General features: G+C 68.2%; 54 protein-coding genes and 1 pseudogene (1 of these 55 cut by a window edge). 34 read left to right on the top strand and 21 right to left on the bottom strand.

Translation table 11 applies throughout. The features are described 5' to 3' along the window. A protein-coding gene (locus ABD210_RS12160) for an LLM class flavin-dependent oxidoreductase (protein WP_344111228.1) crosses the window boundary here: on the bottom strand, positions 1-475 show its 5' portion. Its footprint begins 182 nt before the window's first position; the window shows 475 of its 657 coding nt (coding positions 1-475); its start codon is at positions 473-475; its stop codon lies off the left edge, out of view. A 37-nt stretch (positions 476-512) separates the two neighbouring features. Then, positions 513-1067 carry a cysteine hydrolase family protein gene (locus tag ABD210_RS12155; RefSeq protein ID WP_344111227.1) on the bottom strand — a complete coding sequence of 185 codons (555 nt, stop codon included), beginning with the start codon at positions 1065-1067 and terminating at the stop codon, positions 513-515. Positions 1068-1248: 181 nt separating this feature from the next. Here ABD210_RS12155 and ABD210_RS12150 point away from each other — a divergent pair, with 181 nt between their 5' ends. Both ABD210_RS12150 and ABD210_RS12145 read left to right on the top strand, forming a co-directional pair. Beyond that, positions 1249-1617: a YciI family protein gene (locus tag ABD210_RS12150; RefSeq protein ID WP_344111226.1), complete on the top strand. Its 369-nt coding sequence runs from the start codon at positions 1249-1251 to the stop codon at positions 1615-1617. Between the two features lies 1 nt (position 1618). Further along, positions 1619-2875, top strand: a complete 1257-nt coding sequence (locus ABD210_RS12145) for an RNA polymerase sigma factor (protein WP_344111225.1) — start codon at positions 1619-1621, stop codon at positions 2873-2875. A 191-nt stretch (positions 2876-3066) separates the two neighbouring features. Here ABD210_RS12145 and ABD210_RS12140 read toward each other — a convergent pair whose 3' ends face one another. The 3 genes from ABD210_RS12140 to ABD210_RS12130 are packed head-to-tail and all read right to left on the bottom strand — an operon-like array spanning position 3067 to position 4696. Then, positions 3067-3504, bottom strand: coding sequence for a hypothetical protein (locus ABD210_RS12140; RefSeq protein ID WP_344111224.1), 438 nt, complete (start codon positions 3502-3504; stop codon positions 3067-3069). A gap of 22 nt (positions 3505-3526) precedes the next feature. Continuing rightward, a complete protein-coding gene (locus tag ABD210_RS12135) occupies positions 3527-3805 on the bottom strand; it encodes a hypothetical protein (RefSeq protein WP_344111223.1) in 279 nt (92 codons plus the stop codon). Between the two features lie 12 nt (positions 3806-3817). Further along, the gene (locus ABD210_RS12130) at positions 3818-4696 is read right to left on the bottom strand and encodes an alpha/beta fold hydrolase (RefSeq protein ID WP_344111222.1); all 879 of its coding nucleotides are present in this window, start codon (positions 4694-4696) and stop codon (positions 3818-3820) included. A gap of 66 nt (positions 4697-4762) precedes the next feature. Between ABD210_RS12130 and ABD210_RS12125 the strand changes: the two genes are divergently transcribed. Next, positions 4763-6793, top strand: a complete 2031-nt coding sequence (locus tag ABD210_RS12125; RefSeq protein WP_344111221.1) for an AfsR/SARP family transcriptional regulator — start codon at positions 4763-4765, stop codon at positions 6791-6793. 27 nt (positions 6794-6820) lie between these two features. Here the strand turns inward: ABD210_RS12125 and ABD210_RS12120 are convergent, their stop codons facing one another. Continuing rightward, positions 6821-8077, bottom strand: a complete 1257-nt coding sequence (locus ABD210_RS12120) for a serine hydrolase domain-containing protein (RefSeq protein WP_344111220.1) — start codon at positions 8075-8077, stop codon at positions 6821-6823. Between the two features lie 116 nt (positions 8078-8193). Here ABD210_RS12120 and ABD210_RS12115 point away from each other — a divergent pair, with 116 nt between their 5' ends. After that, positions 8194-8721 carry a GNAT family N-acetyltransferase gene (locus ABD210_RS12115; RefSeq protein WP_344111218.1) on the top strand — a complete coding sequence of 176 codons (528 nt, stop codon included), beginning with the start codon at positions 8194-8196 and terminating at the stop codon, positions 8719-8721. Positions 8722-8802: 81 nt separating this feature from the next. Here ABD210_RS12115 and ABD210_RS12110 read toward each other — a convergent pair. Then, positions 8803-9174, bottom strand: a pseudogene (locus ABD210_RS12110) (class I SAM-dependent methyltransferase); the annotation flags it as partial. A gap of 123 nt (positions 9175-9297) precedes the next feature. Here ABD210_RS12110 and ABD210_RS12105 point away from each other — a divergent pair. The 3 genes from ABD210_RS12105 to ABD210_RS12095 all read left to right on the top strand — a co-directional run bounded on the left by ABD210_RS12105 (position 9298) and on the right by ABD210_RS12095 (position 11628). Continuing rightward, entirely contained in the window at positions 9298-9399 is a 102-nt protein-coding gene (locus tag ABD210_RS12105; RefSeq protein ID WP_008356322.1) for a 30S ribosomal protein bS22, read from the top strand. Between the two features lie 67 nt (positions 9400-9466). Then, positions 9467-10534, top strand: a complete 1068-nt coding sequence (locus ABD210_RS12100) for an NAD-dependent epimerase/dehydratase family protein (RefSeq protein WP_344111217.1) — start codon at positions 9467-9469, stop codon at positions 10532-10534. Between the two features lie 17 nt (positions 10535-10551). Next, positions 10552-11628, top strand: coding sequence for a DUF5667 domain-containing protein (locus tag ABD210_RS12095; RefSeq protein WP_344111216.1), 1077 nt, complete (start codon positions 10552-10554; stop codon positions 11626-11628). A gap of 221 nt (positions 11629-11849) precedes the next feature. Here the strand turns inward: ABD210_RS12095 and ABD210_RS12090 are convergent, their stop codons facing one another. From ABD210_RS12090 to ABD210_RS12080, 3 genes are all read right to left on the bottom strand, one after another. Beyond that, positions 11850-12911, bottom strand: coding sequence for a lysophospholipid acyltransferase family protein (locus ABD210_RS12090; protein ID WP_344111215.1), 1062 nt, complete (start codon positions 12909-12911; stop codon positions 11850-11852). Positions 12912-12967: 56 nt separating this feature from the next. Further along, the gene (locus ABD210_RS12085) at positions 12968-13510 is read right to left on the bottom strand and encodes a sigma-70 family RNA polymerase sigma factor (RefSeq protein ID WP_041289570.1); all 543 of its coding nucleotides are present in this window, start codon (positions 13508-13510) and stop codon (positions 12968-12970) included. Between the two features lie 189 nt (positions 13511-13699). Further along, positions 13700-14125: an HAD family hydrolase gene (locus ABD210_RS12080; RefSeq protein WP_344111214.1), complete on the bottom strand. Its 426-nt coding sequence runs from the start codon at positions 14123-14125 to the stop codon at positions 13700-13702. 37 nt (positions 14126-14162) lie between these two features. Between ABD210_RS12080 and ABD210_RS12075 the strand changes: the two genes are divergently transcribed. The 7 genes from ABD210_RS12075 (at position 14163) to hemB (ending at position 21731) form a co-directional block, all read left to right on the top strand. After that, a complete protein-coding gene (locus ABD210_RS12075; RefSeq protein WP_344111213.1) occupies positions 14163-15611 on the top strand; it encodes a class I adenylate-forming enzyme family protein in 1449 nt (482 codons plus the stop codon). Then, positions 15608-15844, top strand: coding sequence for a glutaredoxin family protein (locus ABD210_RS12070; protein ID WP_344111212.1), 237 nt, complete (start codon positions 15608-15610; stop codon positions 15842-15844). Before ABD210_RS12075 ends, ABD210_RS12070 begins: the two co-directional genes overlap by 4 nt. Positions 15845-15982: 138 nt before the next feature. Then, positions 15983-16741, top strand: a complete 759-nt coding sequence (locus ABD210_RS12065; protein ID WP_344111211.1) for a redox-sensing transcriptional repressor Rex — start codon at positions 15983-15985, stop codon at positions 16739-16741. 67 nt (positions 16742-16808) lie between these two features. After that, positions 16809-18107 (top strand): glutamyl-tRNA reductase, encoded by a 1299-nt coding sequence (locus ABD210_RS12060; RefSeq protein ID WP_344111210.1) that lies wholly within the window; start codon positions 16809-16811, stop codon positions 18105-18107. Further along, entirely contained in the window at positions 18104-18985 is an 882-nt protein-coding gene (hemC, locus tag ABD210_RS12055; protein WP_344111209.1) for a hydroxymethylbilane synthase, read from the top strand. Before ABD210_RS12060 ends, hemC begins: the two co-directional genes overlap by 4 nt. Then, positions 18982-20739, top strand: a complete 1758-nt coding sequence (locus tag ABD210_RS12050; protein ID WP_344111208.1) for a bifunctional uroporphyrinogen-III C-methyltransferase/uroporphyrinogen-III synthase — start codon at positions 18982-18984, stop codon at positions 20737-20739. Before hemC ends, ABD210_RS12050 begins: the two co-directional genes overlap by 4 nt. A gap of 8 nt (positions 20740-20747) precedes the next feature. Next, positions 20748-21731 (top strand): porphobilinogen synthase, encoded by a 984-nt coding sequence (hemB, locus tag ABD210_RS12045; RefSeq protein ID WP_344111207.1) that lies wholly within the window; start codon positions 20748-20750, stop codon positions 21729-21731. Between the two features lie 720 nt (positions 21732-22451). Here hemB and ABD210_RS12040 read toward each other — a convergent pair. The 3 genes from ABD210_RS12040 to ABD210_RS12030 all read right to left on the bottom strand — a co-directional run bounded on the left by ABD210_RS12040 (position 22452) and on the right by ABD210_RS12030 (position 25294). Continuing rightward, entirely contained in the window at positions 22452-23699 is a 1248-nt protein-coding gene (locus ABD210_RS12040; RefSeq protein WP_344111205.1) for an MFS transporter, read from the bottom strand. A gap of 418 nt (positions 23700-24117) precedes the next feature. Then, complete coding sequence (locus tag ABD210_RS12035; protein WP_344111203.1) at positions 24118-24642, bottom strand: dihydrofolate reductase family protein; 525 nt, start codon at positions 24640-24642, stop codon at positions 24118-24120. A gap of 55 nt (positions 24643-24697) precedes the next feature. Further along, the gene (locus tag ABD210_RS12030; protein WP_344111202.1) at positions 24698-25294 is read right to left on the bottom strand and encodes a hypothetical protein; all 597 of its coding nucleotides are present in this window, start codon (positions 25292-25294) and stop codon (positions 24698-24700) included. Positions 25295-26174: 880 nt separating this feature from the next. On the opposite strand from ABD210_RS12030, the gene ABD210_RS12025 reads away from it, so the two are divergent. The 5 genes from ABD210_RS12025 to ABD210_RS12005 all read left to right on the top strand — a co-directional run bounded on the left by ABD210_RS12025 (position 26175) and on the right by ABD210_RS12005 (position 31616). Further along, positions 26175-27188, top strand: coding sequence for a carbohydrate ABC transporter permease (locus ABD210_RS12025; RefSeq protein WP_344111201.1), 1014 nt, complete (start codon positions 26175-26177; stop codon positions 27186-27188). Further along, positions 27178-28062 carry a carbohydrate ABC transporter permease gene (locus ABD210_RS12020; protein ID WP_344111199.1) on the top strand — a complete coding sequence of 295 codons (885 nt, stop codon included), beginning with the start codon at positions 27178-27180 and terminating at the stop codon, positions 28060-28062. Before ABD210_RS12025 ends, ABD210_RS12020 begins: the two co-directional genes overlap by 11 nt. A 95-nt stretch (positions 28063-28157) precedes the next feature. Beyond that, entirely contained in the window at positions 28158-29486 is a 1329-nt protein-coding gene (locus ABD210_RS12015; protein WP_344111198.1) for an ABC transporter substrate-binding protein, read from the top strand. Positions 29487-29511: 25 nt separating this feature from the next. Further along, positions 29512-30705, top strand: a complete 1194-nt coding sequence (locus ABD210_RS12010) for a Gfo/Idh/MocA family protein (RefSeq protein WP_344111197.1) — start codon at positions 29512-29514, stop codon at positions 30703-30705. Continuing rightward, a complete protein-coding gene (locus ABD210_RS12005) occupies positions 30702-31616 on the top strand; it encodes a DUF6807 domain-containing protein (RefSeq protein WP_344111195.1) in 915 nt (304 codons plus the stop codon). The genes ABD210_RS12010 and ABD210_RS12005 overlap by 4 nt, the downstream gene beginning before the upstream one ends. 6 nt (positions 31617-31622) lie before the next feature. Here ABD210_RS12005 and ABD210_RS12000 read toward each other — a convergent pair whose 3' ends face one another. From ABD210_RS12000 to ABD210_RS11985, 4 genes are all read right to left on the bottom strand, one after another. Beyond that, the gene (locus tag ABD210_RS12000) at positions 31623-32069 is read right to left on the bottom strand and encodes a DUF1931 family protein (RefSeq protein WP_344111194.1); all 447 of its coding nucleotides are present in this window, start codon (positions 32067-32069) and stop codon (positions 31623-31625) included. Positions 32070-32141: 72 nt separating this feature from the next. Beyond that, positions 32142-33056, bottom strand: a complete 915-nt coding sequence (locus tag ABD210_RS11995; protein ID WP_344111193.1) for a PrsW family intramembrane metalloprotease — start codon at positions 33054-33056, stop codon at positions 32142-32144. Positions 33057-33117: 61 nt separating this feature from the next. Then, positions 33118-33540 carry a hypothetical protein gene (locus ABD210_RS11990; protein WP_344111192.1) on the bottom strand — a complete coding sequence of 141 codons (423 nt, stop codon included), beginning with the start codon at positions 33538-33540 and terminating at the stop codon, positions 33118-33120. Positions 33541-33595: 55 nt separating this feature from the next. Further along, positions 33596-34153 carry an Hsp20/alpha crystallin family protein gene (locus ABD210_RS11985; protein WP_344111191.1) on the bottom strand — a complete coding sequence of 186 codons (558 nt, stop codon included), beginning with the start codon at positions 34151-34153 and terminating at the stop codon, positions 33596-33598. A 294-nt stretch (positions 34154-34447) separates the two neighbouring features. Between ABD210_RS11985 and ABD210_RS11980 the strand changes: the two genes are divergently transcribed. The 14 genes from ABD210_RS11980 (at position 34448) to ABD210_RS11915 (ending at position 48740) form a co-directional block, all read left to right on the top strand. After that, on the top strand, positions 34448-35101 hold the full coding sequence (locus ABD210_RS11980; RefSeq protein ID WP_344111189.1) for a MerR family transcriptional regulator: 654 nt from the start codon (positions 34448-34450) through the stop codon (positions 35099-35101). After that, positions 35098-36492 (top strand): DUF7125 family protein, encoded by a 1395-nt coding sequence (locus ABD210_RS11975; RefSeq protein WP_344111188.1) that lies wholly within the window; start codon positions 35098-35100, stop codon positions 36490-36492. The genes ABD210_RS11980 and ABD210_RS11975 overlap by 4 nt, the downstream gene beginning before the upstream one ends. Positions 36493-36664: 172 nt before the next feature. After that, positions 36665-37978, top strand: a complete 1314-nt coding sequence (locus ABD210_RS11970) for a helix-turn-helix transcriptional regulator (protein ID WP_344111186.1) — start codon at positions 36665-36667, stop codon at positions 37976-37978. An 11-nt stretch (positions 37979-37989) separates the two neighbouring features. Then, on the top strand, positions 37990-38661 hold the full coding sequence (locus ABD210_RS11965; RefSeq protein ID WP_344111185.1) for a helix-turn-helix transcriptional regulator: 672 nt from the start codon (positions 37990-37992) through the stop codon (positions 38659-38661). Positions 38662-38781: 120 nt separating this feature from the next. Next, positions 38782-39267 (top strand): YflT domain-containing protein, encoded by a 486-nt coding sequence (locus ABD210_RS11960; protein ID WP_344111184.1) that lies wholly within the window; start codon positions 38782-38784, stop codon positions 39265-39267. Between the two features lie 105 nt (positions 39268-39372). After that, the gene (gene dnaK, locus ABD210_RS11955) at positions 39373-41268 is read left to right on the top strand and encodes a molecular chaperone DnaK (protein WP_344111183.1); all 1896 of its coding nucleotides are present in this window, start codon (positions 39373-39375) and stop codon (positions 41266-41268) included. 5 nt (positions 41269-41273) lie between these two features. Further along, a complete protein-coding gene (locus ABD210_RS11950) occupies positions 41274-41843 on the top strand; it encodes a nucleotide exchange factor GrpE (protein ID WP_344111182.1) in 570 nt (189 codons plus the stop codon). Beyond that, complete coding sequence (locus ABD210_RS11945) at positions 41843-42829, top strand: DnaJ C-terminal domain-containing protein (protein WP_344111181.1); 987 nt, start codon at positions 41843-41845, stop codon at positions 42827-42829. Before ABD210_RS11950 ends, ABD210_RS11945 begins: the two co-directional genes overlap by 1 nt. Further along, complete coding sequence (locus tag ABD210_RS11940) at positions 42826-43146, top strand: chaperone modulator CbpM (RefSeq protein ID WP_344111180.1); 321 nt, start codon at positions 42826-42828, stop codon at positions 43144-43146. The genes ABD210_RS11945 and ABD210_RS11940 overlap by 4 nt, the downstream gene beginning before the upstream one ends. Further along, entirely contained in the window at positions 43137-45764 is a 2628-nt protein-coding gene (gene clpB / locus ABD210_RS11935; RefSeq protein ID WP_344111179.1) for an ATP-dependent chaperone ClpB, read from the top strand. Before ABD210_RS11940 ends, clpB begins: the two co-directional genes overlap by 10 nt. Further along, entirely contained in the window at positions 45761-46201 is a 441-nt protein-coding gene (gene trxC, locus ABD210_RS11930; protein ID WP_344111177.1) for a thioredoxin TrxC, read from the top strand. The genes clpB and trxC overlap by 4 nt, the downstream gene beginning before the upstream one ends. After that, positions 46198-46458 (top strand): UBP-type zinc finger domain-containing protein, encoded by a 261-nt coding sequence (locus ABD210_RS11925; RefSeq protein ID WP_344111175.1) that lies wholly within the window; start codon positions 46198-46200, stop codon positions 46456-46458. The genes trxC and ABD210_RS11925 overlap by 4 nt, the downstream gene beginning before the upstream one ends. After that, entirely contained in the window at positions 46455-48068 is a 1614-nt protein-coding gene (locus tag ABD210_RS11920) for an FAD-dependent oxidoreductase (protein ID WP_344111174.1), read from the top strand. Before ABD210_RS11925 ends, ABD210_RS11920 begins: the two co-directional genes overlap by 4 nt. 51 nt (positions 48069-48119) lie before the next feature. Further along, the gene (locus tag ABD210_RS11915; RefSeq protein WP_344111173.1) at positions 48120-48740 is read left to right on the top strand and encodes a manganese catalase family protein; all 621 of its coding nucleotides are present in this window, start codon (positions 48120-48122) and stop codon (positions 48738-48740) included. 54 nt (positions 48741-48794) lie between these two features. Here ABD210_RS11915 and ABD210_RS11910 read toward each other — a convergent pair whose 3' ends face one another. Next, positions 48795-50924, bottom strand: coding sequence for a DEAD/DEAH box helicase (locus ABD210_RS11910; RefSeq protein ID WP_344111172.1), 2130 nt, complete (start codon positions 50922-50924; stop codon positions 48795-48797). A 333-nt stretch (positions 50925-51257) separates the two neighbouring features. After that, positions 51258-52190 carry a phosphotransferase enzyme family protein gene (locus ABD210_RS11905; protein ID WP_344111171.1) on the bottom strand — a complete coding sequence of 311 codons (933 nt, stop codon included), beginning with the start codon at positions 52188-52190 and terminating at the stop codon, positions 51258-51260. 281 nt (positions 52191-52471) lie between these two features. Between ABD210_RS11905 and ABD210_RS11900 the strand changes: the two genes are divergently transcribed. Next, a complete protein-coding gene (locus ABD210_RS11900; protein WP_344111170.1) occupies positions 52472-54247 on the top strand; it encodes a hypothetical protein in 1776 nt (591 codons plus the stop codon). Positions 54248-54320: 73 nt separating this feature from the next. Here the strand turns inward: ABD210_RS11900 and ABD210_RS11895 are convergent, their stop codons facing one another. After that, on the bottom strand, positions 54321-55520 hold the full coding sequence (locus ABD210_RS11895; RefSeq protein WP_344111169.1) for a cytochrome P450: 1200 nt from the start codon (positions 55518-55520) through the stop codon (positions 54321-54323). 35 nt (positions 55521-55555) lie between these two features. After that, positions 55556-55894: a GrpB family protein gene (locus ABD210_RS11890; RefSeq protein WP_344111168.1), complete on the bottom strand. Its 339-nt coding sequence runs from the start codon at positions 55892-55894 to the stop codon at positions 55556-55558. Between the last annotated feature and the right edge of the window lie 134 nt (positions 55895-56028).

Here is a 56028-nt window from a genome sequence, read left to right as displayed (position 1 = left end):
CCGCATGTTCTGCCACAACCCGCAGGGTCTTAGGGCCCCAACCACCAAGGAGTAGAGGAGGTCCCGGCTGCTGGACGGGCTTTGGTGCGCAGTATGGCTGCTCGAGCTGGTAGTACTTGCCGTCGAAGTCGACGACCTCTTCGGTCCACAGCCTGCGGAGCATTCGGCACGCTTCATCGAGCCGTGCGATCCCCTCGGCCTGCGGAACCAGTTCGAGCCCATACGCGGCGTACTCGGCAATCGCAGGGTTCGGCCCCGCGATGCCGCCCGCGCCACTCGGTTGATGGGTCCCGCCCACACCGAGGCCGACCACGAGACGTCCGTTGGAGATCACATCCACGGTGGCGGCGATCTTCGCCAGCACGGCAGGCGGCCTGATGCGATTGCTCGTCACCAGCAACCCCAGCCGCAGCCTGGTGGTCCGCGCCGCCAAGGCCGCCAGCAAGGTCCACCCCTCGAACCAAAGTCTCCGCAAGGGTGATTGTCGACCGATCCGGCCGTCGAGCTCGGGGTCAGTTGCCGAAGGTGACGTCCTTGGTCTCAGTGACTGCGGCGGTCCGACCGGGGGCCGTGTGGTACTGCCAGTAGAGGTTGGTGTGGGCGATGACCTTGTCCGGTGGGGGTGCGCCCCATTCGGTCTGGTCCTCGGTCGTGTGCGCGTCGCCGACGAGCGTCACGTCGTACCCCCGGACGAAGGCGCCGTGGATCGTCGATCGGATGCATTCATCGGTCTGCGCCCCGGTCACGACCAGGCGTCCGATGCCGCCCGCGGCCAGCACGTCCTCCAGGTCGGTGTCCTCGAACGAGTCGGCAAAGGTCTTGTGCACCAACGGCTCCGCCTCCTCGCGCACCAACTCCGGGACGTACTCCCAGCTGTCGCTGCCCTTCGGCAGCTGCTCGGAGGAGTGCTGCACCCAGACGATCGGGACGCCTTCCTCACGAGCCTGGTCGACGAGCGAGCTGATATTCGCCACCACCACGTCACGCTCGTGCGTGCCGGTTACCACCCCCTTCTGGACATCGATCACCATCAAGGCAGTGTTGGGTCGATCTGACAGCGTGCTCATGACGATTTCCTCTACTGATCGGACGGGACTCCTGCCACCTGGAACACGGTAGACCGACCCACCGACAACTCCTGCTGACCCGGCTGCAGGCGCACGCCGTGGGAAATCACCGGGCGCGGGCTGTCGATCTGGGAGGGTCTTGAGCATCGGTGTAGTAGCAGTGGGGCCGGGAAGCGGTTCCATGCGTATCGATGGAGAGGTGGCACCAGTGGGGAAGTACCTGGTGATGATCTACGACAACGAGGCGAAGTGGGCCGAGGCTGATGCTTCGGTGACGGAGGCGAACCACCGGCGACACGAGGCGTTCGTGCAAGCCAACGGGGCGGCCCTGCGCGGTGGTGCCCAGCTCGGCGAGAGCGGCACAGCCACGTCCGTTCGATCGGACGGGAACGGGAGCTTCGTGGTGACCGACGGAACCTTCGCCGAGACCAAGGAGGTCATCGGCGGCTTCTACATCATCGAGGCTGCCGATCTGGACGAAGCGCTGGCGATTGCCAAGCAGGTACCCGCACCAATGGGCGGGGTCGAAGTACGGCCGATCATCAACTGAGATGGTCCCGACAGTTGCGGAGGTCGCCGGGGCGATCGCACGGGCTCACGACGAAGAGTGGGCCTACGTCCTGGCGGCCACCGCACGGGTCGCGGCCGATCTGGACCTGGCCGAGGACTGTGTGCAGGACGCCTACGCGCAGGCCCTGGTGCACTGGCGTGCTCGCGGCATCCCTCGACGTCCCGGGGCGTGGCTGACCACCGTCGCCACCCGCCGAGCTCTCGAGCAGCGGCGGCGCGCAGCGGTGCTGGAGCGCAAACTCCCTCTCCTTGTGCCGGACCCGGCGGACAGCGACGAGGTTGCCGGCGGCGTGTTCCCGGATGACCGGCTTCGGCTGGTCTTCACGTGCTGCCACCCAGCCCTCGCTCAGGAGGCGCAAGTGGCTCTCACGCTCAAGCTGGTCTGCGGGCTCTCCTCGGCTGAGATCGCCAAGGCCTTCTTGGTCAAGGAAGCCACCATGCAGGCGCGGATCACCCGGGCGAAGCACAAGATCGCCGAGACCCGCATCCCGTACCGCGTTCCTCGGGTGACCGAACTCCCTGAGCGGATCACCGCCGTACTCGACGTCGTACATCTGGTGTACTCCGTCGGTCACACGGCCAAGTTCGGTGACCAGTTGACCCGGCCTGATCTGGCTCGGCGCGGTATCGACCTGGCCCGGATGGTTCAGTTGCTGCTCCCGGACAGCGGTGAGGCGACTGCTCTCCTCGGGCTGCTGTTGCTGACACAGGCACGCGAGGCAGCCCGGGTCGACGAGGGTGGACAGCTGGCGGTGATGCGGAAGCAGGATCGCGCGCTGTGGGACGGCGAGTTGATCGCCGAGGGACTCGCGCTGGTTCACGCAGCACTCGAGGGGCCGCCAGTCGGGCGGTTCGGGCTGCTGGCTGCCATCGGCGCGGTCCACGCGGAGGCCAAGCGATGGGAGGACACCGACTGGGAGGAGATCCTCGGCCTGTATGACCTCTTGCTCGCGCGCTGGCCGTCTCCGGTGGTCGCCCTCAACCGCGCAGTCGCCCTCAGCTACGCCGACAGCCCGGAGGCCGCTCTGGACGTGATCCGCGCACTCTCCGACGACCCGGCCCTCTCCACCTATCCCTACCTAGCCGCCACCCACGCGGACCTGCTCCGCCGTACCGGCCGTCGACAGGAGGCGATCGCCGCCTACGAGGAAGCGATCACCTTCACCGGCAACACAGTGGAAGCCGACTACCTCACCCGCCGACTGGACGACCTGCGCAACCCGAACCCGGGTCTTTGAGGCCCTTGTGCGGCTTAGGGTCGTTGCCATGAGCGACTACCTGCTGATCACGTTTCCCCTCGAGAACCAGGCAACAGCGTGGTCGCTGGCCACTCCGCTCCTGCCCGCCGAAAGTCAACGCCCCACCGACACCTGACCCACAAAAAAGATGCCGGCTCGTCTGATCCGATGACTCCAGTTGGCCGGCTCCGCTAGCGGAGCTCCGTGAACTGATACTGGAGCCAGCCGCCGACGTCCTTGCGACCGGCTCGGGTGGCGGACTGGATGGCGCCTCGGTTGTCGGCGTGGATGGTGCCGATGAGGATGCGCGAGGGATCGGGGAGCGCCTGGGCCAGGAGGGTGCTGAGATGCGGCCCGTAGGCCCGATCCCGGAACTCCGGCGAGAGGATGAGGTCCTGTACGACGTACGCCGGCAGGCCGAGGCTGTCCTGGCCCGCGGCGAGCGCGGCGGCATACCCGGCCCAGGTTCCGTCGACCGTGACGTCGAACACCAGACCGGCCTCCACTGACTCCTCGAGGTCAGCGCGACTTTGCAGAGCAGCCTGCTCCACGTGCGATGGGTGCTCGGAATCGACTGCAGCATACGCGCGCTCCGCGTCGCCGTAGTGCTCCAGATTCCGCGCCTGCACAAGCGCGAGCCCACGGGGTACGTCACGCGGCTGCAGGAGTTCGATCGGCGCGGCCAGGAACCGCCGATCGGAAACCCGGAATCCATCCGACCGGTTCCGCGCTCCACAAACGCAGATAGCGCGGCTGGTGTAGCCCGAACACCTCGCGAGCCGCAGCAGCCAGGTCCGGGAGATCGCCGGCTCGCAGCGGTCGGCTCAACCCAGTGGCGTCGACGAACGGCTTGGTCGGGTCGCCGCCTTCGTAGCGCATGCTCAGCAGCGCGTGAAGGTCGTCGCCGATCGGCACCCAGCGGTTCAGCATCGTCTCCGGTGGTTAGCGGGTCAGCAGGTCGCGGAGAGCCTTGCTGATGTCCGTGGGGGCTTCCTCGGCCATGAAGTGACCGGAGGTGACGGTGAGGTGACACAGGTCCGGAGCCCAGGCGCCCCACAAGGCAGCCGCGTCGAACCCCAGCGCGCGGCCCCAGTCCTGCTGGATCACGGTGACCGGCATGCGGAGTTGGTTGCCAGCGGCAAGGTCCACCTGGTCGTGGTCGACGTCGATACCCGCGGAAGCACGATAGTCGGCAACGATCGACGGCACCGCGTTGCGGCAGGCCTCCAGATACGCCGAGCGGATGTCCGCGGGGATCGACTCCGGATCGTTTGCCCAGAGATCCAGGAAGTAGCCGAAGAAGGCATCCGGGCTTGCTGCGATCAGCTGCTCGGGAAGGCCGACGGGCTGTGCCATCAAGTAGAGGTGGAAGGCGACCGCGGCCTTGAGCCCCTGCATAGCGTTCCACATATCCAAGGTGGGCAGCACATCGAGGCAGGCCAGGTGGGTGATCGTGCCGGGATGGTCCAGTCCGGCCCGGAAGGCGACGAGCGCCCCGCGGTCGTGGCCCGCCAACGCAAAGGTCTCGTGTCCGAGCGCGCGACCCAGAGCGACGACGTCGGCCGCCATCGTGCGCTTCGAGTAGGTGCTGCCGTCGGTCTCCGCGGGCTTGTCGCTAGCGCCGTAGCCGCGCAGGTCGGGGCAGATCACGGTGTGGTCCGCAACGAGATCGGCGGCGACGTGCCGCCACATCAGGTGGGTCTGCGGGAAGCCGTGGAGCAGCACGATCGGGCTCCCGGAGCCCGCGACCGCCGCGGTGAGAGACACCCCTTCGGCCACCTGGACACGTCGGTAGTCGAAGCCAGCGAGGTCAGTCGTCATGGTCTTCCGCTGCTTCCTGTCGATGAGTTGGTACTACGAAGCCTGCCCGGCGCCGATGAGCAACCGATGAGCACGAGTTACCGTGGCGGCAGGCGATGCCCGGAAAGGTTGGTCGGACGGGTGCAGGTGGTTTTCGGGGTGCTGGGGCCGGTGGTGGCCTGGGATGATGCCGGCGACGCGATCGCCTTGAAGGGACCCCGGCATCGCGCGGTACTGGCCCGGCTGGTTGTCGCCCGCGGCCGCGTCGTACCGGTGAATCGGCTGGTCGACGACCTGTGGTTGGATCCGCCTCCCGGTGCCCTGAGTGCGGTGCGCACGTTCGTGGCGTCGTTGCGGCGGGCGGTGGAGCCACAGCGTCCAGCGCGTACTCCGGCCAAGCTGCTCGTGACTGAGGGACCCGGCTATGCCTTGCGCGCGGAACCTGATTCTGTGGATGCCTGGCGGTTCGAGCAAGTGGTGGCCGCGGCCGCGACCCTCGCCCCCGAGGAGGCGCTCACCCGGCTGCAGGAGGCGCTCGGGTGGTGGCGTGGATCAGCGTATGCCGGGTTCGCCGACGCCTCCTGGGCTCTCGCGGAACGCTCCCGCCTGGCGGAGTTGCGCCTGCAGGCGATCGAGCAGGTGGCTGTCGCTCGGCTGTCGCTCGGCCTTGCCGCCGAGGCCGTCCCTGACCTGGACGCGCACGTTACCGAGCACCCTTGGCGCGAGGACGCCTGGCGTCTGCTTGCGCTCGCGTTGTACCGCGCCGGCCGCCAGGGCGACGCTCTTGCCGTACTACGGCGCGCGCGGACGTTGCTTGTCGAGCAACTCGGGGTGGATCCCGGGCCAGGCCTCCGCCACCTGGAAACGGACATCCTCAACCAGGCGGACCACCTGCAGCCGAGCGTTCGTAATACGGATGCGGCGGGGAGGGTGTGGGAAGCGGCAGCCGCGGCGTACGACCGGACGGTGGCGACAGGAGCGCGGGCGCGGCTGGAGTCGACGGTGGGGTTGCTGCGCAATCTTGCGGTGACCGGGGGAGGCGGGCTGCAGGCGGCTCGGGAGCACCGGATCGCTGCGACCGCTGCCGCCGAGGAACTGGGCGACCCGGAGCTGACAGCTCGCGTGATCGGCGCGTACGACGTACCGGCGATTTGGACGCGATCGGACGACGAGCAGCACGCGGCCGCGATCGTCCAAGCAGCCGAGCGCGCATTGACTGCTCTCCCCGCCGAGCAGGAGGCCGCGCGGGCCAGGTTGTTGGCCACGATCGCCCTGGAGTCGCGCGGCACCCACGGATCGCGTGGACCTGAGGCGGCACGGGAAGCTGAGCAGATCGCCCGGCGGCTGGATGACCCGGCTGTGCTGGTGTTCGCCCTGAACGGCCTGTTCATGCAGAGCTTTCACCGCGCCGGCCTAGCGTCGAAAAGGGACGACATCGGCGCGGAGCTCATCGCTGTATCGGCACGGCATGGCTTGGTGACGTATGAGGTTCTAGGTCATCTCGTTCGCATCCAAGCCCGCAGCGCGCTTGCCGACTTCGCTGGAGCCGATGAGCAGGCAAGTGCTGTAGACCGCCTGGCCGAACGCCACGAACTGCCGCTGGTCGGAGTCTTCACCCAGTGGTACCGCGCACTCCGCCTTGCCGCGGGTGGTCAGGCCTCGGCAGCCGAGGTGGAAGCGGCCTACCGTGACGCGGCCGCACGGTTGGACGGCGCCGGCATGCCCGGGCTCGAGGGCGGACTCTTACCGCTGGCATTGCTTGCCGCAGGCAACGTTCATCCGGACGAAGGTCTTGACTGGGGACCGTATGAGCCGTGGGTCAGACCGCTGGCGTTATTGGCCCAGGACCGCCGCGCTGACGCCGCAGCAGCCTTGCGCAAGGTACCGGAACCACCCCGCGACCTGTTGTACGAAGCAATGTGGTGCCTTATCGCACAGGCAGCCATCGCCCTCGACGACCAGGACGCGATGCGGCGCGCCTACCAGGAACTAGCGCCCGCCGCAGCCGAACTAGCCGGCGCCGGTAGCGGCCTCCTCACCTTCGGCCCGGTCTCGGACTACCTCAGGAAACTGCGGATGGTCTCGGCGAACGGCTCGGGCGCCTCCAACCAGGGATAGCGCGCCGCGCCTTCGATCATCGGCGGGTCAGTCGATGATCGACGCGTAGACGGTGGCGCGAAGTTCCCGCCGGATCGGATAGCTGGCCGACGGCCGGAGCTGGGTCAAGAAGATCACGATCAGTTCCTCGGCCGGGCAGACGAAGAACGCGGTCGAGGCCGCGCCGCCCCAGAAGATCTCGCCTGCCGTTCCGATCGTCTGGGCGGTCGTCTGATCCAGCAGTACGCCGAAGCCGAGGCCGAACCCCTGGCCCTCGCGGCGGGTCTCGCCGCCGAAGTCGGCCATGCCGCCCATGCCGCCCATGCCGCCCATGCCGGCCAGATCCTGCCCGCCCGGCAGGTGGTTGGTGGTCATGAACCGCAACGTCCGCGGTCCGATGATGCGTACGCCGTCCAGAACACCGCCTCCTGCCAGCATCCGGCAGAACCGCAGATAGTCCCCGGCGGTCGACACGAGACCGGCGGCACCGGACAGGAACGGGCGAGGACGGGTGTAGTCACTGGTCCGCGGATCGTCGGCGAGTTCATAGGCCGGGTTGCCGTCACGGAAGCTGTAGCCGGCAGCGAACCGGTCGATCGCGGCCGCGGGGACCGAGAAGCCGGTGTCCACCATGCCCAGTGGCGCGAAGATCCGCTCCTCGAGGTACCGGTCCAGCGGCATTCCGCTGAGCACCTCACACAACAGGCCGACCAGGTCGGTGGAGATGCCGTAGATCCAGCGGGAGCCGGGATCGGCCTGCAGCGGTATGCCGGCCAACCGGCCGGGCAGCTCGGCGAGCGTGCCGGTGGAGTCCGGGTCGCCGAGTCCGGCCCTGCGGTAGAGCTCGCCGACCGGAGTCGCCGAGTTGTACGCGGCAAGGCCCGACGTGTGCATCAGCAGGTCTCGCACCGTCATCTGCCGAGCCGGGTCACGCACCTCGAAGGAATCCGCGTCGCCGCCTGCGAAGACCTTGAGGGCACCCAGTTCCGGGAGGAAGGTCGCGACCGGGTCATCGAGCTGGAAGAGCCCGTGCTCGTACAACATCATCAGGCCGAGGCTGACGATCGGCCTGGTCATCGAGTAGATCCGGAACACCGTGTCCGGTCGCATCGGCTTGTGCCGCTCGACGTCCATCGAGCCGCAGGTCTCGAACTGGACCACCTGATCTCGTCGTGCGATCATGCTGACCGCGCCCGGATAACGCCCTAGCTCGACGTACCGGCGTACCAGCGCGGTGACTCGTTCAAGCCCCTCGGACGACATCCCGACAATCTCGGGATGTCCGGTGATCCACGTGTCGGCCATCAGCCCACCCTCGTGGTGACGACTGCAATCTCACGACTCAATGTTGCGAACGCTACAGGACTTGGTCAGTCCGAAATCCCGCGCGCTCGATCCACGGCGTATTGGAGACTGGGCCCATGACGATCAGGTATGGCGGTCCGGGTGTGCGGTTGGCGGGGAACGGGCTCGTACTGCGGGAGTGGGAGCGCGGGGATCTGGCCGCGATGGTGGAGGTGTTCGACGACCCGGACGTGGCGTACTGGACGCCGTTGGTGACTCCGTTCGACCTGGACGCGGCAGAGGCCTATCTCGACAGGGCGCACTCGGACAACGGGCGGGTGCACCTTGCCATCACCACGGACGGCGAGCGGCCGCTGGGTGAGGTCATGCTCAGCCAGGAGGCGGCGTTCGTCGGCTATGTGGTTGGAGCCGCCTCCCGCGGGCAAGGTCTCGCAGCGCGGGCGGTGAGGTTGATGACGGAGTACGCACACAACGTGGCCGGCTTGCCGCGGGTGATCCTGGAGATCGAGCCGGACAACGCCGCGAGCAACGGTGTCGCCCGGCGGTCCGGCTACCAGCTCACCGACCTGCCGCTCAACGTCGTGACGGACAAGGGCCGCGAGGTCAGGCTGCGGACGTGGGAACACTTGGCTGAACTCGGCTAGAGCTCGAGGACCCAGTCGTTGCAGGTCATCCAGTGACCGATCACGTACATCTGGCCCGGCGCCGTAGAAGACGAAGATGCCGCCGGGGCGCAGCACTCTCGTCGCCTCCTGCAACGCGCCTTCGAAATCGTCCAGATCGGTCGAGATCCACAACGCCATCACCGTGTCGAAGGACTCGTCCGCGAACGGCAGCACAGCGGCATCCGACTCGATCAGCGGGCCGTCGGTCCTGGTCCGCGCGAGTCGGAGCTGGTCGGCGGAACGGTCCACGCCGACGACGCTGCGCCCGCTCGCCCGGATGGTCTCGAAGTTCCGCCCGGTGCCGCAGCCGAGGTCCAGACAGGGCCCGGTCCCGGACCCCAGCAGCTCCAGCAGACCTGGCTGATGTGGCTCCGCCCCCACCACGAACCTGGCGTCGTACCAGTCGGCCAAACCGTTGTAGCGAGCCGTCATCGCAGCCTCCTGGCGCGTCGGGATTCCACCCTACGCAGACCCACCGACAACCCTCACTTAGGTCAGCGAGGTGACCTACAGGTAGGCTTTGCCGACGCTCTCTTTAAGTTTGGAAGGTCCACTGTGGGTTCGGTCATCAAGAAGCGCCGCAAGCGCATGGCGAAGAAGAAGCACCGCAAGCTGCTGAAGAAGACGCGGGTGCAGCGCCGCAAGCTCGGCAAGTAAGCAGGTCCCGCCGCTCTGGCGATCCAGAGCGGCGCTGTTGGGGTTTGCTGTCTGGCTGGGGGTTCTCGTGGCACAGGTAGTGATGGTTACCGGCGTCTCCCGGGACGCCGGTGCTCGTTGTGCCCGCCGCCTGGCCGCGGATCCCACGATCGACACCGTGATCGGTATCGACGTGGTTCCGCCTCGTGCGGAGCTCGGCCGGGTTCGGTTCGTCCGGGCCGACATCCGCAACCCCGTCATCGCGAAGGTCATCGCCGGTGAGGACGTCGACACGGTCGTCCACACGGGCGTCGTGGCGACCCCTGGCAGCGCCGGTGGCCGATCGTCGATGAAGGAGATCAACGTCATCGGCACGATGCAGTTGCTCGCCGCCTGCCAGAAGGCTCCCGGCATCAGCAAGCTCGTGGTCAAGTCCTCCACCACCGTGTACGGCGCCGGTCCCCGCGATCCGGCGATGTTCACCGAGGAGATGGCGCCCCGGGCCATCCACCAGACAGGGCTGAGCAAGGACGCGGTCGAGGTCGAGGGATACGTGCGCGGGTTCGCCCGGCGCCGCCCCGACGTCTGCGTCACCACCCTGCGGATGGCCAACTGGATCGGCCCGCAGACAGATTCCCCGATGACCCGGTACTTCGCGATGCCAGTGATCCCCACCGTCCTCGGCTTCGACGCCCGCCTGCAGTTCCTGCACGAGAACGACGGCGTCGGGGCGATCCACCACGCGACCGCGAACGACCTGCCCGGCACGTTCAACATCGCCGGCGACGGCATCATCTATCTCTCCCAGGCGATCCGGCGCCTCGGACATCCCGCCGCCCGGCTCCCTTCCTTCACCGCGGCAGGCACCGCCGCCGTGGTCCGCCGTGCCAGGCTCGCCGACTTCTCGCCCGACCAGATCACCTTCCTGACCTACGGCCGCGTGGTCGACACCACCAGGATGCGCGGCGAGTTCGGCTTCGCACCGGAGTACACGACCGCGGCCGCCTTCGACGACTTCAAGCGCTCGCAGCGGCCTGGCGCTATCACGTCGGCCTCGCGGTTGCTGAGCGCCGGGCTGGGGGACACAGGGCTCGAGCGCGCGCGGAGACTTTCGCGCACGCCGTCGATCACGGGCCCCGTCACTCTTCGCGACTGAGCGATGACCCTGAGCTTATGGACGCTGTGGAGCTGGTCGGACGGCTGAGGACCGCCGGCGCAGTGGCACCGCGACCGGAGTTCACTGCCGAGCTGAGGCACCGCCTCCTCGAGCAGGCCGCGGCTCGTGCCGCGACGACTCCGACCGTGGTGCGCAGCACTCCGGACAGCCCGGATGACCCGCCGCCCCGCGAGGACGACGACGCGTCCGTGACAGATATCCGCCATCGTCACGGCCGGCGGATCCGGCTAGTGGCCAGTACAGCCGCGCTGGTCCTGCTCGGAGGTGGCATCGGTTCTGCCGCCGCCGCTCAGCAGGCGATGCCCGGCGACACGTTGTACGGGATGAAGCGCAGCATCGAGAACGTCTCCACCAACGTCAGCGTCGGGGACGACTCCCGCGGCCGGCGCGATCTCGAGCACGCGATGAACCGACTCTCCGAGGTCCGTGCGCTGGTTGCGAACGGTGGCGACGTGGCCACCATCGGCAGCACGCTCGACGACTTCTCGGCGCAGGCCCGTAAGGGTGTGTCGAGGCTCGTCGCGTCGTACCAGCAGGACGGCGACACCAGTTCGATCACGGCGATCACGACGTTCATCACCAGCGCCCGCCAGGCCATCGGTGAGCTCGCTCCGAAGTTGCCGCCCGAATCGCTCAAGGCCGCTGTCGAGGCCCTGGCGACGATCGAGCAGCTGGCCCAGCACACGAACGTGGCCTGCCCGAAGTGCGACAAGGCCAAGCCGGCCAAGAACGCGGGCCAGCCGACGGTGACGAGCCCGGGCGACGAGAACGATCCGACCAATGCCGGACCGTCCGCGCCGACCACGAAGCCATCGCCCGGCGCCAAGCCGAGCTCGGCTCCGACCAAGCTGCCGAACACGACCGCCGTCGAGGAGCAGAGCACCCCGCCGACGATCCTCGGCACCCCGCCGAACTCGAACAAGCCGACCACCACACCGTCGGGGCCTTCGCTCCCGACGTTGCCGACGCCGTCGACACCTAACTGGCCGTGGCCCTTTCCGACCTTGAGCCTGCCGTTGCCGACGGTCAACCTTCCGGGTGTGCTGCAAACCCTGCTGCCACCCTGGAAGTAACCAGTACCCGAAAGGGCCCCGGTCGACCAAGTCGAACGGGGCCCTTTCGGTTGCGCCCACAGCGGTCACGGCCGCAGCGGCCACCTCGTTGCGGTCACCTCGTTGCGGCCACCTCGTTGCGGTCACCTCGTTGCGTCCGAAGAACGCGGGGGCGTAACCCACGGTTCCTCGGACGCAAGAAGAGGCGCAAGAAGTTGCGTAAGCAGAGGCGCAGGCAGAGGTCAGAAGAAGACGCTGCGGCGTTGCATGAGCAGGGCGTACAAGGTCTGCTGGATGGTTTCGCGGACCTGATCGGTGACGTTGAAGACCAGCATCGGGTCGTCGGCCGCGCCTTCTGGGAAGTCGTCGGTCCGGATCGGCTCACCGAACTCGATCAGCCACTTGGACGGCAACGGGATCAGCCCGAGCGGCCCGAGCAGCGGGAAGAACGGCGTGATCGGGATGTAGGGCACGCCCAGCAGCCGCGCCAGCGACGCCATGTTGCCGACCAGCGGGTAGATCTCCTCGGCACCTACGATCGAGCACGGCACGATCGGTACGCCGGTCCGCATCGCCGCGCTGACGAATCCGCCCCGGCCGAACCGCTGCAGCTTGTACCGCTCGCTGAACGGCTTGCCGATCCCCTTGAACCCCTCGGGCCAGACCCCGACCAGGTTTCCCAGGCTCAGCAGCCGCTCCGCGTCGTCGTTGCTCGCCAGCGTCGCACCACCCTTGCGGGCCAGCTCGCCCACGAACGGTGTCTTGAAGACCAGGTCGGCGGCCAGCGTGCGCAGCGGCCGGTGCGCGTGATCCGCGACGATGAGCTGGGTGATCAGCCCGTCCAGCGGCATCGTGCCGGAGTGGTTCGCGACGATCAGCGTGCCCCCGCTGTCCGGGATGTTCTCGATGCCACGGACCTCGACCCGGAACCACTTCTCCGCGAGCGGGCGCAGGAAGGACAGCAGCACCTCGTCGGTGAGGTCGGGGTCGTAGCCGAACTCGTCGACCTGGTAGTCCCCGGTCAGCCGACGGCGCAGGAACGCGAGGAACTCGGCGACCTTGCGCTCACCGCCGGCACCGAGCGTGTCGCGCACCAACTGCTCGAAGCCGGCGAACTGCTCGGAGACCACCGTCGCCTGCTCGCGCGGCTCCTCGAAGGCTTCCTCGAAGCTGGGATCAGGCTCGCTGTTTTTCTTGCGCGACCTGGCCGCCGCGGGCCCGGCCAGTGCCCGCGCCGCGGCCGACGGAGTCGTACGGCGTCCGCTGCCGCGGCCGGGGCGACCGCCGGACCGACAGGTCCTCACCAGGCAAACGAGGAAACTCCCTGACGGGTTACGAAAGACATTCGTTGTCATCCTCCTCACCTCAAGTCCTTGGGGATAACCTTCGCCAAGTGCCGTACGGCCCTCAGTTGCAGTTGCTTGACGGCGCCCTCTGACTTCTCGAGCGCCTTGGCCGTTTCCGCGATCGACAGACCGGCGAAGAACCGCATCGTCAGGCAGTCGCGCTGCTCGTCGGGCAAGGCCGCGACCGCGTCCCGCAGTACCTCGGCGGTGGCGGCGGCCAGCACATCGACCTCCGGCCCCTCGGTCTGCCGGTCGTGGGTCTCGATCTCGTCCGTGACCACCTCGAGCCGGACCCGGCCCGACTTGTAGTGGTCGGTGATGAGGTTCCGGGCGATCGTCACCAGCCAGGCGCCGAAGTCCCGGCCCTGCCAGCGGAACGAGTCCAGCGCGCGCAGCGCCCGGACGAAGGTCTCGCTGGTGAGGTCCTCTGCGAGTGCCGACGACGACACCCGCGCGTAGATGTAGCGATACACGGTGAGCGAGTACTCGTCGTACAGCTCACCGAAGGCACCGACGTCCCCGGCCTGGGCGCGATCGACGAGCTCTGCACGTCTCATCCCGTCCGGGCTTGGCTCCGGCGTGGTCAAGATCTCTCCCCGTTCAACTGACACGTCTACGACTGACACATCCGCGAATGGCCACAGCGGCTGAGACAGCACCGAGCGTTACCCCTGAAACACCCGCTGTCAACATCCCGAGGCGCGCCGCCTTCCGTCCGGTCCGATAGTCACGAATGCGCCAGCCGGCTACTTCCGCCTACTTCCGCATGGCGGCGCAGCCTGCTGTCGGGGTTGATCGCGCATGGATTCCCCACCCGCGCGGACGGCCTCTGCCTTGGCCGGGCCATGCAGCATGTCGCCCACGAGTTCACCTGTATATATCCCGTCACGCTCCGCTGCAACCGTTCCGAGCGCGCCGGTCAGTCCGAGCCGCCTGGCGAGCAGCCGCGCGACCTCCACCTGAGCGGCCGTGAGCAGCCAGACGCACTCGCCCGCGTCCAGGTGCTGCTGGGCGAGCGCACCTTGCAACATCGTGTTGCCGAGGTCGACGGACGCGGCGGCATGACCCACTTGCGGGATCTCCAGCGCGGCCTCCAACTCGGCGGCAGCGGCGGACGCTTCACCGGCGAGAACCGACCGGGCGCGCAGATCACGCGTCGAGGGTCGAGTCATGCAGAGCACCCTAGTGGCCCCATGACAGACTCGCCTGGTGAACTTCAACTTCGCGGACGTTCTTCGTGACACAGCGCAACGTCACGGGGATCGTCCGGCGCTGGTCGACGGCGACCGGCGGGTGACCTGGAACGAGCTCGACGCGGCTGTGGACGAGGCCGCCGAGGGGTATGCGGCGGCCGGCCTGGTGCCTGGCTACCGGGTGGTGCTGCTGATGGCGAACAGCATCGAGTTCGTCACGTCCTACCTGGGGGTTCTCCGCGCCGGCCTGGTCGCCGTACCGCTGAACACGGGCCTGACCAAGGGTGAGATCGGCACTGTGATCGGGCACTCCGGGGCCCGGCTGGCGGTCACCGACGGGGACCTCGCGGACAAGGTCGGAGGCCTCCGAGCGGTTCGCCCCGGCGAGCTCGGCGGTCACGCTCCGCTTACGCCACAGACCGATCCGGAGACACTCGCGGTCCTGCTCTACACGTCCGGCACGAGCGGGGATCCGCGGGCCGCGATGCTTTCCCACCGAGCGCTCGCGGCCAACGTGAAGAACCTCGCGGACCTCGGCGAGGACCGGATGGGCCCGGAAGACGTCGTCCTCGGCGTGCTGCCGTTGTTCCACGCCTTCGGCCTGAACGCGGTGCTCGGCTGGGCGATCGCCACCGGCGCGGCCCTCATCCTCGACCGGCGGTTCGAGTCGACCCACACCCTCGATCTCATCCGCCAGTACGGCGTGACGCGGCTGCCGCTGGCTCCGCCGGCATTGCACGCGTTGCTCGCCAGGGACGATCTGAAGGAAGCTCTCCAGACGGTCAAGGTGGTTCTGACCGGCGCGTCCACGCTGGATCGGGGGCTCGCCGACCGGTTCGAGCTGGCCACCGGGCTGTTCGTGCACCAGGGCTACGGGCTGACCGAGGCCTCGCCCGGGGTGACCACGACGCTAGGCGAGGACGAACCGAAACCGGGCTCGGTGGGCCGGCCCCTGCCGAACGTCGACCTGCGGATCGCGGACGAGCGGGGCGAGGACGTGGAAGGCGACGATCCCGGCGAGATCCTGGTCCGCGGCGGCAACCTCTTCTCGGGCTACTGGCCGGACGGCATGGACGGCCCGGACGACGCAGGCTGGTACCGCACCGGCGATGTCGGCTATCTCGACGCCGACGGCGACCTCTTCCTGGTCGACCGGTTGCGCGAGCTGATCATCGTGTCGGGGTTCAACGTGTTCCCGAGCGAGGTCGAGGAAGTCCTCGTGCAGGCGCCGGGAGTACGGGAGGCCGCCGTGATCGGCGTACCGTCCGACGAGACGGGCGAGGCGGTGAAGGCGTTCGTCGTACCGCGGACGGGCGAGACGGTTGAGGTCGCGGAGGTCCGTGAGTACGCCGGGTCGCGGCTCGCCAGGTTCAAGTGCCCGGTCGAGCTCGAAGTCGTCGACCACCTGCCGCACTCGGTGACCGGCAAGGTCGCGAAGGGCCGGCTGCGGGAGGCGGGCCGATGAGCAGGGTCACCCTCTACGGCAAACCCGGCTGTCATCTCTGCGACGACGCCCGGGCGATCGTCGAGAACGTCTGCGCCGAGCTGGGCGTGGACTGGACCGAGATCGACATCACCCAGGACCCGAAGCTGTTCGAGGAGTACGGCGAGCAGATCCCGGTCACCTTCGTCGACGGCCGCCAGCACGACTTCTGGCGGGTCGACCCGGTTCGGCTGAAGAAGGCCTTGACAAGCTGACCCATCCCACCCGCCGGCACGAGTGACGGCTGTCACCAGTCAGCTCGCCGATTTTGTTCTCACGTTCACAAACTCCTAGAGTGGGGTAGTCGCCGGCCGCGAGGCGGTGACTTGCGAACCACCATTTCCAGGAGAATTGTGACGCCTGCCCGCAGCCGTCGCCCCGGCGCGCCGACGAGAACCGAACGCGGCATTCCCGAGGCCACTGTCGCGCGCTTGCCGGTGTACCTGCGGGCCCTGACCGCTTTGTCGGACAGTGGCATCGCCACCGCGTCGAGCGAGGATCTCGCGACCGCGGCGGGGGTGAACTCGGCCAAGCTCCGCAAGGACCTGTCCTACCTCGGCTCGTACGGCACCCGTGGGGTCGGCTACGACGTCGAGTACCTGCGCTACCAGATCGCCCGTGAGATCGGCGTCACCCAGGACTGGGCGGTCGTCATCGTCGGGATCGGAAACCTGGGCCACGCGCTGGCGAACTACTCCGGCTTCGGCACCCGCGGCTTCCGGATCGTGGCGCTGCTGGACGCCGACCCGAAGCTGGTCGGCGAGCGGATCGGCGACATGGTAGTCCGCGACTTCGCCGAACTGGAAGCGATCGTCGCCGCCGACCGGGTCTCCATCGGCGTCATCACGACGCCCGCCGGTCCCGCCCAGGAAGTCTGCGATCGCCTGGTCGCGGCCGGGGTGACGAGCATCCTCAACTTCGCGCCGGTGGTGCTGTCCGTGCCTGCCGGCGTCGACATCCGCAAGGTGGACCTCTCGATCGAGCTGCAGATCCTGGCGTACCACGAACAACGAAAGTCCGGAGAGGCGGCGCTCACCGAGGTGCCCGAGCTACCAGCGACGATGAACGGTCAAATCGATCTGCCCAGTGTCGGGGGAGGCGTCGGCGCATGAGCGAGCTCATCATTCGGCACAGTGTGTCTCGTGCCCCATCCGCGCCCGGAGCGAAGCGAGGACGCGGATGAGCTACCTCGTCGTCGGCATCTCGCACCGCAGTGCCGAGATCTCTGTTCTCGAGCGGGTCGCGCTCGACCCGGAGGCGGCGACCAAGCTCGCTCTCGCGGTCCAGCACACGCCGGCAGTCACCGAGTCCGCCGTGCTCGCCACCTGCAACCGCACCGAGGTCTACGCGAACGTGGACCGCTTCCACGCCGGCATGGACGAGGTCACCTCGATCCTGTCCGACATCACCGGGGTGCCGCTGCTGGACCTGGCCGAGCACCTCTACGTGCACTTCGAGGAAGGCGCCGTCGCGCACCTCTTCCAGGTCGCGGTCGGACTCGACTCGATGGTCGTCGGTGAGAGCCAGATCCTCGGCCAGGTGAAGGAGTCGCTGCGCGTCGGCCAGGACCTGGAGACGATCGGCACCGGCCTGAACGCCTTGTTCCAGCACGCTTTGCGGGTCGGTAAGAGGGCCCGCGCCGAGACCGGGATCGACTCGGCCGGACGTTCGGTGGTGTCCGCCGGACTCGACGCGGTCGGCGGGTTCGAGGGTCGCCGCGCACTGGTCGTCGGTGCCGGCTCGATGGCATCACTGGCCGCCCAGACCTTGCTGGCCGGCGGCGCGACCAACGTCACCATCGCCAACCGCAACTTCGATCGCGCCACCGCGCTGGCGGACCGCATCGGCGGTACTGCGATCCCGCTGGCGGGTGTTCCGGACGCGATGCTCGAGGCCGATCTCGTGGTCTCCTGCACCGGCGCGCGAGGCGTGGTACTGACCGAAGAGATGGTTCGGAACGCCACGGACGGGCGGCCGCTCGGCGTACTGGACGTGGCTCTTCCACGCGACGTGGACGCTGCAGCCGCGCGAGTCCCCGGCGTCACCCTGGTCACGCTCGCAGACCTCGCCGGTACTGCGGGCGGCAGCGAGCATGACATCGACGAAGTACGCCGGATCGTCAGCGAGGAGACGGGTGCCTTCGAGGCGACCCGGCGGGCAGCGTCCGTCACGCCGACCGTGGTTGCCCTGCGGGCGATGGCTTCCGGACTCGTCGAGGCGGAGCTGGCCCGGCTGGACCGCAAGCTGCCTGACCTCGCCGAGGCACAGCGTGCGGAAGTTGCACGGACGATCCACCGGGTCGTCGAGAAGGTGCTGCACACGCCGACCGTGCGGGTGAAGGAACTCGCTGCCGATCCAGGCGGCCCGACGTACGCCGATGCGCTGCGAGAACTGTTCGCACTCGACCCTGCCGCCGTCGACGCGGTCACGGCACCGAAGAAGACGGCGCCCAAGTCCATCGGAGGTGAACGCGCATGATCAGGCTCGGAACGCGCCGCTCTGCGCTCGCGACCGCCCAGGCGACCCACATGGCCGACGCTCTGCGGGCCCTCGGGCACGAGGTCGAACTGGTGCTGATCGTGACCCACGGCGACACCAACCGCGCGCCGCTGGAGCAGATCGGCGGCACCGGCGTCTTCGTCAGCGCGCTGCGGGACGCCCTGCTGGCGCACGAGATCGACATCGCCGTCCACTCGCTCAAGGACCTGCCGACGGCTTCGGTCGACGGCCTGACGCTCGGGGCGATCCCGGTCCGCGAGGACCCGCGCGACGTACTGGTCGCCCGCGATGGACTGAGCCTGGGCGAACTGCAGACCGGCGCGGTGGTCGGCACCGGATCGCCTCGCCGGCAGGCGCAGCTGGACGCGCTCGGTCTCGGCCTGGAGCTGACGGCCATCCGCGGCAACGTGGACAGCCGGATCGCGATGGTCCACGACGGCAAATTGGACGCGGTGGTGCTCGCAAGGGCAGGGTTGTCCAGGTTGGGCCGCCTTGCGGAGGTGACCGAGACGCTGGATCCGATCCAGCTCCTCCCGGCACCCGGACAAGGGGCCCTCGGCATCGAGTGCCGCGCCGACGACGCCGCGGTGCTGCAAGCCCTCGCGCCGTTGGAGGACCCGGCCACCCGTGCCGCGGTGACGGCCGAGCGGCAACTGCTTGCCACCCTCGAGGCGGGGTGCACGGCTCCGGTCGGCGCGCTGGCCGAGGTGGTCGAAGGTGAGGAAGGCCCGGAGCTCTGGCTGCGGGGAGCGCTCGGCCAGGAGGGCGGCGTACGGCGGCTGTCCGCCAACGGGCCGGTCGACGACCCGGCTTCGCTCGGACGGGCGCTGGCGAATGAGTTGCTGGAGCAGACATGACACCGGCACGGGGCACGAGTACGACGAGCACGACGACGAAGACGAGCAGCAAGACAAGGGCAAAGGCGACAGCAGACGTGAGCAGCGCGAAGACAGCGGCCACCAAGGCACCCCAGAAGGTGCCGGCGAAGATCGCCGCCAGCACCAGCACCGCAGCGGCAGTGTCCCGGCAGACCAGACCGCTCGGCCATGTCACGTTCGTCGGCGTCGGCCCAGGTGATCCAGCCCTGCTGACGATCGCCGGCCGCGACGTACTGGCGAACGCCGACGCCGTGGTGGTGGAGGGCCCGGAGCACGACCCGTTCCTGGCGTACTGCAAGCCGGGCGTCGAGATCATCGACGGTTCCGGCGCCGAGGGCAGCCGGGCCCTGCGAGTGGCCGCCCGCGCGCGCCTGGTGGTCAAGACCGCCAAGTCCGCCGCGAGCGTGGTCCGCCTGCTCACCGGCGATCCGTTCACGTTCTCCAGCGGAGCCGAGGAGGCCGCCGCCTGCCGCAAGGCCGGGATCGGCTTCAACGTGGTTCCGGGAGTCAGCGAGGTCAGCGCCGTCCCGACGTACGCGGGCATCCCGCTGACGGTCAAGGGCGAGCGCGAGGTCACGGTCCTCGACCTGGCCGAGGCCAAGCTCGACTTCAGCCGGCTGCACCCGAAGCAGACCCTCGTCCTGCTCAACGCCGTCGAGGTGTTCAAGGACACCACCGCCGCGCTGATCGAGGCCGGCTTCGACGCCGGTACGCCGGTCGCCGCGACGGTCGGTGGTACGACGACCGCCCAGACCAGCGTGGTAGGCACCCTGAGCACGATCGTGGCGGACCTCCGCGCGGCCAAGGTGACGGGTGAAGCCGTCATCGTGGTCGGCTCGGTGGTCGAGCAGCGCGAGACGCTCAGCTGGTTCGAGACCAAGCCGCTGTTCGGCTGGCGGATCCTCGTGCCGCGGACCAAGGACCAGGCCGGCCCGCTGATGGACCGGCTGCGTCGGTACGGCGCGATGCCCGAAGAAGTGCCGACGATCTCCGTCGAGCCGCCGCGCAACCCGCAGCAGATGGACAAGGCGATCCGCGGCCTGGTCGAGGGCCGGTACGAGTGGGTCGCGTTCACCTCGGTGAACGCCGTCAAGGCGGTCCGGGAGAAGTTCGACGAGTACGGCTTGGACGCGCGGGCCTTCTCCGGGCTGAAGATCGCGGCGGTCGGCGACAAGACCGCTGAGGCGATCGCGGCCTGGGGCATCCGGCCGGACCTGGTGCCGACGGGTGAGCAGTCCGCCGCCGGGCTGGTCGAGGACTGGCCGCCGTTCGACGAGCTGCTCGACCCGATCAACCGGGTCTTCCTGCCGCGGGCGGACATCGCCACCGAGACTCTGGTCGCCGGGCTGACGGATCTCGGCTGGGAGGTCGACGACGTCACGGCGTACCGGACCGTCCGGGCCGCCCCGCCGCCCGCGCCGACCCGCGAGGCGATCAAGTCCGGCAAGTTCGACGCGGTCGTCTTCACCTCGTCCTCGACCGTGCGCAACCTGGTCGGCATCGCCGGCAAGCCGCACGCGTCGACGGTGATCGCGGTGATCGGCCCGGCGACGCTGAAGACCGCCGAGGAGCACGGTCTGCGGGTCGACGCGATGGCCGACAGCCCGTCCGCCGAGGAGCTCGCGGACGCACTCGCCCGGTTCGGTGCGGACCGGCGTGACACGATGGTAGAGGCCGGTGAACCGGTCACCCGTCCGTCCGAGCGCCGCTCGGGCTCCCGTAGGAAGAGCTGAGTTTCGTCATGGCAGGTTTCCCGGATGTCAGGCCCCGGCGGCTTCGGTCGTCGGCGGCGATGCGCAGGCTGGTCTCCGAGACCACGCTGGAGCCGCGGCAGTTGATCCTGCCGATGTTCATCCGGGAAGGTGCCCGCGAGCCGATCGCGATCAGCTCGATGCCAGGGGTTGTGCAGCACACGCGCGACACCGCGCGGAAGGCTGTTGCGGAGGCTGCTCAGCTCGGCCTGGGCGGCGTCATGCTGTTCGGAGTGCCGGCTGAGAAGGACGAGGTCGGCTCGGGTGCGGTCGACCCGGACGGCATCCTCAACGTCGCGATCCGGGACGCGGTCAGCGAGGCCGGCGACGACATCCTGGTGATGGCGGACCTCTGCCTCGACGAGTTCACCTCGCACGGGCACTGCGGCGTACTGGACTCGTCCGGTCGCGTCGACAACGACGCGACGCTTGCGATTTATGCGGAGATGGGTGTTGCTCAGGCCTCCGCGGGCGCGCACGTGGTGGGCCCGTCCGGGATGATGGACGGCCAGGTCGGAGCCATCCGTACTGCGCTGGACGCGGCCGGGCACCTCGACACGGTGATCCTCGCGTATGCGGTGAAGTACGCGTCTGCCTTCTTCGGCCCCTTCCGCGAAGCCGTCGACTCGTCCCTGGAGGGCGACCGGAATACCTACCAGCAGGATCCCGGCAACGCCCGCGAGGCCCTCCGCGAGGTCGACCTCGACCTGGCCGAAGGCGCCGACCTGGTGATGGTCAAGCCGGCTCTCGCCTACCTGGACATCATCCGCCAGGTCCGCGACCACGTGGACGTCCCGGTAGCGGCGTACAACATCTCCGGCGAATACGCGATGGTCGAGGCGGCCGCCGCGAACGGCTGGATCGACCGCGAACGCGCGATCCTCGAAACCCTGACGTCGATCCGCCGGGCCGGCGCCGACACCATCCTGACGTACTGGGCCCCCGAAGCCGCCCACCTCCTAGCCCGGCGCTGAACCAGCCCACCGCCGCCCTGCGCCGGGCGCTGCCCCGCGCCGGGCCGGCGCCGACACCATCCTGACGTACTGGGCCCCCCGAAGCCGGCCACCTCCTAGCCCGGCGCTGAACCAGCCCACCGCCGCCCTGCGCCGGGCGCCGCCCTGCGCCGGGTGCTGCCCTGCGCCGTGCGTGGGTCACTGCCCGTGGTGCCCTGCATTAACCGCGAGAGGGCGCTCGCCGTACCGAGGAACAGGTAGTAGTCGTCCGATCCGGTGATCGTGCCGGCGCCACAGGCTGGAGGACTGCCCCCGCGACATCCACGTCCTGTCCGTCGGTACACACGGGTACCAGGCCCCTGACTCTGTGGCAGCCCGGCAACTAGCTGGCCTTGACGGGGTCAGCCGCGGATTCGTCGTTCGCGGCCAGCCGTAGATGGTGCGGCGGGTTGGCGAATCGCGTCGACAAGTGGCGACTTCGGACAACCTTTTGGGATCGCGGACAGGGAAATGCCTGTCCCACAAGGTGTCCGTAGTCCCCACAAGGTGTCCGAAGACCTCGTTGCCGTCCGCATCGCGGATCGTGAGCCGCAGTCCCCGCTGCTGGACGGCGTTCGAGTGCCCACGGTTTGACGCGGCTCGTGTCCCCACCGCTGGACGCGGCTCGAGTGCGCGCTGGACGGGCTCGGTCCGGCGGGTCTGCGTCCGTGAGTGAGGTCGCGAGGCAGTTCGGGTCGGGGATCAGGTGAGCTGGTCTGTGGCTTTGGCGTCGTAGCGGCGGAAGGTGGGGGAGGCGGCGGCCAGGGCGGTGATGCCGGCAAGGCAGGCGAGGCCGCCGGTGATGATGCTGGTGACGGGGTCGGTGAGGCCGGCGACGGTGCCGGCCCGGAGGTTGCCGAGGTTGGGGCCGCCAAGGCCGACGATGAAGTCGAGGGAGTTGAGGCGGCCGCGGAGGTCGTCGGGGGTCTTGGTCTGCAGGATGGTGGCGCGGAACACGGTGGTGACGATGTCCGCCGCACCCGCCGTCGCGAGGAAGACCAAGGCGAGGGGAAGCGAGTGGGTGAGGCCGACCGACCCGATGCCGGCTCCCCAGATCGCGACGGAGCTGAGCATCGCCCGGCCCTGGTGCCGGAGGCGGCCGAGTGGGCCGGACAGTACGGCGGCAACCAGGCCGCCGACACCGACCGCGGCGTACAGGAATCCGACCGTCTCCGGGCCGCCGCCGAAACGGGTCGCAGCCAGGGCGGGGAAGAGCGCCGTCGGCATGGCGAGCGCGGTCGCGTTGAGGTCGATCAGGAAGATCATCCCGATCAGCTTGTGACTTGCCGCGTACTTCAGGCCCTCGACGACCGACTTCAAGCCGAACGCCGACCCACCACCTTCTGGCGGCATCGGCGGCAGCCGGCGAACGCTGTAAAGGCCCGCTAGAAACGTCAACGCGTCCAGCCCGTACGCCGCTTCGAGTCCGAGGGCAGCGATCAGTACTCCGGCCAGCAGTGGCGCGGCGATCAACGCCACCTGGAACGACAACTGGGACAACGCGGCCGCGGCGGGAAGTCGTTCGAGCGGCAGGATGCGCGGGATGAACGTCCGGCGGGCGGGGGTGTCGACGGCGGCGACGGCGGAGCTGATTGCCGTGAGCAGATAGAGCAGCCAGACCTCGCGCCAGTCGAGCAGGGCTTGGACGGCGAGGACAACGGATACCGCCGTCAGGCCGCTGCCGGTGATGAGCACGAGGCGGCGACGGTCGACGGCGTCCGCGATCGAGCCGCCGAAGAGGCCGAGCAGCAGGGTGGGGAGCAGGTTCGCGAGGCCGACCGCGCCGACTGCCACCGACGAGCCGGTGAGGTCGTAGACCTGGATCGCGACGGCAACGGCGGTCATCATGCTGCCGATCGACGAGAGCCCTTGCCCCGCCCACAACCAGCGGAACTCGACCGACTCCCGCAGCGGACTCACATCCGCGAACAACCTCGGGGCTCCAGGCACAAGGAGCGATTCTCCTTCGATCGGCCCGTCGCGATCAACCCATTTCCCAGCTGCAACCCCGCCCGACTGCCCTCCGACTCCCGCGCTGCCGGGGGGTTACCCACCGAGATTGTGGGTTGCCACCCCTGAGTCTCGGTGGGCAACCCGCAAGCTCGGTGGGCAATCCGCAAGCGCGGTGGGCAATCCCTGCTGGGACTGCGCTTGGGGCGGGGTTCCCGGGATGACCGGGTTGGCCTGGGCCGGATGACCGGCGTGCCCGGGATGGCGCGGGTGCGGGGTGGCGGGAGCGCGGGTGTGCGGGGGTGCCGCGGAGCGCGGGTACGGGGTGGCGGGAGCGCGCGGGTGCCGCCGGGCGCGGGCGCGGGCGCGGGCGCGGGGTGCCGGGCCGGCGGGTGCGGGGTGGCGGGGGAGGGTGGGGTTAGCGGTGGATGGTGTAGTCGGACTGGATCAGGCCGGCGCGGAGGGTGCGGGTCGCGTTGTGGGTGAGGGTGATGTCGTGGTCCAGCTCGCCGAAGAGGGGGATGCCGCTTCCGATCAGGACGGGGACGACGGTGATGGTGAGCTCGTTCAGCAGGCCGGCTCGCAGGAAGGTCTGGACCACCCGGCCACCGTCGGCGTAGACGCGTTTGGCGCCGCGGTCGTTCAGCGTCTGGACCAGCCCGTCGAGGGTGCGGTGCACGATGATGCGCTCGTCGGCGTTGCCGGCCAGGGTCGTGCTGAGCACCTCGACCTGCTTACCCTCGTACGGCCAGAAGTCGAACGTGAGCACCTTCTCGTAGGTGGTCCGGCCGAGCACCACGGTGTCCACCGCGGCCATGAATTCGTCGTACCCGGTGTCGCCGGCCTGTTCGCCCCGCTCGGTCAACCAGTCGATCGACCCGTCCGGGCGCGCGATGAATCCGTCGAGGCTGGTCGCAATGAAAACCGCGGCATGGAAAGTCACGGTTCTTTTGTACAGCACGCTTTCTTTGTGTACGTCGCCACCGACACAGCGAGCGCTAGCGGCAGGCTTTGAGCACCAGCATCCCGATCAGCCCCACCAGCAGGATCGGCCAGAACATCAGCACCGGAGACAGGAAGGCCTGCGCGAGGAACCACAGCACCTTCAACGGCGACCGCCCGAGCCTTGCCATCCGCACCGCTCGCGGCTCCAGTATGCCGGCGGTCAGCTCGTTCCACGCCTCGGCGGTCGCCGGGGTGAGCCGGTCGCCGCTGCGAAGCCGGGCGGTTCCGTCTCCGTCGACTGTCAGGGAGATCTGGACAGAGACTGCGAGCTCGTCGCTCTCTGCCTCCTCGAGATGCCGGCGCAGATGCCACATGTAGCCCGGGGTGACGACATCCCACCGCTTGAGGTTCGGGTAGTCCGCGTCAGGCGCCTTGATCGTCCGGGTGACCGGGTAGGACGCCTGGCTCTCCGCGATCGCCGGCCGCGACTCGAAGAAGTCGTACTGCACGTACTGCTCCCACCGCATCGCGCGGCTCAGCTTGCGCGCCACCGGCCGGATCTCGCCGTAGGCGGCCTCGACCACGCGGGTCGCCTCGTCCCAGGCAGCCCGGAACGAGGCTGGGTCCATCTCCTCCGAGTCAGGTGCCATGTGGCGATTCTGGCTGCCTAGCGGGTCGCGTCACCCCTTGAGTCCGGTTTGTGCCAACCCTTCGACATTGCCGCTGCGCCAGGACCAAGACGATCAGCACGGGCAGGGCGCTCAATGTTGCCGCCGCCAACTGGACGTTTCACATCGCGCCGCCGTACGCGTCGACGTACTGGGTGAGGGCCTGCGGAATGGTAGGCGCACGCCGACAGGGGCCAGGCGCAACTTTTTGTCAACGGCAGCCAGTTGGGCGCGGGCTTCGACGAGTACCTCGCGCCGGCCGATGGCTCCTACCAGTACCGCGAGCTGGACCCACGGTGAGCTGGACCTACCAGCCGGATCAGGCGTCCTGCGCTACGTGGTGACCGGCCGGGCCGCGGCATCAACGTCTTACAACTTGGCGACTGATCAGATCCTGCTCGCGCCCGTACCGCGGCTGACCCTTGCCGGCAAAGGGAGTCTCCGCCGCGGTGAACAGGCGGCGGAACCGGCCAAGCCGTCCTGCGCGTCAACAGCCAACTGAACCGGCCGTGACCAGCACGCTCGCGGTCTCCGTCGGTTGAGCTCAGGAGGCTCGCAGCTGGATGAAACCTGCCGCGGCGTCTGCGCCGGCAGGCATCAAGATGCCTGCGGACAGACCGCTGAGCGAGCCGGCAAGGAAAGTTCGACGCTGCATGAAGACCTCATCAGGGCTGGGAAGGCGGTTGCCACAGGCCCAGTACCGTCGCCGGGCAGGCGGAATGTGTCAAGAGTTCGCGGCTGTCCGGAATCGGTCATCGAATAGCGCGCCGGAGTCTTGTCTGAACCGGTTCGCTGCATTAACTTGACCGACCAGGGCAAACGCTTTCCGAACCACCGAGAGGCTTTCTGGAGGAAAGAAAGTATGAGCGCGCTGGGACAATTGGGCACGCTCGGACGGAAGAAGCCGCCCGGGCAGAAGCCAGACCGGGGTGGTGGGGCGGGGAAGGTCTATCAGCCGGACCGCGCGGGGAAGGTCAATGAGCCACACCGTGCGGGGAAGGTCAATAAAAAGGACAATCTGGCGGCGTATCTGTTCCTCACGCCGTGGCTGCTCGGGCTGTTCCTGATCACGGTCGGGCCGATGCTCGCGTCGCTCTACCTGGCCTTCACGGACTACAACCTGATCCAGGCGCCGCAGTGGATCGGGCTGGAGAATTTCACCCGGATGCTGTCCGACCAGCGGCTGCACAATTCGCTGCGCGTCACCTTCACCTATGTGCTGGTCTCGGTACCGCTGCAACTCGCGGTCGCCCTGCTGCTGGCCGTGGTACTGGATCGTGGCGTTCGCGGGATGGCGTTCTACCGCTCGATCTTCTACCTGCCGTCGCTCCTTGGTTCGAGTGTGGCGATCGCGATCCTGTGGAAGCAGATCTTCGGCACCGAGGGCCTGCTGAACCAGGTGCTCGCGCCGCTGGGGATCGACGGCAAGGGCTGGATCTCGGACCCCAGCACGGCGCTCGGCACCCTGGTGGTGCTGAATGTCTGGACCTTCGGCGCCCCGATGGTGATCTTCCTGGCCGGCCTCCGCCAGATCCCTTCCATGTACTACGAGGCCGCCGCCGTCGACGGTGCCGGTGCGCTGCGGCGGTTCGCCAGCATCACGCTGCCGCTGCTGACACCGATCATCTTCTTCAACCTGGTGCTGCAGATCATTCACGCGTTCCAGTCGTTCACCCAGGCGTTGGTCGTCTCCGGCGGAACGGGCGGACCGTCCGACTCGACCATGTTCTACACGCTCTATCTCTACGACCGGGGCTTCGGGAATTTCGACATGGGCTACGCGTCGGCGATGGCGTGGTTCCTGCTCGTGATCATCGGGGTCTTCACCGCGGCGAATTTCGTCGCCTCGAAGTACTGGGTGTTCTATGACGACTGAGACGATGGACAGGGCGGTCGCGCACGGCCGCACCGCGACGCTCGGCCGGGGCCGGATCCGGCCCGCGCTGATCCACCTGGCGCTGGCGGCCACCGCGATCGTGATGCTCTACCCGGTGATCTGGATGATCGTCAGCTCGCTGCGGCCGGGCAACGAGATCTTCCGCGATCCCGGCCTGCTGGTTCGCGACCTCGAGATCGACAACTACCGGGTCGGCTGGAACGCGCTCACGGAACCGTTCACCCGCTATCTGCTGAACTCGGCGGCCGTCGTGTTCGGAGCGATCCTGGGGAACCTGGTGTCCTGCTCGATGGCGGCCTACGCCTTCGCGCGGCTGGAGTTCACTGGGAAGAAGTTCTGGTTCTCGATCATGCTGGTCACGATCATGCTGCCGATCCACGTGGTGATCGTGCCGCAGTACATCCTGTTCTCGAAGGTCGGCTGGATCAACACGTTCCTGCCGCTGATCGTGCCGAAGCTGCTGGCCACCGACGCGTTCTTCGTGTTTCTGATGGTGCAGTTCATCCGCGGCATCCCGCGGGAGCTGGACGAGGCGGCCCGGATCGACGGCTGCGGCCGGGCCGGGATCTTCCTGCGGGTGATCCTGCCGCTGATGGTGCCGGCGCTGGCGACCACCACGATCTTCACGTTCATCTGGACCTGGAACGACTTCTTCAGCCAGCTGATCTACCTGACCGATCCGAAGATGTACACCGTTCCGGTGGCGCTGCGGTCCTTCGTGGATGCCACCGCGAGCACATCCTGGGGCTCGCTGTTCGCGATGTCGGTGGTGTCGCTCGTGCCGGTCTTCCTCGCCTTCCTGCTGGGCCAGCGGTTCCTGATCAAGGGCATCGCCACCACCGGCATCAAGTAGCCCAGCCGGCATCAAGTAGTCCCCCGGCATCAAGTAGTCCCCCGGCATCAAGTAGCCGCGGCATCGAAACTCCCGCAATCCGAAAGGTGCAATCCATGAGGCCGCTATCCCGTCCCACCGCAGCACCGCCGCGCCGGCGGCTGCGGGCCCTGGCCGCCACCGCCCTGGCCGCCGCCCTGCTGGCCGCCAGCGCCTGTGGCGGCGACTCCGGCGGCGCGTCCGCGAACGGCGAGGTCACCCTCCGGTTCAACTGGTGGGGCTCCGACACCCGGCACAAGATCACCCAGCAGGTGATCGACGCCTTCGAGAAGGACCACCCGAAGATCAAGATCAAGGGCGAGTTCGGCGAGTGGGCCGGCTACTGGGACAAGCTCGCCACCACCGTCGCTGCCAACGATGCGCCGGACATCATCCAGATGGACGAGAAGTACCTGCGCGAGTACGCCGATCGCGGCGCGCTGCTCGATCTGAAGAAGGCGGATGGCCTCGACACCGGCAAGTTCGAGCCGGACACTCTGGCGGCAGGGGAGTTCGACAACGGTCTGTACGGGCTGAACGCGGGCATCAACGCGTTCGCGATCGTGGCGAACCCGGCGGTCTTCAAGGCCGCGGGTGTGCCCCTGCCGGACGACACCACCTGGACCTGGGACCAGTACAGCCGGCTAGCCGAGCAGCTCAGCGCAAAGCTGAACGGCAAGGGTTGGGGCACCGGCGCGTACGGGACCAACGACGCGAGCCTGAACATGTGGGCCCGCCAGCACGGGCAGTCGCTGTTCACCAAGGACGGCAAGCTCGGCGTCACCAAGGAGGGGCTGACCGACTTCTGGTCCAGCCTGGTGAAGATGCAGGAGGCCAAGGCGATACCACCGGCCGCGTTCACCTCGCAGGACATGAACGCGCCGCTGGACCAGAGCGGTATGGCGACCGGCAAGCTGGCCATGTCGTATGCCTGGAGCAACCAGTTGAACGCCCTCAGCAAGGCGTCCGGCCAGCAGCTCAAACTGCTCCGGCTGCCGAGCGTGACCGGCAAGGCGAGCGAGAACGGCTCGTACTACAAGGGCTCGATGTTCTGGTCGATCTCCTCGCGGACGAAGCACCCGAAGGAAGCGGCCGAGTTCGTCAGCTACCTGGCGAACAACACGACCGCCGGCGGGTTGCTGCTGGCCGAGCGGGGCGTGCCGCCGAACACCGAGATCCGCGCGGCCGTGGCGTCGAAGCTGCAGCCGGCGGACGCGGCCTCGCAGAACTTCATCCAGACCATCGCCAAGGAGCTCGGCGAGCCCTCACCGCCGCCGCCGGTCGGTGGTGGTCAGGTGGAGAAGATCGAACAGCGCTACACCACCGAGGTGCTGTTCGGCCGGCTGAAGCCCGACCAGGCCGCCCAGCAGTTCATCGACGAGGTCAACGGGGAGCTGAACAAATAGTGTTGCCGCCGGCAACTGATTCGTGGTGACCGGCCCCGGTCCGGCCGGACTCGCTTCGGCGGGGTCGGGCCCGCGGGTGGCTGTGGTCGGCGTGCACGGTCACGGGGCTTCGCACGTGCGCAACGTGGCCCGGCTGGCGGCGGCCGGGCGCGTGCGCTTCGCCGCCGTGGCCGATCCCCATCCGCCGGATCACAGACCCGAAGGGGTCGCGAGCTTCGCCGACCTGCCGAGCCTGCTGGCCGCGACGCCGGTCGACGTCGTGGTGATCTGTACGCCGATCCAGACCCACGTTCCCTTGGCGGAGCTGGCTCTGCGGTCGGGTGCCGACGTCCTCCTCGAGAAGCCGCCGACCGCCTCGCTCGTGGAATTCGAGCAGCTGTCGTCGGTGCTCGCGGAGACCGGCCGGAGCTGCCAGGTCGGATTCCAGGTGGCTGGCTCCCGCGCGGCCCGAACGCTGGCCTCGTTGGTGGCCGATGGGCGGCTGGGCGAGCTCCGGGGGATCGGGGCGGTGGGCGCGTGGGTGCGGACCGCGGAGTACTGGCAGCGGGCTCGGTGGGCCGGGCGGCGTTCCCTGGACGGCATCGCGGTGGTCGACGGCGCGGTGACCAATCCCTTCGCACATGCGACCGCGGCCGCACTGATGGTCGACGGCTCCGCTCGGGCGGACCAAGTGGTGTCGGTCGAGACCGAGCTGTTCCGGGCCAACCCGATCGAGGCCGACGACACCTCCGCGGTCCGGACCGTGACCAGCCGCGGTACGACGGTGGTCACTGCGGTGACGCTGTGCGCGGACCTCCCCGATGCCGAGCCGATGGTGATCGTGCACGGATCGGAGGGACGCGCCGTACTGCGGTATCCGTCCGACCGGCTGGAGGTCACGATCGGCGGCAGGACCACCACCACGCAGTACGAGCGGGACGATCTGCTGGAGAACCTGCTCGACCATCGCGCTGATCCTGACCTGCCGTTGCTTGCTCCGCTGTCGGAGACGGGTGGATTCACCCGGGTGGTCGAGGCGGTCCGGGTGGCCCCGCCACCGAGCGAGATCCCGGCCGAGTTGGTGCGCTGGGAAGGCGAGGGGCCGCAGCGGCGGCCGATCGTGCTAGAGGTGGAGAAGTCGGTGACACAGGCCGCCGAAGACCTTGCGTTGTTCAGTGAACTCGGCGCGCCCTGGGCCTGCAAAAACAATCGCACAACGAAACGGAGTACGGATAGATGACGCAAACCCTCGGCTGTAACCACGCTGTCGGCCGGTCCATCCAGGTCACGGCCGGCGACAGCGAGTTGTTCAGCTATGTCTACCGACCGTCCGATCCGACGCTGGAGTCACCACGGCCCTATCTTCACCCGATCCGCACGCTCGGCGGTGATCTCGTCTCCGTCTACCGCCCTCACGACCACCTCTGGCACAAGGGCATGACCTGGTCGATGCCGCATCTCGGGCACGAGAACTTCTGGGGCGGTCCGACCTTCTCGCTGGCCAACGGCTACGAGCAGCTGGACAACAACGGCTCGATGGACCATGACCGGGTGGATGCGCTCGACGTGTCCGAGGACCTGATCCGTTTCGCCCACACCCTGTCGTGGCACACCCAGGCCGGTGCGCACGTGGTCGACGAGTCCCGCACGCTGACGACCCGGCTCTCCGACGACGGCTGGGTGCTCGGCTTCGAGACCTCCATGGTCAACGTCTCCGGCGAGACGATCCAGATCGGCAGCCCGACCACCGCGGGCCGCCCGAACGCAGGGTACGGCGGGCTGTTCTGGCGCGGGCCACGGTCCTTCACCGGCGGAACCGTGCTGGCTCCGCAGGGGCTCGGCCACGACGAACTGCGAGGTCAGCGGGCCGCGTGGATGGGCTTCTCGGGCAAGCACGACGAGGTAGAGCGAGGCTCGACGCTGATCATCGCGGACGCCACCGACAACCCTCGTCACCCACCCGAGTGGTTCGTGCGGTCGGAGGACTTCGCCGCGGTCTGCCCCGCTCCCTTCTTCTCCGAGGAGCTTCCCTTCGGACCGGGGGAGACGCTCGCCTTCCGGTACGCCGTACTGGTGGCCGACGGCGAGTCCGACGACGCCCGCTCGGCTCACCTGGCCACGCAGGCGCAGAAGATGTTGATGGGCGGCTGACCGGCCCTAGAGCAGGAGGTCGAAGATCCGGAAGGTGCGCTCCCAGTGCTCGGAGCCCGGGTTGCGCACCTCCGGGTCGACGATCTTGATCGTGCGGCCGACGGCGAGGCTCAGACCGCCGACGACTTCGGGCAGCCGGGACTCGGCCTCCTCGCTCAGCGTCACATCGAGCGGCGGCCAGGTGGTCAGCTGTTCCAGTACTGGTTTGAGCTCGACGTCGTCATCGAGCTTGCGGAAGTCGTGGATGGTCTCCTGCAGGCCCTTGGTCAGGGGCAGGTCCCGCCATTCGATGATGTCGCGGGCATTCGCCTTCGCCGTGCCCTGGGCCATCAGCAGCAGGTCGTAGAGCTGCTCGCCGATGAAGTCGTTGTGGCGTTTCAGGTCGTCCTTGTCGACGTCCAGGTCCGCCGCGACACGAAAGAAGCGCTCGAACCTGCTCACGGCCATAACCATGCGATCTCCTCCTTGGGTCGATACCGCCGGCGCTGCCTGGGCTGTTGCTGCCTGGGGCGGGGCTGCCTGGATTCAGTGCCGCCGGGTGATGCTCGGTTCAGTCGCGGTGGTCCTACGCCACGCCACCCGCAGCGTGATCAAGCCCAGCAGCGCCACGATGAGGAGCGACGCGATGCTCAGCAACGTGAACACGCGCGTCTGCTCAGGTGTCGGCTGAGGCAGGTATCCCCGAGAGAGCAGTTGGTACTGCCACTTGCTTCCGGTGAGCAGGAAGGTGAGCGCCAGCGCGATGCTGTGCGAGTAGTCCCAGAGGGCGTGCACTACGGACACCCACAGATAGGTGAGCACGACCGGCAACGTGTAGCGGAACCGGCCCGCACGTGCCTGGTGGAAGAGCACCCCACCGATGATCGCTGTCCAGAGTCCGTGGCCGAAGGGTGTGAGCACACCGCGCGTCAGCTCGGTCTGGACCAGGGCGCTGAGCGAAAGGCCCCGCATGGTGAGTACCGCGTTGAACGCGTAACCGGCCGTCTCGAAGGCCGCGAAGCCGAAACCGACCGCGGCACCCAGGATGAAGCCGTCCCGGGCGTGCCGACGGGACAACCGCCGGGCGACGAAGATGAGTGCGCCTGCCTTGGCCGCCTCCTCGATCAGCCCGACTCCGAGGAACAGCCACGGTGACGGATTCAGCAGGTAGGTCTCCAGGACGGACGCACCGAGGACGCCGAGGACGCCGCCCAGGGTGAAGGCGCTGACGATCAGCTCGGCGGTGACGTGCTCGTCGCGCCATCGCTCGAAAGCCCACGCCACAAAGGTGACCGGAACGAGGAAGCTCCCGAGCAGGATCAGGGTGGGGACGAGATTGGCGTTCGCGGTGAGCAGTGTCACCACCAGGCTCACGATCCACAGCGCCAGCCCCACCAAGAAGACCCGCAACCAGGTACGACGATGCGTAGTCGTGCGGGTTCGATCGGCTGTCAGAGTCACGCTGCACCTCCCTGGGACGGAAACCGCGGCCGGGCCCGGTCGGGTCCGGCCGTCGGTCGGGTCACGACCTGTCGGTGAGGTCGTCGATGACGATGGAGAGTCCGATAGCCAGCAGCCAGATGTCCTTCGCGATCGGGATGCCCTGGTCGGTCGGGCGGAGACTGCCTTCCTTCCGCAGACCGGGGGTCCTCAGATAGAGCCCGAGCAGCCCGCTGGAAAACGCCGTCAACCCCGCTCCGGCCAGCCAACCGGGGATGATCGGAAGCATCAGTGCGGCGCCGAGGGCCAGTTCACTGGCGGCCAGGACCCGCATGAAGACCTTCGGGTCGATCTGCTTGAGCTCGGGATAGGCGCTGACGGCGAAGCCGTGCGTCTGCGCTGCTGCCGATTCGTCCTTGCCGAGCTTGCTCAGGCCTGAGTTGAGGATGAAGGCGCCGGAGCCGAGCCGCAGCGGAACCTGACGAGCCTTGATGCGCAGAACCATGGTCGATCTCCACTTCTGTGGCGTGGCCGTTGTCACCGGCCCGGGCGGTGTCGGGTCAGGCGGGCGCGCTGACGGGCTGGTTGGCCGTGTCTCCCGAGCCGGCCGCGTCGCCCGAGCCTGCCGCGTTACCTTGACTGGTGGTGTCGCCCGAGCCGGAGCTGACCGTCTCGCCGCGGATGGTGTCGCCGCCGGCGGTGTCGCCCGACGTGATCTCGACCCGGCGCGGTTTGGCCTGCTGCGCGACCGGGATCCGAAGTGTCAGCACGCCCTGCTCGTAAGAAGCGGTGATCCCGTCGAGGTCGAGGTTGTCGCCGAGGAAGAGCTGGCGGGTGAAGACGCCCTGCGGGCGCTCCGTCACGACGACCTCCTGCCCCTCCTGGGGCTTCCACTCGCGCCGGGCGCGCACGGTGAGCACGTTCTTGTCGGCGGTGATGTCGATGGAGTCCTTGTCGACACCGGGAAGGTCGAACCGGATCATGAACTGATCGCCGTCGCGATAGGCGTCGATCGGCATCGTCCGCTGCTGGGGACCGCCCTGCTCGTTCATCGTCTGGGTCATCCGGTCGAGCTCACGGAAGGCGAACTCGCGGAACGGGTCGAATCGCATCAACATCTCTGCCTACTCCTGTCTCGTCCAGCGCAACATGAGGGGGTGTCCAGGCCGTGTGGCCGCTGGAAACCACGGTTGCCAGGGCACTGGGCGCCAAGGGCTTCCAGCCTCGCGAACGGCTCGATCCACCGGCATCCCCTGATCATGTAGTCGGCCGTTCTCTTTCCTGGTGTAACGTTCCAAGCAAAAGGAAGTCCGGTGCCGTCCCAGGGTCCCCTCAACCAATCGGGGAGACAGTCAGGCGATCGCTCGCGATCGCCAGCCGCCAGTCGCGCGACACAGCGGAAGGCCGACCGCATGGCCGATCAACCCGTCTACAGCATCGGGTCCCTCGCCAGGATGCTGGGCATCCCGGCGGCGACATTGCGCACGTGGGAGAGCCGGTACAACCTCGTGGTGCCCAGCCGCAGCCCGTCTGGTCAACGGCTGTACTCCCGGCTGCAGGTGGCGCAGCTGCGCTTCGTCGTCGACCAGGTTTCCGCCGGCCTGTCACCTGCCGACGCGTACCGGATGCTGAGGGAGCGGATGGCCACCGGCGGTTCGCTGGCAGCTGAGGCGGTCCCGGATGGTGGCGGGAAGCTGATCCTGCTGGCCGAGCGCGATCCCTACGCGGCCGAGTTCTCCGAGTTCTACCTCCGTCGCGACGGGTACGAGGTGATCACCACCACCAGCGCGGACGAGGCCAAGGCGCAGACCTTGCGCCATAGTCCGCATCTGGCCGTGGTCGATCTGCTGATCTCGGGTGGACGGGGACTGCAACTGTGCGCCCAGTTGCGGGAGCAGCTCGGCATCCCGGTGCTGGCCGTCTCGACCTTCGCCCAGCGCGAGGACGCTCTGGCGGCGGGAGCAGGCGACTTCCTGAGGAAGCCCCTGCCGGCCCGGGCACTGCTCCTGCAAGTACGAGAACTGCTGGGCCGGCGGACCCTTCAGACCGCGCAGGCGGATCGGTGATCGAGCGGATCACGTCCGGGTCGGAGCCTCTGGACCTGGTCCTGGGGGGAGGGCTGCCGCGGGACGCCATCATCATGCTGGTCGGCGCCCCCGGTTCGGGTAAGACGATCCTCGCGCAGCAATGGGTGTTCGCCAACGCGACCCCCGAGCGGCCCGCGCTCTACCTGACCACGGTATCCGAGCCACTGGAGAAGATCCTCCGGTACGGGCAGACGATGTCGTTCTTCGACCAGAGGGCGGTTGGTCATAGCGTCCACTACGAGGATCTCGGCGCCACCTTGCGCGATCACGGGCTGCGAGGTGTTCTCGAGCGGCTGCGGGATCTGATCCGCGAACAGCAGCCGATGATGATCGTGATCGACAGCTTCCGCGCGATGCATCCCTACGCCGACCGCAGCAGTGGCTTCCGCCGTTTCCTACATGATCTGGCTGGCATGCTCAGCGCCGTCCCGGTGACGACCCTGTGGGTCGGCGAGTACGAGGAAGACGACATTGCGCGTGATCCCGAGTTCGCCGTTGCCGACGCGATCGTCGCGCTGAGCAGCGCGCAGGTCGGTCAGCGCAGCGCCCGCGCCTTGCAGGTGCACAAACTCCGAGGCGGCGGCTTCCTGGCCGGCAAGCACGCCTACCGCCTTTCGGCAGAGGGGCTGGACGTCTTTCCCAGGCTCGCGGACGCTGCGGACGCCAGCAGTTACGTGTTGAGCGACCAGCGGGTCCCGTCCGGCGTCAAGGCGGTCGACGACATGCTGGAGGACGGCTACTGGCCTGGGGCGTCGACCCTCGTGGCAGGTCCGAGCGGGGTCGGCAAGACGCTGATGGGGCTGCACTTCGTCTTCCGGGCTCTTCAGCTGGGCGAGCGGGCCGTGATCGCGACGTTGCAGGAGGACCGGTACCAGCTGGAGCGGACCGCCGCACGATTCGGCTGGACCCTCGACGCGGAGAACCTCACTGTGTTGTACGGCAGTCCGGTCGACTTGTACGTCGACGAGTGGGTGTATGAGTTGCTGGCCACGATCAAGGACACCGGGGCGAGCCGGGTGCTGGTGGACAGTCTGGGAGATCTGCAGGTCGCCGCACCCGATCAGGCACGCTTCCGGGAATACCTCTACTCCCTGCTGCAGAGATCGTCCCGGGGCGGCACCAGCCTGATGATGACGTACGAGGTCCCCGAGTTGTTCGGCGTGACGCGGCTGAGCGAAGTCACAGCGTCGCACCTGGCCGACAACGTCCTGCTGCTGCAATATGCGCAGATCAGCAAGTCGATGACCCGCACGCTGACGGTGTTGAAGACCCGCGCCTCCGACCACGACCCGGCGATCAGGGAATTCCGCATCACACCGGAAGGCATCGGCCTGGTTGCCGATGGCACCACCGGCTGGGTTCAGGCCTAGTCAGCCTCTGCGCATCCGCGGTCGGGTTGGCCAATCCTTGGCCAGTCCTGATACGCCGGTATTTCTCCTGATCAGATGGGTACCCCCGGATCCGAACACAACCGATCCGAGCCGAGGTCGTGGTCGTGCGACTGTCGACGACCAGGCATGACGAACCACTAGGAGTGGGTGCATGTCTGCCACGGCGGTACAAGTCGCCTCCCCCCGTCGCCTGCGGGGGCGGGGAGAGGAATGGAAGTCAGTCCTCGGTTTGCTCGAGGCTACTGCGGCCGGGCGAGGAGGACTCCTACTGGTCGACGGCGCGGCCGGCACCGGGAAGACCCGCCTGCTGACGGCCGCGGAGGACCGCGCGGCCAGCCAGGGATTCAGCCTGGCCAGGGCCCGGACGGACGAGTTGCCGCGGCCGGCGGAAACGCAGTACGGGACTCGGGCGGCACGGCAGCCGCTGCTGGTCACCGTCGACGACCTGCGGGGGACCGACGAGGTGACGACGGACGAGCTGCGGGCCTTGCCGACGAGGCTGGATGAGCAGCCGGTCGGCTGGGTCGTGGTCCGCCGGACGACCGCAGAGGCCCCGGAGGCCGACTGGCCGTTCGATTGGCACCGGACGACTACGGCGCGGGTCGAGCTCGGCCCGCTCTCGCCCGAGGCCACCGCCGCTATCGGAGCCGATGTACTGCGAGCCCGGCCTGACCCCGATCTGCTGTCTATGGCGGAAGGCGCGGCCGGCAACCCGATGCTGCTGGTCGCCCTGTTCGAGGGACTGCGGGACGAAGGTCTGATGGTCGTCTCCGGTGGTCGGGTGCGACTGCTGGGCGAACAATTGCCCCGCCGGGTGGAAGATGTGATCGACGGCTGGGTGCGTTGGCTCAGTCCGGCAGCGCGCAACATCATCGAGGTGGCAGCCTGCCTGGATCAGCCGTTCACCATGGACGATCTGGCGTGGATGCTCGGGTGGCCGCTCGGCAAGCTGCTGGCCCCTCTGCACGAATTGGTCGTCGGCGGCCTGCTCTCCATCGGACACCAGGGTGTGCTCGCTTTCCAGCACGACATAGTCCGGGTGTCGATGCTCCGGCGGGTTCCGGTCGCGGTGCGAGGCGTGCTGACGGACAGCCAACGAGCGGCGGGTCCGCAGACCGGGGTCGCACAGAGCGGCGACGGTGACGCTGATGTGGCTCCGGGCACCGACTGGGACCGCCTGTCGGAGTCCGAGCGGACAGTGGCAGACCTGGTGGTTCAGGGAATGACGAACCGCGAGGCTGCGGCGCGGCTGTTCCTGTCGCCTCACACCGTCTCCTTCCACCTGCGCAAGGTGTATCGCAAGCTCGGGGTCGGTTCCAGGGTCGAACTGACCAGGCTCTACCTCGAGCGGGAACGGGCCGGCCTCGGCCTGAAGCAGGGCTGCCCAGAGCGGATCCAAGGCGGCCCGGAGCCGGGCGGTGCCGGCGCGGTGAGTCCTCCCGCCGGTCCAGGCCCAAGCAGATAGGCGGATGGCTCATGTCGGTCCAGCAGAGTGTGGCCCACGACGAGGGAGTGGGCCCGCTCCGCCCGCTGGCCCGCCAAATGTTGCAGGCAGCATCGGTCTTCGGCTGTACCTTCGACATCCGGTGTGTTGCCCTGGTCCTCCAGCGGACGGTCGCGGAGTTGTTGCCGTCGGTCCATGAGGCGCTCGCCGCGGGTGTCTTGGTGGAGAACGGAGTGCACCTCGGTTTCCGCGACGATGCCGCCCGCGAGGAGGCGTACTACGCCCTGCCGGACACCGTTCGGCGGATGTTGCATCGCGAGGCGGCGGACGCGTTGCTTTCCATCGGGTCCACGTTGGAGGCGGCGGCGCTGGTGGCCAACGGGCAGAACATCGGCCACGCCACCGTCGTACCGCTCCGGCAGGTCTCGCGCGGTGAGGTCGGACGGCACTCCCGAGGGGCCGACGATGGACAACCGGCCGCGGACCGGCCGACGTTCGGCTGGGCAAGCCTGACCGACGCCGAGCTCCGGGTCGCCAGACTGGCGGCCAGTGGACTCACCAACCGGCTCATCGCGGACGAGCTCTCGCTGTCGCGGCACACGGTCGAGTCCCACCTGCGGCACGCCTTCCGCAAGCTCGACATCCGGTCCCGGGTGGAGCTGACCAGGGCTGTCCTGGCGCATGAGCCCGCCGCCGATCGCTGAGGTCGCGGGCCCCGGTCACAACACGGACACAACAGCTGCGACCCCAGGACCACAAGAACCGGGGATGTGTCGGCCGCGACCCGGCGCGAGCGTTGAGCCGACCAGGCAGAAAGGATCATCATGGCCACTCCGCAGGAACCGGTTGAGCTCGTCCGAGGTCAATCCATCGCGTCTTTCAGCACGTACGCCGACGCGCAGCGCGCGGTCGACTATCTGTCCGACAACGGATTCCCGGTCGAGAACCTGACCATCGTCGGGTCCGATCTCAAGCAGGTCGAGCGAGTGCTCGGCCGACTGACCAGTTGGAAGGCAGCACTGGCCGGTGCTGGAACCGGCGCGTGGTTCGGCGCGCTGGTGGGCCTGTTGCTGTCGCTGTTCGCCGACACGGGCACTGCCGTGGTGGTGATCATCTTGTGGGGCCTGCTGACCGGTGCCGTCTTCGGAGCGGTGTGGGGATTCATCGCACATCTCTTCACGTTCGGCCAGCGCGACTTCGCCACCTTCGGCATGACAGTGGCCACCCGGTACGACGTCTACAGCACCTCTGACCAGGCAGCCCGGGCGATGGAGATGCTCGCCGGGATGCCGACCAACCCCAGGACCTGACCGGCTCCGCGCGCGCCGGACTCCACATTCAAGGGATGTGTCCGGCGCGGCCGCGGACGAGGTTGGGAATTGTTCCGTGACACCCGTGCTGAGCAGGAGGCAGACATGGCCAAGGCCGTAGGCATCGACCTGGGCACGACCAACTCGGTGATCGCCGCGATGGAGGGCGGCCAGCCCACCGTCATACCGAATGCCGAGGGAGCCCGCACCACCCCGTCGGTGGTCGCGTTCACCGACAACGGAGAACGGCTCGTCGGGCAGTTGGCACGCCGTCAGTCGGTCTTGAATCCGAAGGGCACCATCAGTTCTGCGAAGCGGTTCATCGGCCGCAAGTACGACGAGGTGGAGTCGGAGATCTCCACCGTCTCCTACGACGTGGTGCCCGGACCGGACGGGGCCGTCCGGTTCAAGATCCGGGACAAGCTCTACGCACCCGAGGAGATCTCCGCCCTGGTGCTGCGCAAGCTTGCGGAGGACGCGGGCAAGTTCCTCGGTGAGAAGGTCACCGAGGCGGTCATCACCGTGCCCGCGTACTTCAACGACGCGCAACGCCAGGCGACCAAGGACGCCGGCCGGATCGCCGGTCTCGAAGTGCTGCGGATCATCAACGAGCCGACCGCCGCGGCACTCGCGTACGGCATGGACAAGCTGGCGAACGAGACCATCCTGGTCTTCGACCTCGGCGGCGGCACCTTCGACGTCAGCATCCTGACGGTCGGCGACGGCGTGGTCGAGGTCCGGGCGACGGCGGGTGACACGCATCTGGGCGGCGACGACTTCGACCGCCGGATCGTCGACAAGCTGGCCGATGACTTCCAGCGCGAGGTCGGAGTGGATCTGCGCCAGGACCCGCAGGCGCTGCAGCGGCTCTTCGAGGCCGCCGAGAAGGCCAAGGTCGAGCTCTCGTCGGTGACGCAGACGACGATCAGCCTGCCGTTCATCACGGCGAACGCGCAGGGGCCGCAGCACCTCAACACGACGCTGATGCGGTCCACCTTCGAACAGCTGACGGCCGATCTGGTCGAGCGGTGTCTGGGCCCTGTGGAGCAGGCGATGGCGGACGCCAAGGTCACCGCGAACGACATCGACGAGGTGATCCTGGTCGGCGGCTCGACCCGGATCCCCGCGGTGCAGAACCTGGTCCGCCGGCTGACCGGCGGCAAGGAACCGAACATGACCGTGAACCCGGACGAGGTGGTCGCCATCGGCGCCGCCGTCCAGGCCGCGATCATCAAGGGCGAGGTCAAGGACGTCCTGCTGCTCGACGTGACACCGCTGTCGCTGGGACTGGAGACGATGGGCGGCGTGATGACGAAGGTCATCGAACGCAACACGACCATCCCGGCCCGTCGGACCGAGGTCTTCAGCACCGCCGAGGACAACCAGACCGCGGTCGACGTGGTGGTCCTGCAGGGCGAACGGGAGCTGGCCGCGGACAACCGTCAACTGGCCCGCTTCAGGCTGGAGAACATCCGGCCCGCACCCCGCGGCGTACCGCAGATCGAGGTCACCTTCGACATCGATGCGAACGGCATCCTGCACGTGTCCGCCAAGGACAAGGACACCGGCGCGGAGCAGAAGGTCACCATCAGTGAGACGTCCAACCTGGACAAGTCCGAGGTCGAGCGGATGATCGCCGACGCCGAGGCACATCGTGGCGAGGACACCCGGCTGCGTGAGATGGTCGATGCCCGCAACACGCTGGACTCGATCGCCTACCAGGTCGAGAGGATCCTGGCTGATCGCGGTGACGCGGTGGCCGAGCACGACCGGGCCCGGGCAGAGATGCTGATCGGCGACGCGCGGCAGGCGCTGCAGTCGGAGGACGCTCCGCTGGAGCGGCTCCGCGAGCTGACCGGTGAGCTGCAGCAGATCGCGCAGGCACTGGCCGCCTCCGGGGCGGGCCCGTCGTCACAGCCGCAAGGCTCGGCCGGTGGCCCGTCCGACGCCGAGGGACAAGGCGATGACGACGTGATCGACGCCGAGTTCTCGACGAGCTGATCGCGATGTCACAACAGGACGCCGAAAGGGCCGGTACGACGTCCGCCGCCGACCGGACCGACGATCAGGCGCCGGCCAACGGCAAGAGCGAGAACGGCACGGCGGCGGAGGGCACGGCCGCGGACAGGGCAGCACCCGACGTGGTCACGCAGGTCGCCCAGCTGGAGGACCGGTGGCGGCGCACCGCGGCCGAACTCGAGAACTTCCGCAAGCGGACAGCGAGGGAGTCGGCCGAGCAACGCCAAGACGAGCGGGCCAGGGTGCTGGCCCGCTGGCTGCCCGTCGTCGACAATCTCGAACTCGCCCTGGAGCACGCGGGTCCCGAGGCCAAGCAGATCGTCGATGGGGTCAAGGCGGTCCGGGACCAGGCCGTGGCCATCCTTGCCGAGTACGGGTACCCCCGGTTCGACGACGTCGGCAAGCTCTTCGACCCGAAGTTGCACGAGGCGGTCGGCACCGTCGCGAGCCCGGATTCGGAACCCGGCACGGTCGTGCACGTAGTACGGCCGCGGTATGGCGACGGTGACAAGGTGCTGCGTCCCGCGGCGGTCATCGTGGCCACAGAGGAGCGCTGATGCCCCCGGAGGGCGACTTCTACTCGATCCTGGGTGTTTCGCGTGATGCCGGCGCGGACGAGATCCAGCGCGCGTACCGGAAGCTGGCCCGCCAGTTCCACCCGGACGTGAACAAGGATCCGGGCGCGGAGGAGCGGTTCAAGCAGATCTCCGAGGCCTACGACGTGCTGTCGGATCCGAAGACGCGCGAAAGGTACGACGCCTTCGGGGAGGACTTCCGCCGGGTTCCGCCCGACATGGACCCGGCCGACTACGCCCGTGCCCGCGCCGGAGCCGGCGCCGGGCGGGGACGCCGCTCGAGCCAGTCCCAGGAAGGCGGCTTCGGCGACGGCGTCCGGTTCAGCACCGGAGGCGCCGAGGGGATCGACATCGAGGATCTGCTCGGCGGCATGTTCGGTGGCGGTTTCGGCGGCGGTGGCCGGTCCAGGCGGGGCTGGGGTCCGATCCCGGGCTCGGACCAGGAGGTCGAGATCGAACTGACCGTCGAGGAGGCCTACCGCGGCGGCAACCGCTCGCTGACGTTGCAAGGGCCCGACGGCACCCGGGGGACCCTCGACGTGAAGATCCCGGCCGGTGTGATGAACGGCCAGCGGATCCGGCTCAAGGGCCAGGGTGGCCAGGGGACGGGCGGCGCTGCGGCCGGCGACCTCTACCTGGTCGTGCGGATCGCCGAAGACTCCCGCTACCGGCTGGACGGGCGCGACATCACGGTCGACCTTCCGCTGGCCGCCTGGGAGGGCGCGCTCGGCGCTTCCGTGGAGATCAGCACGCCCGGCGGCGACGCCAAGGTCAAGGTGCCGAAGGGCACCTCGACCGGTCGCAGGTTGCGACTGAAGGGGCGCGGCCTGCCCAACCCCAAGGGCAAGCCCGGTGACTTGTATGCCGAGGTGAAGCTGATGGTTCCGCATCGCCTCACCCGCGAGGAGGAACGACTCTTCGAGGAGTTGGCGGGGACCTCGAAGTTCGATCCCAGGAGGCGGCGATGACCATCCAGCTGATACCCAGAGCCGGGCTTGGCCTGGACGAGTTCTCCAGGCTGGCCGATCTCCATCCGGACCTGGCGCGCAGGTTCGTAGCCCTGGGGTTGCTAGAGGCAACGAGTGACGGGGACGGGCGGTTGTGGTTCAGCCCTGGCCAGCTTGGCAGGGTCGCCCGGATCAGGCGTCTGCGGGCAGGGTTCGCGTTGAACTACGCCTCGCTGGGTCTCGTGCTCGACCTGCTCGACCGGATCGCCGTACTAGAGGCGCAGCGCAGGCGCCGTGACATAACAGTGGCCAGAACAGGAGCCAGGACATGGACATGAACCGGTTGACGCAGAAGTCGCAGGAGGCTCTGCACGACGCGCAGACGAAGGCTCTGCGGTTCGGCCACAGTCAGGTCGACGGCGAGCACCTGCTGCTGGCCCTGCTGGACCAGCCGGACGGGCTGGCGCCACGCCTGCTCGCCCAGGCCGGCGCGGACCCGGACGAGCTGCGGACCCGGCTCGAGGAAGAGTTGTCCCGGCGACCACGAGTCAGCGGACCAGGAGCCCAGCCCGGGCAGGTGATGGTCACCCAGCGGTTGTCCCGGCTGCTCGACTCGGCGGAGCGGGAGAGCAAGCGGCTCAAGGACGAGTACGTGTCGATCGAGCACCTGGTGATCGCGCTGCTGGACGAGGGAAGCACGAGCACTTCAGGCCGGCTGCTCGCCGAGCAGGGGTTGACCCGCGACGCGTTCCTCACCGCACTGACCTCGATCCGGGGCAACCAGCGGGTCACCTCGTCGATGCCGGAAGCGTCGTACGAGGCACTGGAGAAGTACGGCCGCGACCTGGTCAAGGACGCGGCGGAGGGCCGGATGGACCCGGTGATCGGGCGCGACAACGAGATCCGGCGGGTGGTCCAGATCCTGTCCCGCAAGACCAAGAACAACCCGGTCCTGATCGGTGACCCCGGGGTCGGCAAGACCGCGATCGTCGAAGGTCTGGCGCAGCGGATCGCCAACGGCGACGTACCGGAGGGCCTGAAGGACCGGACCGTGTTCGCGCTGGACATGGCCGCCCTGATCGCGGGCGCGAAGTACCGGGGCGAGTTCGAGGAGCGGTTCAAGGCCGTGCTGAACGAGGTGAAGGCGGCGGAAGGACAGATCCTGCTGTTCGTCGACGAGCTGCACACCGTTGTCGGCGCCGGTGCGACCGAGGGCGCGATGGACGCCGGCAACATGCTGAAGCCGATGCTGGCCCGCGGTGAGCTGCACATGATCGGCGCCACCACGCTGGACGAGTACCGCACGCACATCGAGAAGGACGCGGCGCTCGAGCGCCGCTTCCAGCCGGTGATCGTGGACGAGCCCAGCGTCGAGGACGCGATCTCGATCCTGCGCGGGCTGCGCGAGCGGCTGGAGGTCTTCCACGGGGTGAAGATCCAGGACGGTGCGCTGGTCGCGGCGGTGGTGCTGAGCCACCGCTACATCTCCGACCGGTTCCTGCCGGACAAGGCGATCGACCTGGTCGACGAGGCCTGCGCGATGCTGCGGACCGAGATCGACTCGATGCCGGCCGAGCTGGACGAGCTGACCCGCCGGGTGCGCCGGCTCGAGATCGAGGAAGCCGCGCTGAGCAAGGAAGATGACCCGGCGAGCAAGACCAGGCTGGAGGAGCTGCGCAAGGAACTGGCGGACGTCCGTGCCGAGTCGGACGCGATGCGGGCGCAGTGGGAGGCCGAGCGCAATGCACTGAGGAAGGTGCAGGAGCTGCGCCGCGAGATCGAGCACGTGCGGCAGGAGGCCGAACAGGCCGAGCGCGACTACGACCTGAACCGCGCCGCCGAGCTGCGGCACGGCCGGCTGCCCGAGCTGGAACGCCAGTTGCAGGCCGAGGAGGAGCGCCTGGCCAGCAAGCAGGGCGGCAAGCGGCTGCTCCGCGAGGTGGTGACCGAGGAGGAGATCTCTTCGATCGTCTCGCGCTGGACCGGTATCCCGGTCAGCCGGCTGCAGGAAGGCGAACGCGAGAAGCTGCTCCGGCTCGACGAGGTGCTGCACGAGCGGCTGGTCGGTCAGGACGAGGCGGTCCAGCTGGTGGCGGACGCGATCGTCCGGGCCCGGTCCGGGATCAAGGACCCGCGTCGGCCGATCGGATCGTTCATCTTCCTCGGCCCGACGGGTGTCGGCAAGACCGAGCTGGCGAAGACGCTGGCCGCGGCCCTGTTCGACACGGAGGAGAACATCGTCCGGATCGACATGAGCGAGTACCAGGAGCGGCACACGGTGAGCCGGCTCGTCGGTGCCCCACCCGGCTACGTCGGCTACGAAGAAGGCGGCCAGCTGACCGAGGCGGTCAGGCGCAAGCCGTACTCCGTGGTGCTGTTCGACGAGATCGAGAAGGCCCACCCGGATGTCTTCAACACGTTGCTGCAGATCCTGGACGACGGCCGGCTGACCGACGCGCAGGGCCGGACCGTCGACATGCGCAACACGGTCATCATCATGACCTCGAACATCGGCTCCGCTTACCTGCTGGACGGCGTGACGGCCGACGGGCAGGTCAAGGAGGACGCCCGCGAGGCCGTGATGGACGAACTCCGGCGGAACTTCCGGCCCGAGTTCCTCAACCGGGTCGACGAGATCGTGCTGTTCAAGCCGCTGACGATCGCGGAGATCGAACGCATCGTGGACCTGATGTTCGACGACCTGCGCACCCGGCTGGCGGACCGCCGGATGACGCTGGAGGTCACGCCCGAGGCGGCCCACCACATCGCCGCCCAGGGGTTCGACCCGGTGTACGGCGCCCGCCCGTTGCGGCGGTTCATCGCCCGTGAGGTGGAGACCCGGATCGGCCGGCTGCTGCTGCGCGGTGACGTACTGGACGGCGCGGTGATCCGGGTGACGGTCGAGGACGGCGACATCGTCGTCAGGCACGAGAACCTGGTGGGGGCGGCGGCATGAGCGCGAAGATCGTCACCTGCCCGAACTGCCAGCACCGCAACAGGGTGCCTGCCTCCGCCCAGGGCAGCCCGCGGTGTGGAAACTGTCACAAGCCACTGCCCTGGATAGTCGATGCCGGCGACGACGACTTCGCCGAGGTCGTCGAGCAGGCGACCATCCCGGTGCTGGTCGACCTGTGGGCCCCGTGGTGCGGGCCGTGCCGGATGGTCAGTCCCGTGCTCGAACAGCTCGCGACCGAAAAGGCCGGCGAGGTCAAGCTGGTCAAGGTCAACGCCGACGAAGCGCCCCAGCTGTCCCAGCGCTTCGAGGTGCGGTCCATCCCGACCCTGATGGTGTTCCGGAACGGACAAGTCGTCGAGAAGCAGATCGGGGCCGCACCGGCACAGGTGCTGAGGCCCTGGCTCGAAGGTGCGTTGCACAAGGAGCCGGCTTCATGACGATGGTGGACCCGCATCTTTCGCTGGTGCGTCCGGTCCAACCCCGGACCCCGCAAGGATGCGAGGAATGCCTGCGGCTCAACACGCCCTGGGTTCACCTGCGCCTCTGCCTGACCTGCGGCCATGTCGGCTGCTGCGATTCCTCCCCCATGAAGCATGCCCGGGCTCACGCATTGCACGATGCGCACCCGATCGTCCAGTCGTTCGAGCCCGGCGAGGACTGGCGCTGGTGCTACTTCGACGAGACCTTCGTATGAACGAGACCCCGGACCTGTACGGCGCCTATCCGCGGCTGGAGGATTATCAGCTGGCCGAGCTGACGCCGATGGGTGAACGTCGGCAGACCAACGAAGGCGACGTGCTGTACCAGGCGGGGGACACCCCCGACGAGTTCCTCGTGCTGCTCGAGGGACTCGTCGCCGTGACCGAGGATCTGGGTCCGCACCGCCGGTTGATCGCGGTCCACGGACCGAAGCGCTTCCTCGGCGAGATCGGCCTGCTGACCGGTCAGCCGTTCTTCCTCACCGCTCAGGTGGAGGAGCCGGGCGCGGTGCTCGCAGTACCGATGGAGCGCCTGCGCGAACTCGTCGTACGGGATCAGCAGCTGGCCGATCTGATCCTGCGGGCGTTCCTGATCCGGCGTTCGTTGCACCTGTCGCTGGGGGCGGGATTCGCGATCGTCGGTTCGCGGTTCTCGGCCGATACCCGCCGGCTGCGCGATTTCGCCGCGCGGAACCGATTGCCGCACCACTGGATCGACCTGGAGAACGACGCGGACGCCGAGCGGCTGATCCGCGACCTCGGCATCGACGTCGAGGAGACGCCGGTGGTGATCTGGCGGGGCGAGGTGTTGCGGAACCCGGACAACGAGCAGCTGGCGGCCGCTGTCGGCCTGCGTCAGCCGGCTGCGCCGACGTCGACCTGCGATCTGATCGTGGTCGGTGCGGGCCCGGCGGGATTGGCGGCGGCCGTTTATGCCGCCTCAGAAGGCCTTTCGACGGCTGTCTTCGATGCTGTGGCGACCGGCGGCCAAGCGGGAACGTCATCCAGGATCGAGAACTACCTCGGCTTCCCCGCCGGGATCAGCGGCGGCGAGCTGGCCGACCGCGCGGTCGCCCAGGCCAGGCGGTTCGGCGCCGACCTGACCGTGCCGGCACCGGTCACCGGCCTGCAGCATGAGGACGGTTACCACGTGGTCCGGCTGGAGACCGGCGAACGGGTCCTGGGCCGTGCGCTGCTGGTTGCCTCGGGCGTCCAATACCGCCGCTTCCAGGTGCCCGGCATCGACGATGTCGAAGCGACCAGCGTGTACTACGCGGCCACCGAGCTGGAGGCGAACCTGTGCCGCGACGATCCGGTCGTGATCGTCGGCGGCGGCAACTCGGCCGGGCAGGCGGCGGTGTTCCTTTCCAGACACGCCTCTCGCGTTCTCCTGGTCATTCGCGCCGATGACATCGGCTCCGGAATGTCGCGCTACCTGGCGGACCGGATCGAGAAGATCGCATCGATAGAGGTGCTGCTGCACAGCGAGGTCTGCGAGGTCCACGGCAAGGCAATGCTCGAGGAAGTCGTCATCGAGGACCGGAAGACGCAGGAGCGTCGGATCGAGCAGGCCAAGGCCCTCTTCGTCTTCATCGGCAGCGCCCCGCACGTCGAGTGGCTCGGCAACCAGATCGAGCTGGACGACCGGCGGTTCGTCCTCACCGGCGACCAGCTCAAGGGTGACCACAAGCTCTTGGAGACCAGCCTTTCAGGTGTCTTCGCAGCAGGCGACGTCCGTAGCGGTTCGGTGAAACGAATCGCCGCCGCAGTGGGCGACGGCGCGCTCGCAGTACGACTGGTGCATGAGTACCTGGCCCACACCTGACCGTCCTACGACGGAAGTCAAATCACCTTCTCTCCCCTGAGGAGCGGCCAAATGTTCACCCATCGTCAGGACCTTCAGTTCAAGTCCCATCCGGAGGAGCCGGACGCGATCTGCGCCCGGAGGCTGGAGGAGTCACTGAGAGGTCAGTACGGCGAGATCTCCGTCGCCATGCACTACATGTTCCAGGGATGGGACATGCACGTACCGGGCCGGTACCGCGACCTCGTCTTCGCACTCGGTGCCGAACAGGTCGCGCATATCGAGATGCTGGCCACGGTCGTCGCCCGCTTGCTCGACCGGGCACCGCTGCAGGTAGTCGACGAGGCTGCTCTGGCCGACCCCGCCGTCGCCGCGGTGATCGGTGGTACCGACCTGCAGGATGCCATCGCAGCGGGCGCCGGCCCGGGCCCGTCGCGGCACGAGCACAACCCCTGGCTCAATGTCGACGGCACCGTCGATCGCAACCTCTTGGCCGACTTCCGCGCCAACTACAACGCCGAACGAGGCCGCCGCGTCGACCTCCCACGCGTCTATCGCCTCACGGACGACCCCGACGTCCACTTCCTGCTCTCGTATCTGCGAGCCCGCGCCGCAGTACAGCAACAGGCCTGCCAGACGGTCGTCAATCAGCTAGCGGAGCATGATCAGCAGCCTGGTCAGCTGTCGCCCTGACTAGTTCCACACAGATCTCGCGCGCCCGACCTTGCGGGACCCCACATCTTGTGGCTACGGCGACGCCGTCAGCGCGTTCGTCAGCAGCGCCACGAGCGCTTCGAGCTGGACGTCGGCCGACGACGACACCTCGTCGTCGGAGCCGTCGAGTGCCCTGGCGGCAAGGCCCGCCTTGCTGTCGATGAGGTCCGCGATCCTGGTGTCGATGGTTTGCGCGGCGATGATGCGCCACGCGGTGACGGGCTCGGCCTGACCGATGCGATGGACGCGGTCGATGGCCTGCGTCTGCTCTGCGTTGGTCCACGAGAGCTCGGCCAGCACGACGTTGGAGGCGACCTGCAGGTTGATGCCCACGCCGGCCGTCAGCAGCGAGCAGACCGCGATGGAGACGTCAGGGTCGTTCACGAACGCATCGATGTTCTTCTGGCGCTTGGTCGAGGTTTGGTCGCCTCGGATCGAGGAGTAGCGGATGCCGCGCTCGGCGAAGATCTCCTCGGCGACGTCCAGCACCTCGATGTGCCTGGCGAAGAAGACGACCTTGCCGACGTTGTGCGCGAGCTGCGCGGCGTAGTCGGCGGCCAGACCGGCCTTCGCCTTGCCGATGCGACGCACCAGGCTGAACACGTTCTCGCCAGTCTTCGTCGTAGTCGGGTCGCTCCGCTCCCATCCGGCGACCTGGCGCACAAGGTCGTGGTCGATCCCGTCCACGGCGATGCCGGAGTTCCGCGTCGCGAGTGCGCTCTCGTAGCGCGACACCAGGCGGGCGGCGAGCTCGCGCTCAGCTTCGCGGATCGACCGCCCGACGGCGTCGTCGAGCTCGACGGGCAGGTCGGCGACACGGCGGGCCGGGATGTCGGCGGCCACATCGACCTTACGACGGCGGACGACGCCCAGGTCGATCACGCTGGCGCGAGCGGCCGCGTAGAACCCGGGATCGGCCGGTGTCAGGCCGCTCTCCTCGAGCGACTCCATCAGCTCGGCGCGCGGCTTCTTCTCGTCGATCCAGCCGAGGAACTGCCAGATCGCCTTGAAGTCCTCGATGTCGTTGATCAGCGGGGTCCCGGTGAGCGCCATCAGCAGCGGACGCGGAGTCCTGGTCCGGATGCGCTCAGACAGCTGCAGGACGTTCCGCGATCGCTGGGACTTCTTGTTCTTGATCAGGTGCGCCTCGTCGACGACCATGCCGCGGAAGCCGAGATCACCGAGCCAGCCGACGTGACGGTCGAGCACCTCGTAGTTCACGACGACGATGTCGGCAAAGCCGTCGATCGTGTCTCCGTCGCCGTGGATCACGGTGGCGGTCCGCTGCGGCGTCCAGATGCCGGCCTCGCGTGCCCAGTTGGTTTTCACGACGTTCGGTACGACGACCAGCAGCGGGTAGGCGTTCGCGGCCTGCGCTGCTAGCAAAGCCTGAGCCGTCTTACCCAGGCCTGGCTCGTCGGCCAGTAGAAAGGTCCGATGGCCGGCCGCAGCAGCGGCAACCACCTGCGCCTGATGTGGCATCAACTCCAGGCCACCGGCCCTGCGCATGGAGGATGGCTTGGGCAGCGACTTGCTTGCCGAGGCGGCGGCGTACTCGAACGACTTGAGCAAGGGGCTGATCAGCTCCCAGCCTGCCAAGCGCCCCGGGCGCGGCTCGCGCGGCGCGGCGGACGTGAAGTCGGGAGCGAGGAAGGGATTGGCAAGCTGTCGCGAGACGACCGACTGCGGCACGATCTGACGCGCGGTCGCGGCGGAGGCGGCGTTCGGCTCGGTGATCGTGGGCTCGACAGGGGTCGGCTCCAGTCCGGCGGAGATCAGCATGTCGCGCTTGAGCGACGCAGCCGTGTCGGAAATGACGGCGTCCTCGGCGAGCAGCGCGAGGAGGGAGGTGTCGCGGGCGGCGGTCTTGGCGAGAATCGTCGCGATCCCGTCCAAACGCCTGAGCTGCTCGGCGCGATAGGCGTCGGTGTAGGTCTCGTCAGCGTTCACGCGGGCCCGCTCCTCGCGCACCAGCAGGGCGACGACCTGGAACTTCGTGCGTACCGATGGCCGCATGGCGCCGCGCTCGACGGCCGACTCGACCTCACGAACGGCGCGGGCGAGCACCGGGATGATGCCGTCGACGTCGACATCGCGGGCCCGGCGCGGGCGTCGGGAAGTGGTACGGGTGGCGTCGGACTGACGCCGGCCTCGTTGGGCCAAAGACTCCTCCTCGAAATGGCCACGGCACGCTCGCCATGGCGGAACTGCAACACCGCAGGCCATCACGCGGTCGACGAGACGTCGCGGAACGGTCCTGGCGGCCATTCGGCAAACGCGGCTCGGTCCTACCGCTGCGAGCGGTCAACGTGTCGGATTCCGACGGGCCGGTCACCAGGTGCAACCGACGACCGATTGGTCGATGGCCGTGAGCGCCGGACACAAGGCACCGCCGTCGCTGGGCGATCGGCGCCACCAAGGAATGTTGCCAGGGTTTGGTGCTCCTCCAATACTAGCGCGGCGATCGACCGGCTGGGGAAGTGGTGCGGAGCCGGCTCAAAGAAGTTCCCGTGCAGCCTTCCGGAGAGACGCCAGCTCATTGGCGGCCCACCCCTCTCCGATCGACTCCCTGCCCCGGATCAGTGGCTTGTCGTGCAGGTGGAACCGAAGATTGAAGATGCTCGCGGCAACCATCAACCACGGGATCGCGGCGGTGTCCACGTCGGTCAGCGCCCGCTTGGCCGCGTACCCCGCGGCGAAGGCATCCCAGTGGGGTGTTGCCGCAACGCCGACGAAGTCCGCCGCGCGCCATCCCTCGGCGGACAGGTCGAAGTCGTGCAGGGCGAGTCCGCGGTCGGTGAGCAGGACGTTGTCCAGGGTGACGTCTCCGTGGCAAACACCCCAGCTCAGCTGCCCGGCGTACAGCTCGATCTGGTCCCGTACTGCGTTCGCCAGCGCGCTGAGCAGTTCCCGTTCATCCTCCGGGAGCAACGGAAGTATCAGCGCGAGCGGTTCGTCAAGGCGTCGGCGTAGGTCGGACGGTCGGCGCTGGTGCGACGAGGTGAAAGTGTCGGCCGCGTCGTGGAAGCCGGCGACGAGTTGACCGAAGGATCGGTAGAGCTCGTCATCGAAGGGTGGCTGCGGTCTCGTGCCGACGACGAACGACGACAGGATGAAAGGTCGCGTGCCCTCAGCCGCATCGAGCAGCCCGACTGGTGATCCGTCGGCGAGTGGTTGAACCTGCGGCACCACCAGGCCGCTCCTGTCGAGATGAGCCGAAAGGTCGCCTTCCCAGTGGACTTCGCTCGGCGTCCACCCGGCTGATCGGTAGAGCTTGAGAACGTAGCGGCCACCCTCAGTTCCGACTTCGTAGACATCGTTGACGAGTGAGCGAAGTAGGTGGATCTCCGTGACCTGCAAGGCATAGGCGCGCTTCACCTGGGCGGCCAGTGCCTGCGGATCGGGCAGCGATCGGAGGGTCGGGATCACTCAGGCGAGCTTACGGTCGACCTGCTCGTGCGTCCCCGTGTCCCAACTCGCAACCACGCGCGCCGCAGTACGGAGTACTGACGTGAGTTGTTCCGTACTGCGAACTGCAGGCCGATGCGCGGGTTTCCCTCCGCAGGCAGGGGATCAGCTGGGTGACCCGAGGTGTGAAGCAGTCGTTCGTTGGGGAGGAAGAGGTCGCGGTAGCACATCGTTTCCCCGATCGCCTCCCGTCCGGGGCCGGGAACCGGTAGCCTCGTCCAGCCACCTGGGGAGGCAATCGCATGACCATCACCGACGAACTGCCGGAGAGCCCAAACCGGTCAGGAGACCACGTCTTGCAGGAGAACACCACCAGCACCAGTACTGGCGAGCTTGCCAACGTACCCCTCACAGGTGCTGACAAAGTCGCCTACGCCTTCTATGCAACCGCGGCAGCCGCCGCACTCGTCGGTCAGGTCTGGGCCGGCGTCACTCACATCCCGTGGCCCGACGAGGGCTTCTCGCCGTTCCTCAAGATCGCCCTCGTCACCCCTGCGGTCGCCGTCATCGAGCTCGGTGGTGTCGCAACCGCGGCGCTCGCCGACCTGCGCCGGCGCAAGGGCGAGCAGGCCTACGCCTACCGCGCGATGTCGTTGTTCGCGGCGATCGTCGCACTCGTCTTCAACGTGGTCGGCCACTGGCGGCCGGAGGAGCGGTTTCTCGCCTTCGGCTTCGGCGGTCTGTCCGCGTTCGCCTATGTCCTGTGGCTGATCCACAGCTCCGCCCGCCGCCGCGACGCGCTGCGCACGGCCGGGCAGATGGCGACCACCGGACCCGTGTACGGCGTGGTGCAGTGGGCGCGCGAACCCAAGGTCACCTGGCTCGCGCGATCGCTGGCTCTCGAGCACGGGTACGGCCTGTACGAGAGCCTGCGCGCGGCACGTGAGCAGATGCGGAACAAGGCCCGGCGTGATGCGATCGCCGGCACCGTCGCGGAGTACATCCGCTCCGAGCACCAGGACGAGCGGCTCGCGAAGATCGCCGAGACGACGTACGACCCGGACCGCCTGGCCGGGATGCTCGAGGAGCGGATCAACTACGAGGTCGTCACCAACAAGCTGACGCTCGCGATCTCACCGCCTCCGCCGGAGCCCGCTCCGCAGCCGGAAGAGCGCACCGATCTGCGTGCGGCCGTCTGGGTGGTCGAGGGCACGACCCCGCCGGTGCAGCAGTTGCCGGCCCAGCAACTCCGACCGGCCAACGGCGGCGTGCCGCTGCGTGGCGATGACGAGCAGTGGGAAGAGGCGATGACCGGCGAACTGATGGCGGTCGAGTACCTCCCCTACGACCGCACCACTGACGAAGCCGACGAGGCCGAGGTCGTCGAAGATCAGACCGCTCCTCAGCCGCCGGTCGCCGCGCAGCCGTTCGTACAGAAGCCGACTGAACCATCGCCGTTTGCTCAGCAGTCGGTGCCGCAGCAGCCGTTTGCTCAGCAGCCGGTGCCGCAGCAGCAGGTGGTTGCTGCGGAGCCGGTGGTTCAGCAGCAGCATGTCGTTCAGGCAGCGCCGAAGCCGACGCCGGCCAAGCCTGCTGCCGCCAAGCCCGCCGCGACCAAGAAGCCGAAAGCCGTTGTACGCAACGCTGTTCCGCAGTCGGTCGCGCCCGTGCCGGTCGTCGACGAGCCGACGGTCGTCGCCTCTATCCAGTCGCAGCCCGAGGCACAATCCCGGTCGCAGGTCGAGCCGGAGCCGATCATCCCGCGGGCAGTCGTGACGGAGTCGGTCGTGCCCGACCCGGGCAAGGTCGAAGAGCCGACCGTCGTCGCCCGCGAGGTGACCGCACGGACCTCGTCGTCCTCGACCCGGCCCACGCCGAAGCCGAAGAGTTCTTCGGCCCGCGGTGACCTCGACAAGAAGCGGATGCGCGCCTGGGCGTTGCTGGGCGACTGGCCGTCGGACCGTCCGCGGAACGCCGAGATCCTGGCTTCGGCGATCGCCTCGTCGGAGCAGGACGCGGCGGACTTCATCGCGCAGTACGACGCCGAACACGGCCTGGTGTCGGCCAACCAGAGCTGAGCGAATGATGCCGTGGGTGAGGTCGGCTCGACGTCACCCACGGCTCGTCAGCTGAGCTTGAGCGATGCTCGGGTCAGCCGAGGTTGACGGGGAGTTCGGCTAGGCCGCTGACCAGGACCCGGCGCCAGGCCAGTTCTTCGGCCGGCTTGGCGAGGCTGAGGTTCGGGAAGCGCCGCAACAGCGCGAGCAACGACTCCTGCAGTTCGATCCTCGCGAGCTGCGCGCCGAGGCAGAAGTGCGGCCCGAAGCCGAACGACAAGTGCTTGTTGTTCTTGCGATCCAGCCGCAACTCGTCCGGCGCCTCGTACTCCCGCGGATCCCGGTTCGCCGAGTTCAGCGCCGCCATCACGCCTTCACCCGCCTTGATCTGTACGCCGTGCAACTTCACGTCCTCGAGCGCCACTCGCAACTGCCCGACCTCGCTGAACCGGTTGAAGCGCAACAGTTCCTCGATCGCGGAGTCCACCAGCGAGTGATCCGCGACCAGCTTCGCCCAGTTCTCCGGCCACCGCAGCAACGTGGCGACGCAGCTCGAGATCTGGTTCGCCGAGGTCTCGTGCCCCGCGACCAGCAGGTTCACCCCGAATGCGATCAGCTCATCCTGGCTGAGCCGATCCCCTTCTTCCCGGGCACGAACGAGATCGTCGAGCAGGTCCTCGGCCGGCTGGTCGGAGGCGGCCAGCTTCCGCGTCACCAGAGCATCGATGTACGCCGTGAGATCCGTCATCGCCTGCTCGACGAGATCCTTCTCCGCCATCCGCATGCTGTAGCCGAGCTCGGTCCACTCGCGGAACTGCTCGCGGTCCTCGTACGGAACGCCCAGCAGCTGGCAGATCACCTGGATCGGCAGAGGCAACGCGACCAGTTGACGGATGTCCGCGCCATCACCAGCCGCGGCGACATCCTCGGCCAGCTCGGCCGAGAGCTCGGCGACCCACGGCCGGGTCCGCTCGATCCGCCGATGCGCGAATGTCGACGACACCAGCTTGCGCAGCCGCGTGTGCTCGGGTGGATCGGTGGTAGTCAGGCTGTTCGGCATCGGCTTGGCCAGCGCCACCCGCGGCGCCCCCTCACGAACCACCGCGGCTCGCGAGAACCGTGGATCGGCCAGCACCATCCGCACATCGTCGTACCGGGTGACCAACCAGACTTCCGCACCTGCCAACGTCCGCACCCGCGCGACCGGCCGGTTCTCCCGCAACTCGGCGAAGGTAGGTGATGGCTCGAACTGAAAGGCGTCGGCGAACGGGATCTCAAGCACCGGCTCCGTCATACCCAAGACCCTAAGCGGTTTAGGTAACCCTTCGCTCACCTCGCCAGCGGGTCGCTCACATCGCCCAGACGGGAACCGGCGGCAGGCTTGCGCTTGAGGTCTGCATAACCCTGTACGGCGGCCGGCGATGCGTGCGGGTGAGCTCGCAGGATCCGCTGGTTCAGCTCATCCCAGTCGGTGGACGGAAACACGTGCAGGTTGTGGGTCACTAGGCCGTCAACCACGCGCGTGTCGGTATGCCGGTTCGGCGGCCCGGCGGCCCGGCGGCCCGGCGGCTCGTGGACGAATCCGAGGAGGGCAAGCAGCGAATCCTTGCCTGCGACAACTTCCAGGCCATCCGCCCGCGCGGCGATGTCGATGACAGGCTTCGCCACCAATTCCGGCTCGGCAAGTCCACTTCCCGCCTCGACCCACCGTGGATCGCCCACTTCCCGGCTCGGCTCGCCGTGCGGCGCCTACGTCCCGGCTCGGGCCCGTCCACTTCTCGCCTCGACCCACCGTGGATCGC

Source organism: Kribbella alba (assembly GCF_039529635.1).
GTDB classification, from domain to species: domain Bacteria; phylum Actinomycetota; class Actinomycetes; order Propionibacteriales; family Kribbellaceae; genus Kribbella; species Kribbella alba.
This window is presented reverse-complemented; position numbering and strand designations above follow the sequence as displayed.

Coding starts and splice junctions, on each gene's coding strand:
- ABD210_RS12155 (WP_344111227.1), bottom strand. CDS start 1,067: ATGAGCACGCTGTCAGATCGACCCAACACTGCCTTGATGGTGATCGAT.
- ABD210_RS12150 (WP_344111226.1), top strand. CDS start 1,249: ATGCGTATCGATGGAGAGGTGGCACCAGTGGGGAAGTACCTGGTGATG.
- ABD210_RS12145 (WP_344111225.1), top strand. CDS start 1,619: ATGGTCCCGACAGTTGCGGAGGTCGCCGGGGCGATCGCACGGGCTCAC.
- ABD210_RS12135 (WP_344111223.1), bottom strand. CDS start 3,805: ATGCTGAACCGCTGGGTGCCGATCGGCGACGACCTTCACGCGCTGCTG.
- ABD210_RS12130 (WP_344111222.1), bottom strand. CDS start 4,696: ATGACGACTGACCTCGCTGGCTTCGACTACCGACGTGTCCAGGTGGCC.
- ABD210_RS12125 (WP_344111221.1), top strand. CDS start 4,763: ATGAGCACGAGTTACCGTGGCGGCAGGCGATGCCCGGAAAGGTTGGTC.
- ABD210_RS12120 (WP_344111220.1), bottom strand. CDS start 8,077: ATGGCCGACACGTGGATCACCGGACATCCCGAGATTGTCGGGATGTCG.
- ABD210_RS12115 (WP_344111218.1), top strand. CDS start 8,194: ATGACGATCAGGTATGGCGGTCCGGGTGTGCGGTTGGCGGGGAACGGG.
- ABD210_RS12095 (WP_344111216.1), top strand. CDS start 10,552: ATGGACGCTGTGGAGCTGGTCGGACGGCTGAGGACCGCCGGCGCAGTG.
- ABD210_RS12085 (WP_041289570.1), bottom strand. CDS start 13,510: ATGAGACGTGCAGAGCTCGTCGATCGCGCCCAGGCCGGGGACGTCGGT.
- ABD210_RS12080 (WP_344111214.1), bottom strand. CDS start 14,125: ATGACTCGACCCTCGACGCGTGATCTGCGCGCCCGGTCGGTTCTCGCC.
- ABD210_RS12070 (WP_344111212.1), top strand. CDS start 15,608: ATGAGCAGGGTCACCCTCTACGGCAAACCCGGCTGTCATCTCTGCGAC.
- ABD210_RS12060 (WP_344111210.1), top strand. CDS start 16,809: ATGAGCTACCTCGTCGTCGGCATCTCGCACCGCAGTGCCGAGATCTCT.
- hemC (WP_344111209.1), top strand. CDS start 18,104: ATGATCAGGCTCGGAACGCGCCGCTCTGCGCTCGCGACCGCCCAGGCG.
- ABD210_RS12050 (WP_344111208.1), top strand. CDS start 18,982: ATGACACCGGCACGGGGCACGAGTACGACGAGCACGACGACGAAGACG.
- hemB (WP_344111207.1), top strand. CDS start 20,748: ATGGCAGGTTTCCCGGATGTCAGGCCCCGGCGGCTTCGGTCGTCGGCG.
- ABD210_RS12030 (WP_344111202.1), bottom strand. CDS start 25,294: ATGGCACCTGACTCGGAGGAGATGGACCCAGCCTCGTTCCGGGCTGCC.
- ABD210_RS12025 (WP_344111201.1), top strand. CDS start 26,175: ATGAGCGCGCTGGGACAATTGGGCACGCTCGGACGGAAGAAGCCGCCC.
- ABD210_RS12020 (WP_344111199.1), top strand. CDS start 27,178: ATGACGACTGAGACGATGGACAGGGCGGTCGCGCACGGCCGCACCGCG.
- ABD210_RS12015 (WP_344111198.1), top strand. CDS start 28,158: ATGAGGCCGCTATCCCGTCCCACCGCAGCACCGCCGCGCCGGCGGCTG.
- ABD210_RS12005 (WP_344111195.1), top strand. CDS start 30,702: ATGACGCAAACCCTCGGCTGTAACCACGCTGTCGGCCGGTCCATCCAG.
- ABD210_RS12000 (WP_344111194.1), bottom strand. CDS start 32,069: ATGGTTATGGCCGTGAGCAGGTTCGAGCGCTTCTTTCGTGTCGCGGCG.
- ABD210_RS11990 (WP_344111192.1), bottom strand. CDS start 33,540: ATGGTTCTGCGCATCAAGGCTCGTCAGGTTCCGCTGCGGCTCGGCTCC.
- ABD210_RS11985 (WP_344111191.1), bottom strand. CDS start 34,153: ATGTTGATGCGATTCGACCCGTTCCGCGAGTTCGCCTTCCGTGAGCTC.
- ABD210_RS11980 (WP_344111189.1), top strand. CDS start 34,448: ATGGCCGATCAACCCGTCTACAGCATCGGGTCCCTCGCCAGGATGCTG.
- ABD210_RS11970 (WP_344111186.1), top strand. CDS start 36,665: ATGTCTGCCACGGCGGTACAAGTCGCCTCCCCCCGTCGCCTGCGGGGG.
- ABD210_RS11965 (WP_344111185.1), top strand. CDS start 37,990: ATGTCGGTCCAGCAGAGTGTGGCCCACGACGAGGGAGTGGGCCCGCTC.
- ABD210_RS11960 (WP_344111184.1), top strand. CDS start 38,782: ATGGCCACTCCGCAGGAACCGGTTGAGCTCGTCCGAGGTCAATCCATC.
- dnaK (WP_344111183.1), top strand. CDS start 39,373: ATGGCCAAGGCCGTAGGCATCGACCTGGGCACGACCAACTCGGTGATC.
- ABD210_RS11950 (WP_344111182.1), top strand. CDS start 41,274: ATGTCACAACAGGACGCCGAAAGGGCCGGTACGACGTCCGCCGCCGAC.
- ABD210_RS11945 (WP_344111181.1), top strand. CDS start 41,843: ATGCCCCCGGAGGGCGACTTCTACTCGATCCTGGGTGTTTCGCGTGAT.
- ABD210_RS11940 (WP_344111180.1), top strand. CDS start 42,826: ATGACCATCCAGCTGATACCCAGAGCCGGGCTTGGCCTGGACGAGTTC.
- clpB (WP_344111179.1), top strand. CDS start 43,137: ATGGACATGAACCGGTTGACGCAGAAGTCGCAGGAGGCTCTGCACGAC.
- trxC (WP_344111177.1), top strand. CDS start 45,761: ATGAGCGCGAAGATCGTCACCTGCCCGAACTGCCAGCACCGCAACAGG.
- ABD210_RS11925 (WP_344111175.1), top strand. CDS start 46,198: ATGACGATGGTGGACCCGCATCTTTCGCTGGTGCGTCCGGTCCAACCC.
- ABD210_RS11920 (WP_344111174.1), top strand. CDS start 46,455: ATGAACGAGACCCCGGACCTGTACGGCGCCTATCCGCGGCTGGAGGAT.
- ABD210_RS11915 (WP_344111173.1), top strand. CDS start 48,120: ATGTTCACCCATCGTCAGGACCTTCAGTTCAAGTCCCATCCGGAGGAG.
- ABD210_RS11900 (WP_344111170.1), top strand. CDS start 52,472: ATGACCATCACCGACGAACTGCCGGAGAGCCCAAACCGGTCAGGAGAC.
- ABD210_RS11895 (WP_344111169.1), bottom strand. CDS start 55,520: ATGACGGAGCCGGTGCTTGAGATCCCGTTCGCCGACGCCTTTCAGTTC.